Source organism: Roseicyclus amphidinii, assembly GCF_030163755.1.
Lineage (GTDB): Bacteria > Pseudomonadota > Alphaproteobacteria > Rhodobacterales > Rhodobacteraceae > Roseicyclus > Roseicyclus amphidinii.
This window is the reverse complement of record NZ_JASJOE010000032.1, coordinates 1-42,203: the sequence shown is the minus strand read 5'-3', so window position 1 is coordinate 42,203 and position 42,203 is coordinate 1. Positions and strand designations below refer to the sequence as shown.

The following is a 42,203-nucleotide window of genomic DNA, read 5'->3' as shown; positions in this document are numbered from 1 at the left end:
CGCCGCCCGGCACGGCCTCGACCGGCCATTGGGGGATATCCTGCTCGCCCGTGGCGCCGTGACCGAGGCCGAGCTGCTCTCGGCGCAGGCCGAGGTGCATGGGATCGGAATCGCCGACCTGTCGCGCCAGCCGCTCGACCCGCGGCTCGCGCCCTGCCTGTCGGCCGAGGATGCGCTGCGTCTCGATGCGGTGCCGGTCGGCCGCGCCGGGCGGATCGTCATCGTGGCAACGCCTCGCCCGGACCGCGCCGACGCGATCCTCGCGGCGCTGGACCTGCCCCCCGATCACCGCGCCGCCCTGACCATCGCACCGCGCGCCGCCGTCACCGACGCGCAGATCGCGCTTTACGGCGAGCGCATGGCGCGCCTCGCCGAGGGGCAGGCCCCCCAGGGTGTCAGTTGCCGCGGCTGGCGGCCCGAGACCGCGGCCCCGGCCCTGCTTGCGGTGCTGGCCGCGACGGGGCTTGCGGCGCTGGCCTGGCCCGCGGCGGTGACGGCGCTGCTCTTCGGGCTGGCCCTCCTGATCTTCGCGGGCAACACGGCGCTCAAGGCGCTTGCCTTTGCCGCGACGCTGCGGGCGGATCGCGCCGCGCAGGGCACTGAGCCCCCCCGCGATGCGCCGGGGGGGGCCGCGCTGCCGGTGATCTCGATCCTCGTGCCGCTCTACCGCGAACCCGACATCGCCACGACCCTGCTACGCCGCCTCGGGCGGCTGGACTATCCGCGCGAGCGCCTCGATGTCCTGCTGGTGGTCGAGGAGGAAGACCGGCTCACGCGCGCCGTTCTGGCCGACACGCCCCTCCCTCCCTGGACGCGGGTGATCACGGTGCCGCCGGGCCAGCCCCGGACCAAGCCGCGCGCGCTGAACTTCGCGCTTGGCTTTGCGAAAGGCGAGATCATCGGCATCTACGACGCCGAGGATCGACCCGACCCCGACCAGCTTGCCCGCGTCGCGGCGCGCTTCGCCGCCCGCGGCCCCGAGACGGCCTGCCTGCAGGGGCGGCTCGACTATTACAACGCGCGCCACAACCTCTTGTCTCGGCTCTTCGCCATCGAATACGCGGTCTGGTTCCGGGTGCTGCTGCCCGGCGTCGAACGGCTGGGCCTGTTCGTGCCGCTGGGGGGCACCACGCTGTTCCTGCGCCGCGAGGCGCTGGAGCGTGTGGGCGGCTGGGACGCGCACAACGTGACCGAGGATGCGGAACTGGGCCTGCGGCTGGCGCGTCACGGCTACCGGACCGAGCTTCTCGATACCACCACCTTCGAAGAGGCGAATGCCGCCGTCCTGCCCTGGATCCGGCAACGCGCTCGCTGGCAAAAGGGGTATCTTCTGACATGGGCCGTCGCCATGCGCGCGCCGCGGGCGCTGTGGCGCGATCTCGGGCCGGTGCGCTTCGTGGCGATGCAGGTCCAGATCCTCTTCGCCGTGGCCGGGTTTCTCGTGGCACCACTGCTGTGGTCGCTGATGGTCAAGCCCTTCGGCCTCGCCCATCCGCTCGATGCCACCGTGGGGCCGATGGGCTACGGCATCCTTGCGACCGGCTTCGTCGCAAGCCTCTGCCTGTCGGTGGCGATCGCGTTCCGGGCCACGCGGGCGCAGCACCTGCGCGGGCTACGGCCGTTCATCCTGCTGTCCGAGCTGTATTTCCTGCTGGCCACGCTCTCGGCGTGGCGCGCCTTTGCCGAGATGCTGCTGCGCCCCTTCTGGTGGGCCAAGACCGAGCATGGCGCCTTCGGCGGCATCGCCGCGCCGCCCGCTCAGCGAGGGGCCTGGGCCTCTTCCTTGAGGCGGACGACGAAAGCGATGGACAGGTGATCCCTCAGCGCCTTGGCGGCGCGGTCGCCATCGCGGGCGGCGATGGCCTCGACGATCTCGGCATGTTCGGCCAGCGCCTTCTCGCCCCGGCCCTGCGCGGCAAGCGAGGTGCGCGCCATAAGCGCCATGGAGCGATAGACGAGGTCGAGCTGCTGCACGAGGAACCGGTTGTGGCTGGCCAGATGGATCTGGTGATGGAAGCGGCGGTTCGCGCGCGCCAGCGCCTGCGGGTCGTCCAGAAGCGCGTGATCGGCCTGCACCATCTCGCGCAGCACCTGCACCTCTTCGGCCGCTGCGTGCTGGGCGGCCAGCTTGGCGGCCAGCCCCTCCAGCTCCTGCCTGACGGCGTAAAGCTCGGCCATCTGCGCATGGTCGAGCGAGGCCACGATCAGCGAGCGCCCGTCGCGCGTCAGCAGGCTTTGCGTCTCGAGCCGCTGCAACGCCTCGCGGATCGGCGTGCGGCTGACCCCGAAGCGCTCGGCCAGTTCCGACTCGACCAGCCGGTCGCCGGGCCGATAGGTCCCCTGGTCGATCGCATCGAGGATCAGGGCATAGGCATCCTTGTGCGGATCGGGCGGGGTCTTGGTGGCCATGGGCGGGCTTGGTCCTTGAATGTCGTCGCGCCACGCTAGGCGGCGGCGGCGGGCCTGTCCAGACTTGCGCCGCCCGCGCCGAGGGCCTACCCCTGCCCCATGCCGCGCGACAGATTTTCCCATGTCGAGACCTGGGTCTTCGACCTCGACAACACGCTCTACCCGCCCGAGATGGCGCTCTTCGACCAGATCAACGTGCGGATGACCGATTGGGTCATGCGCGCGCTCGGCGTCGATCAGCCCGAGGCGGATGCCCTGCGCCACCGCTACTGGCGCGACCATGGCACGACGCTGGCGGGGCTGATGCGGCATCACGGCGTCGATCCGGGCGCCTATCTCGAAGAGGTCCACGAGATCGACTTCACCGTGCTGGTCCCCGATGCGGGGCTGGCCGCGGCCATCGCCGCCCTGCCCGGCCGCAAGATCGTCTACACCAACGGAACCGAGCCCTACGCGCGCCGGGTCATCGACCATCGCGGGCTCGACGGGCTGTTCGATGCAGTCTACGGGGTGGAACATGCGCGGCTGATCCCCAAGCCCGAGCGCGACGCCTTCGAGACGGTCTTCGCGCTCGACGGGCTCGCCCCAGACCGCGCCGCGATGTTCGAGGATGATCCCCGCAACCTGCGCGTGCCGCATGCGCTGGGGATGCGCACGGTGCATGTGGCGCCCGAGGCGGAGACCGCGGAGTTCATCGAGCATCACACCGCCGACCTCGGCGCGTTTCTCGCGCGGCTGGTGTGAAGAACCCGAAAATTCGTACGAATTTTCGCACCACAGGTTTTTCGTACGAAAAACCTGCCCGCGCTTGAGACAGCCTGTCGCGTCGCCGCCATGGGCGGCGCGGCCTAGCTTCGGCGCATGAGCGCATTGGAACAGACCGACATCTTCATCTCGGGCGGCGGCGTCGCCGGCCTGACCGCCGCGGCGGCCTTCGGGGCCGCGGGCTTTTCCGTCATCTGCGCGGACCCCGCGCCCCCGATCACCGAGGCCGCGACCGAGGGGGCCGACCTGCGGACCACCGCCTTCCTGCAGCCCTCGCGCGATTTCCTCGACCGCGCGGGCCTGTGGGACCGGCTTGCGCCGCACGCGATGCCGCTGCAGGTCATGCGCATCGTGGATGCGGGCGGCGAGCGGGCAGAGGCGCGCGTCGCGCATGACTTCAACGCCGCCGACATCTCCGAGCTGCCCTTCGGCTGGAACCTGCCCAACTGGCTTTTGCGGCGCGAGATGGTGGGGCACCTGGCCACCCTGCCGAACGTCGATTTCTGCCCCGGCACCGGCACCGCTCAGGTGCTGACGCGCGAGGCCGAGGCGCGGGTGACCTTGACCGACGGCGCGCGCATCGCCGCGAAATTGGTCATCGCCGCTGACGGGCGCGCCAGCCCCGTGCGCGAGGCGCTCGGCATCGGCCTGCGCAGCATGCGCTACGGGCAGAAGGCGCTGGCCTTTGCCGTCACCCATCCGATCCCGCACGAGAATGTCTCGACCGAGATCCACCGCTCGGGCGGGCCCTTCACGCTGGTGCCGCTGCCCGATCACGAGGGGCGGCCGTCCTCGGCTATCGTCTGGATGGAGCGCGGGCCGGAGGTGAAGCGACTTGCCGCCCTGCCAGAACCCGAGTTCGAGGCCGAGATGACGGAGCGCTCCGCGCATCTTTTCGGGCCGCTCAAACTCGCCAGCCGCCGCACGGTCTGGCCGATCATCGCCCAGATCGCCGACCGGATGGAGGGCGAGCGCACGGCTTTGGTGGCCGAGGCCGCCCATGTGGTCCCGCCGATCGGGGCGCAGGGGCTGAACATGAGCCTCGCCGACATGCGCGTGCTCGTGGACCTGGCCGAGGCGCACCGCGACGATCCGGGCACGCGGGCGATGCTGCGAGAGTATCACCGCGCGCGGCATGCCGAGGTGCTGGCGCGGGTGACGGGGGTGGATGCGCTCAACCGCGCCTCGATGGCCGAGGCGCAGGGGTTGCGTGACCTGCGGCTGCGGGCGCTGAACGCGATCTATTCCGTGGCCCCCGTGCGCCGCGTGATGATGCGCGCGGGGCTGGGGGCCACGGGCTGAGGCCCGGGTTCAAGCTCAGGGAAAGACGCGGTCGACCACCGCCTGCAAACGCGCCAGCGCCGCGGGCACGTCATAGAGCTTGTCGAGACCGAAGAGGCCGATCCGGAAGGTCATGAAATCCTCGGGCTCGTCCACGCGCAGCGGCACGCCGGCCGCGACCTGCATCCCGTGCGCCATGAAGGCCGCGCCGGACTTGATCGCCGGATCGTCGGTATAGCAGACCACCACGCCGGGCGCGCCATAGCCTTCGGCCGCGACGGATTTCACGCCCTTCGCCGCCAGCATCGCGCGCACCCCGTCGCCCAGCGCCCATTGCGCCGCCTTCAGCCTGTCGAACCCGTAGTCGCGGGTTTCCAGCATCGTGTCGCGGAAGACGCGCAGCGCGTCGGTGGGCATGGTGGCGTGATAGGCGTGCCCGCCCGCCTCGTAGGTCGCCATGATGTTGGCCCAGGCCTTCAGATCGCCCGCGAAGCTGGTCGATTGCGTCTCGTCGAGCCGCGCCTTGGCGCGGTCGGACATCATCACGAGCCCCGCGCAGGGCTGCGCCGACCAGCCCTTTTGCGGGGCGGAGATCAGCACGTCGACCCCGGTCTCGGCCATGTCGACCCAGGCACAGCCCGAGGCGATGCAGTCGAGCACCATCAGGGCGCCGACCTCATGCGCGGCCTCGGCCAGAGCCGTGATATAGGCGTCGGGCAGGATCACGCCCGCCGATGTCTCGACATGGGGGGCGAAGACGATGCCGGGGCGGGTCTCCCGGATCTTGGCCGTGACCTCGTCGATGGGCGCCGGCGCATAGGGGGATTGCGCGCTGTTGCCGGTGGGCCGGGCCTTCATCACCGTGACCTCGCCCGCGAAACCGCCCGCATCCAGGATCTGCGACCAGCGGAACGAGAACCAGCCGTTGCGCACCACCAGCACATCCTGCCCGCCCGCGAACTGGCGGGCGACGGCCTCCATCCCGAAGGTGCCGCCGCCCGGCACGAGCGCGACATGGGCGGCGCCGTAGACCTCTTTCAACATGCCGGAGATGTCGCGCATCACCTGCCCGAAGGCCCCCGACATGTGGTTGAGCGAGCGGTCGGTGAAGACCACGGAATATTCCAGCAGCCCGTCGGGATCGACGGTATCGAGCAAGGCGGTCATCGGCGCATCCTCCTGTTCCTTGACCCTTGGGGTAGCGGGATGCGCACGGGCCGCCTAGCCCGTGTTTCGTCGCGGGGCCGGGTGGGCGGCAGCCAGCGCGGCGCGGATCGGCGCGGGCGTTTCCGATCCGCGTCAGCCCAGCGGGCCGGGGCGGCGTTCCTCGGACAAAAGCACGTTCGCCTCGACGTTGCCGACGCCCGGAAGGGTCATGATCCGGCGGCGCAGCACGCGCTCGAAATCGGGCAGGTCGCGGGCGACCACGCGCAGGCGGTAATCATACAGGCCCAGCACATGCTCGACCGTCTGCACCTCGGGAATGGCCGAGACCGCGCGCTCGAAATCCTCGAGGCTGACGCGGCCCTTCAGCCCCAGCTTCACGCCCAGGAACACCGTGACCCCGAAGCCCAGCTTCTCGAGGTCGAGATCGAGCCGCCGCGCGCCGATCACGCCGGCCTCGGCCAGCCGCTTCATCCGCCGCCATGTCGCAGGCTGCGACAGGCCGAGGCGGCGGCCCAGCGTCGAGGCCTTGAGCGTGGCATCGGCCTGCAGGGCGCGCAGGATGGCGCGGTCGGTGGCGTCGAGGTCGATCACAGCGGCAAGGTCTGCTGGTTCTTGATCGTGGCGACCTGCATCAGCGCCTCGATATCGGCGATATGCGGCAGGGTCAGGATGCGGTCGCGGTAGATCTCCTGGTAATGCGGCATGGTCCGGGCGATGACGGCGAGGCGCACATCGACGCGGCCGAGGAAGGTCTGGATCTCCACGACTTCCGGCACCTCGCGCGCGGCGGCGAGGAAGGTGTCGAAGGCGCGCGGGTCGGTCTTGTCGAGCGTGATGCGCAGGCTCACCTCGACGGCATAGCCCAGCGCGGGCCAGTGGATCGTCGCGCGCTGGCCCTTCAGCACGCCGTGGGCCTGCAACCGCTCCAGCCGCTTGTAGCAGGTGGCCAGCGGCAGGCCCGCGGCCTCGGCCAGCTGGGTCACGGGTTGGGCCGGGTCGGCCTGAAGGTGGCGAAGCAGGCGCCTGTCACTGTCGTCGAGCATGCGTATTTTTGTAAAGATGAAATTGACGAATGACTTTCTAACATACGGCGCGATATTTGCCAATTCCGATACATCACACCGCCCAAGATGACGGCAGATTGCGCGCCAGAGACAGCCATACCAGACGAGGAGAGAGACATGCGCGTTTATTACGACCGCGATTGCGATGTGAACCTGATCAAGGACATGAAGGTCGCCATCCTGGGCTACGGCTCCCAGGGACATGCCCATGCGCTGAACCTGCGCGACTCGGGCGCGAAGAACGTCGTCGTCGCGCTCCGCGAAGGCTCGGCCAGCGCCGCCAAGGCACAGGGCGAAGGGCTGCAGGTCATGGGCATCGCCGAAGCGGCGGCCTGGTGCGACCTCATCATGTTCACCATGCCCGACGAGCTGCAGGCCGAGACCTACAAGAAATACGTCCATGACAACCTGCGCGAGGGCGCGGCGATCGCCTTTGCCCACGGCCTGAACGTGCATTTCGGCCTTATCGAGCCGAAGCCGGGCGTGGACGTCATCATGATGGCCCCCAAGGGCCCCGGCCACACGGTGCGCGGCGAATACACCAAGGGCGGCGGCGTGCCCTGCCTTGTCGCGGTCCACAACGACGCGTCGGGCAAGGCGCTGGAGATCGGCCTGTCCTATTGCTCGGCCATCGGCGGCGGGCGTTCGGGCATCATCGAGACCAACTTCAAGGAAGAGTGCGAGACCGACCTCTTCGGCGAGCAGGCGGTTCTCTGCGGTGGCCTGGTCGAGCTGATCCGCATGGGCTTCGAGACGCTGGTCGAGGCGGGCTACGCCCCCGAGATGGCCTATTTCGAGTGCCTGCACGAGGTGAAGCTGATCGTGGACCTGATCTACGAAGGCGGCATCGCCAACATGAACTACTCGATCTCGAACACCGCCGAGTATGGCGAGTATGTCTCGGGCCCGCGCGTCCTGCCCTATGACGAGACCAAGGCGCGGATGAAGGCGATCCTGACCGACATCCAGACCGGCAAGTTCGTGCGTGACTTCATGCAGGAGAACCAGGTCGGCCAGCCCTTCTTCAAGGGCACGCGCCGGATCAACGACGCGCACCAGATCGAGCAGGTCGGCGAGACGCTGCGCGGCATGATGCCCTGGATCTCGGCCGGCAAGATGGTCGACAAGTCGAAGAACTGATCCCCTGCCGAGGCAAGGGATGGACGGCCCCGGGGGAGGTTCCGGGGCCGTTTTTCGTTTCCGCTCAGCAGGGGCGGGCCAGCACCAGAACCCATGTCCGCCCGGTTCCGGCAAAGCCGAACTGGGTGACGGCGGGATCGAGGATGTTGGCGCGGTGGTCCGGGCTGTCCATCCAGGCGGCGACGGTGCTTCGGATATCGGGGGTGCCCTGCGCGAAATTCTCGGCGGCGGCACAGGCCTCGAAGCCCGCACGCTGCAACCGGTCCGACAGGGTCGAGCCATCCGCACCGATATGACCCAGCCGTTCCGCGGTGGCGAGGTCGTCGGCCTGCGCCTGCGCCGCCGCCTGAAGGGCGGGCGAGTGGATCAGGGGGCGCAGGATGCCGCGCATCGCGCGACGGGTGGAGAGCTGCGTGCCAGCCGACGCGATGTCGACGGTCGCGCCCGCCGACAACCGCTCGGTTCCGGGGCCGGGCGCACAGGCGGCCAGCCCCGCCACAAGGCACAGGATGAGACTGCGTCGGATCATGGTATCTGCCTCGGGTTGGTGTTGTTTTGACCAAGGATGCGCCCGCGGTCAGAGTCGCACAAGAGGCGGGATGCCCCGCGCGCGCAGCGCGACCGTGTGGCTGTGGATAAATCCGGGGACAGGATGGAATAGTGCAATCTCGGGGCGTCGATACGGGACATGGACCGCGCCGAGGGTCGGCTTTCCATCACTCTCCGCGCGCCAAACCCTCGGCAAGACGCCGCTGATCGCGGAGGATCGCGGGTAGATCGACGGTGGCAAGCTTCCCCTCGGCCACCACGCGCCGCCCCTCGACGAAAAGGTCGCGCACATGGGTCGGCCCGGCCAGCAGCAGCGCCGCGGGGTCCCAGTTGCCCGCGGCCTCCACCCCGCTCACATCCCAGACCGCGATGTCGGCGCGGTAGCCCGGCGCCAACTGCCCGATCTCGGCCCCGCGGCCCAACACCTCGGCCCCGCCGCGGGTGGCGATGCGCAGCGCCTCGCGCGGGGACATGGCCCCCGGCCCCGAGGCGACGCGCTGCAAGAGCATCGCCATCCGCGCCTCGGCCACGAGGTTGCCCGCGTCGTTCGACGCCGATCCGTCGACGCCGAGGCCCACGGGCACGCCCGCGTCGCGCATGGCGCGCACCGGCGCGATGCCCGAGGCAAGCCGACAGTTGGAACAGGGGCAATGGGCGACCCCCGTGCGTGTGCGCGCGAACAGGTCGATCTCGGCCCCGTCCAGCTTGACGCAATGGGCGTGCCACACATCCGGCCCGGTCCAGCCCAGCTCCTCGGCGTATTGACCGGGGCGGCAGCCGAATTTCTCGAGCGAATAAGCGATATCCTCGTCATTCTCGGCCAGGTGGGTGTGCAGCATCACCCCCTTGTCGCGCGCCAGCACGGCGGCGTCGCGCATCAACTCGCGGCTGACCGAGAAGGGCGAACAGGGCGCCACGCCCACGCGGATCATCGCCCCCGGCGCGGGGTCGTGGAAGGCGTCGATCACGCGCAGGCAATCGGTCAGGATCGCGGCCTCGTCCTCGACCAGACTGTCGGGCGGCAGGCCGCCGTCGCTTTCGCCGATCGACATGGCCCCGCGCGTGGCGTGGAGGCGCAGGCCGATCGCCGCAGCCGCCTCGATCGTGTCGTCGAGCCGCGAGCCGTTGGGGTAGAGATAGAGGTGATCGGACGACATCGTGCAGCCCGAGAGCGCCAGCTCGGCCAACCCCGTCATGGCCGAGACGCGCATGTGCTCGGGCGTGAAGCGCGCCCAGATCGGGTAGAGCGTCTGCAGCCAGCCGAAGAGCGCCGCGTTCTGCGCGCCGGGGACCGCGCGGGTGAGCGACTGGTAGAGGTGGTGATGGGTGTTCACGAGGCCGGGCGTCACGACGCAACCGGCCATGTCATGCACCTCGCCCGCCGTCCGCAGCCCGTGGCCCACCGCGGCGATGACGCCGTCGCGGATCAGGATGTCGGCTTCGGCCAGCTCGGTCCCCGCGTCATCCATCGTGACGACGACAGAGGCGTTCCTGAGCAGCGTCTCAGGCATCGGGCACGTCCTTGAGCAGGGCCAGCGCCGCGGCATGCAGCGCCGGGTTCGCCGCGGCCAGCGCGCGGCCGCCCTCGTGCACCGGGCGGCCCTTCCAATCGGTGACGACGCCGCCCGCGGCCTCGATCACCGCGATTGGGGCGGAAATGTCATAAGCGGCAAGGCCCGCCTCGATCACGAGGTCCACCTGCCCCGCGGCAAGCAGGGCGTAGGCGTAGCAATCCATCCCGTAGCGCGTCAGCTTCACGCGGTCGCGCACCGCCTCGAACCCCGCGCGCTCGGGCGGGGTGCCGACCTCGGGGAAGGTGGTGAAAAGCGTCGCCTGCGCCAGATCGGCGGTGCCGCGGGTCGCAAGCGGCGCCTCGCCCTGCGGGCCGGTGACGCGGGCGCGGCCGAAGCCGCCCTCGAAGCGCTCACCGATATAGGGCTGGTCGATGATGCCGTAACTCGGGCCGTCCGCGTCCGACAGCGCGATCAGAACGCCCCATGTGGGCGTGCCCGAGATGAAGCCGCGGGTGCCGTCGATCGGGTCGATGACCCAGGTCAGGCCGGTGATGCCGGGGGTGGCGGCCTCTTCCTCGCCGAGGATGGCGTCATGCGGGCGGCGCTCGGCCAGAACGGCGCGCATCGCCGCCTCGGCGGCGCGGTCGGCCTCGGTCACCGGATCGAAGCGGCCGACGCCCTTGTCGTCGGTGGCAAGCCCAGCGTTGCGGAAATGCGGCAGGATCGCCGCGCGCGCGGCATCGGCCATGGCATGGGCCGTGGCGATCAGGTCGGTCGTCTCGGAGAGGGACGCTCCGGGCAGGGGATCGGTCATCTTGGGCTTCCGGCAACTGCGGGTCTGGACGCAGGGCGGAAGGGACACGATCCCCTGTCCGGGGTCAAGCCGGGGCTGCCGTCAGGCGGCAGCGTCCGACAGAACGCGGGCCAGTTCGAACAGGCGCCTGCGCTGGGTCTCGGGGATGGCGTAGTAGGAGCGGACAAGCTCCAACGCCTCCTTGTCGGCGAGGATGTCTCCGGGCAGCGCCGACTGGCCCGCATCGGCCGCCTGCGCGGCTTCGGCCCCGTCCATGCCTTCGAAGAAATAGGCGACCGGCACCGACAGCGCCTCGGAGATGTCCCAGAGCCGCGAGGCGCTGATCCGGTTCATCCCCGTCTCGTATTTCTGGATCTGCTGAAACTTGATGCCGACCTTCTCGGCCAGCTGCTGCTGTGTCATCCCGACCATCCAGCGGCGATGCCGGACTCGCTTTCCGACATGGACGTCTACAGGGTGCTTCACGACCCCCTCCTGTTCTTGCCAAACCAACCCCCGCGCCCATCCCCGAAACAATGGACCGCAAGGCCTCGCGGAACCCCGCGACAGGCCAGAGGTAGCGCGGCGATGGGCCGGATCAATCCTTTGGCGACTTGGAAAGGCCGCATTCTCGCATGAAGGGCATGTTGACCCATCGGGCAACCCGGCTTCGCACGCATAACGGGCAGTCTACTCGCCCTTTGCGTGTCCAGCAAGCCTTGCGCCAGCCGCTCTGGCGAAGCCGCGATGCGCCCGCTAGGCTGGCCTCCGCAAGCGACCCCAAGGCAGGAGCACTGGCCATGCGCGCATTCCAGGTGACCGAGAGCGGCCAGCCGCCACAGCTGACGGATCTGCCCCGGCCCGAGCCCGGTCCGGGCGAGATCCTCGTGCGGATCGCCGCCTGCGGCCTGAATTTCGCCGATCTCCTCATGGTGCGGGGCACCTACCAGGACACGCCGCCTGCGCCTTTCACGCTGGGGATGGAAGTGTCGGGCACGGTCGAGGCCCTGGGCGAGGGTGTGACCGCCCCCGCGGTCGGGGCGCGTGTCGCGGTCTTCGCGGGCCATGGCGGGCTGGCCGAGTGGGGCGTGTTTCCCGCCGCCCGCGCCGTGCCGATCCCGGATGCCATGTCCTTCACGCAGGCCGCGGCGTTTCTCGTGGCCTATGGCACCTCGCATCTTGCGTTGCACCACCGCGCGAAGCTCAAGGCGGGCGAGCGGCTGCTGGTGCTGGGGGCTGCGGGGGGCGTCGGGCTGACCGCGGTGGAACTGGGTGCGCTGGCGGGCGCCGAGGTGATCGCCGTGGCGAGAGGCCCGGAGAAGCTGGCCGTGGCCGCCAGGGCCGGCGCGCGCCACCTGATCGACAGCGACAGCGCCGACATCCGGGCCGAGGTCAAGGCGCTGGGCGGGGCGGACGTGGTCTTTGACGCGGTGGGCGGCGCGGCGTTCGACGCGGCGCTGCGCGCGACCCGGACCGAGGGGCGCATCCTGAGCATCGGCTTTGCCAGCGGCGCGGTGCCACAGGTGCCGGCGAACATCCTGCTGGTGAAGAACATCACGGTGATGGGGGTCTATTGGGGCGGCTACCTGGCCTTTGCGCCCGATACGCTGACCGGCAGCCTGTCCGAGCTGGTGGCGCTGTTCAAGGCGGGCCGCATCGCGCCCCATGTCAGCGCGACCTTCCCGTTGGGCGACGCGGAGAGCGCGCTTGAGCTGCTGCGCAGCCGGGCCAGCACCGGGAAGGTCGTGGTCACGATCTGACAGGCCCGCTCAGAGGCTGCGGAACCCCGCGCGCGTCAGCTCGACCAACGCATCGAGCGGCGCGCCCTGGTTCAGCTCGGAGCGATAGAGGTTGATGCGGATCTCCGGCAGCGCGGGCAGCGCGCCGCCATGGCTCACGCATTCCACGTAGGGGGGTTCGGTTCCCTCGATACAGGCATGCACCGCAAGGTCGGCGCTGACCGAGGCCTCGACGGTGCGGATCGAGTCGGACTCGACCGCCATTTCCCAGGGAATGCCCGCCCGGTCGAGCGCCGCCTGCACCGAGTTGCGGAAGATGCAGGCATGCTCGAAGGCCAGCCGCAGCGGGCGCTGCTTCCACATCTGCCCGCCTTCGGCGCCGACCCAGACCAGCGGCCGGGTGATCAGCGTCTCGCCGCGCGCGTCGCAATCGGCCTCGGTCGTCAGGATCGCGTCCAGCTCGCCGCGGGCGAACATGCGCTTGAGCCGTTCGGTGTAGGAGGACATCAGCTGCACCTTCACGCGCGGGAAATCCACCGCCAGCCGGTGCAGCACCTGCGGGATTGCCGGGTAGACGATGTCATGCGGGACACCCAGCGTCAGCTCGCCCTCGTAATCCGAGGCGGTGAGCCGCGTCAGCACCTCGTCGTTGAGTTCCAGCATCCGGCGGGCGTAGCCCAGCATCTGCTCGCCCGCGCCGGTCAGGATCAGCCGCCGCGTCGAGCGGTCGAAGAGGCCCACGCCCAGCATCTCCTCCAGCCGCTTGAGCTGCATCGAGACGGCTGATTGCGTCAGGTTGAGATAGCCAGAGGCCTTGGTCACGCCACCCGCGTCGGCGACGGCGACGAAGGCGCGCAGGGCGGTCAGGTCGAGATTGCGCGGCACATCACACCTTGTGATCTGAAAGCTCAAAAATATTCGTTTTCAAAATGCACAAGCCCGTCGATATATCAAGTCTCGAAATCTCCCCCGGATTTTGAATCACGCAACACGAAAGGAAGACCCCGATGGCCAATCTCATGGCGTCGCATGGGGCGGTCGCCATGGATCGCGCCGTCATGCCCGCCCTTTTCTCCCGGTTCCTTGCGCGGCTGGCCGCGCTGCGGACCGAGCGCCAGCTGCGCCGCCTCGACGCGCGGCAGCGGCGCGATGCCGGGCTTGCCGCCCCCGGCGCACCGCGTGCCGCTGTGCTGCCCGGCTGGGACCTGCACCTCCAGGGCCTGCGCTGAAAGGCGCGGCCAGCGCCGCCCGATCCGTTCGATTGGAAAAAACTATCGCGCCACGATCCCGCATCGTGGCGCGACTTGCTTGAAAAACAGGGCGCAGTTGCCAATATTCCACTCCAAGGATGGGTCGCGCGCGCACTGCGCGGCGGCCCGACCCAAAGCTATTCTCAGGAGGGATACATGGCTGACTACCAGACGATCCGGGCCGGCATCTCGGGTGCCCGCGCCGCCGAGATCGATCAGGGCCTCAAGGCCCACATGAACAAGGTCTACGGGACCATGTCGGGCGGCATGCTGATCACGGCAGCCGCGGCATGGGCCATCGCCAACCTCGCCGTCACGGCGGACCCGACCGGCGCCACCGTCGCGCTGCGCGAAGGGCAGTATCTGACCGGCCTGGGCGAGCTGCTCTACACCACGCCGCTGCGCTGGGTGGTGATGTTCGCCCCGCTCGCCTTCATCCTGTTCGGCTGGGGCGCACTGATGCGCCGTGGCTCGGCCGCCGCGGTCTCGCTGGGCTTCTTCGCCTTCGCCGCCGTCATGGGCGTGTCGATGAGCTCGATCTTCCTCGTCTTCACCTCCTACTCGATCGTGCAGACCTTCCTCGTGACCGCCATCGCCTTCGCGGCCCTCAGCCTCTGGGGCTACACCACGAAGAAGGACCTGTCGGGCATGGGCACCTTCCTCATCATGGGGGTGATCGGCCTTGTCGTGGCGATGATCATCAACATCTTCCTGCAGTCGCCCGCGATGATGTTCGCCATCTCGGCCATCGGCATCCTGATCTTCGCAGGCCTCACCGCCTTCTACACGCAGGAGATCAAGTCGACCTACGTGGCCCATGCCGCGCATGGCGACCAGGAATGGCTGGACAAGGCCGCCATCGACGGCTCGCTCAGCCTCTACATCTCGTTCCTGAACATGTTCCAGTTCCTGCTGATGTTCATGGGCCAGCAGGAATAACATCCGCTGCACGCGCGTGACGCGAAGGGCCGGGGGCATTCCCCGGCCCTTTCCTTTTCCGACGCCGCTGCCGGCGTCCTGTGCTTTCCGACACAAGCCTTGGCTGCACGATCGGCCAGAATGGACATCAACGGATGTGCAACAGCTTGAGAGGACAGGCCGATGAGTGTGAGCGGTATCGGAGGTGGGGTCAGCCACCTGCAGGGGATGGACGCAGTTCGGGCCGGTGGTGCGCTCGGCGACCACACCGTCGAGCAAATCACCAACACCCGCGTGGAGCCCCGGGAAACCTCCTTGGGTTCGGCGATCAAGTCGTTCTTCAAGGGGATCGGCGATATCTTCTCGAAGCTGAAGGCCGAGTTCAAGGAAAGCCGGGCCGCCGAGAAAGAGCGCGCCGCCGAAAAGAAGATGGCGAAGGCGGCCGGTGGCTTTGCGGATGCCTTGGCGAACGACCAGGCCTCGGCCAAGAAATTCTTCAAGATGACCACGGTGGTTGCGAAGCATGCCGCCCCCGAGGACGTCGCACGGATTGCCGCCGAAAAGACCATGGACGCCATTCGGAGCTTGCCCGACGACAAGGCCGGCAATGCCCTGACCCACCTGAGGCAGTTCGGCGCGCCGGGCGGCACGGGGGAGGCCCTGAAGAACGTCTATGACCAAGCCCTCGCAAATCGCGTCGATGTGCTGATCGCCTCGGACCTGGGGGGCGCGAGTGACAGGGTCCGCGCGGAAAACGATGACCTTCGCGGGCAATTCGCCGACAAGGTCGCCGCGTTCGATGCCGCCCTGTCGAGCATGCTCGAAAACACGGTGGACGGGTAGGCCGCTTGGCCGTGGTCCCTACGAGACGCCACGACCGGGCGAGACCCGCAGGGCCGGGCCGCTGGCGCGAGACAGGACACGCCGGAGCCACAGGCATGCCAAGGCCGACGCCGACGAACCGAAAGGCCGTGACGCAAGGCGGCGATGCCGCCCCCGGGCACGCGGCGTTGGACGGGCTGGCCGTCGGTGTGATGCGGGACCGTGCGGACCCCCAGCGCCCTCCACGGCCTGCAGACCGGTCCGGCCGGGCCCTTCACGTCCGGAACCGACACCGTGGCCGGCTTCCCCCCGGAAAGCGGCCGGGGACCCCGACAGAACACTGGACGAACCGGCGAGACAGACGCCGCAACAGGAGAAACCCGACATGAAAACCGCCGAAGCCATCAAGACACTCGGGACCGCGATGGGCCTGCCTGCGCTGGCGTTTGACGCCGAAAACACCTGCAACCTGATGATCGACGACCGGCAGGAGATCTACCTGTCGGGCGATCCCGACGGCAGCGTGCTGCGGATGCACGCCGTTCTCGGCGACGCCACGGAGCTGCGCGCCGACCCGACGCGGATGCTCGAGGTCAACTACAATGCCGACGAGTCCGGAGGCGGTGCCCTGTCGATCAACCGCATGACCGGCGAAGTCGTCTACGTGAAGTCTCTCGACCTGACCGGCCATGACGCGGCCGGTGTGACCTCGGCGCTCGAAACCTTCCTGCGCTACGCGGCGTTCTGGATGGAACATGTCGGCACGCTGTCGCAGCCGGTGGCGGATCCACGCCTGGGTGGGCAGGCCGGGGACGCCGAGACCATCATCCGGATCTGAGCCGGTCCGGGGGTCGGCAGGAGTGCCCTGCCCCATCCGAACGGCTGCGATGACACGGTGCAAGGCCGAGCGACGGCCGCAGCCCAGCCCCGGATGCGGCCGTCTTCATGTCCCTTCACGCGCCCTGTCATTGCCCTGACATGGAGGCCGCCTAGGTGTTCGCCAGCGCACCGAGGATGCCGATGTCACCGCCCCCTTCCCCCTGCCCGTCACCGGGCGACCTGCTGCGCGTGTTCGGGCGGATCGGACTTCTGAGCTTCGGCGGCCCTGCCGCCCAGATCGCGCTGATGCACAAGGAGCTGGTCGAGGACCGCCCCTGGCTGACCGAGCGGCAGTTCCTCAATGCGCTCAGCTTCTGCATGCTCCTGCCCGGCCCCGAGGCGATGCAGCTGGCCACCTATGCGGGCTGGCGCATCGGCGGCGTGCGGGCCGGGCTGATCGCGGGGCTGCTCTTCGTCATCCCCGGAGCCTTCGTCATTCTTGCGCTGGCCTCGGTCTACGCGGCCCATGGCGGCGTGCCGCTGGTGCAGGCGCTGTTTCTCGGCATCAAGGCCGCGGTGATCGTGATCGTCGTGCAGGCGCTGGTGAAGGTCTCGAAAAAGGCGCTGACCGGGGCCCTGGCCTACGCGCTGGCCGCAGTGGCCTTTCTCGGGCTCTACGCGTTGCAGGTGCCCTTCCCCCTGATCGTGCTGGGCGCGGGGCTGATCGGGGCGGCCTTCATGGCGAACGCCCCGCCCGAGGCCGCCCCGCCGCCCGTCTCGGCCCGCGGCACGGCGCGGACGGTCGCGCTCTGGTCGGCGATCTGGCTGCTGCCGCTGGCGATGCTATGGGCCGTCGCGCCCGGCGGGCTGCTGGCCGAGATCGGCCTGTTCTTCGCCAAGCTCGCCGTCGTCACCTTCGGCGGGGCCTATGCCGTGCTGGCCTACATGGTGCAGGAGGTGGTCGCCGGTTTCGGCTGGCTGACCACCGCGCAGATGATGGATGCGCTGGGGCTGGCGGAAACCACGCCCGGCCCGCTGATCCTGGTGACCGAGTTCGTGGGCTTCCTCGCGGGCGCACAGGCGGGCGGCTGGCCGTTGGGCCTTGCCGCAGCCCTTGTCACGCTCTGGGTCACCTTCGCGCCCTGCTTCCTGTGGATCTTCGCGGGCGCGCCCTACGTCGACTGGATCGCCAGCCGCCCGCGCCTGACCGGCGCGCTGCAGGCCATCACCGCCGCCGTCGTCGGCGTGATCCTGAACCTGTCGGTCTGGTTCGCCGCCCATGTGCTCTTTGCCGAGCTCGAGACGGTGACCGCCGGCCCGCTTGGGCTGCTGCTGCCGGTCTGGTCCAGCCTCGACGCCCCCGCCCTCGGGCTGACGGCGCTGGCGGCGGGGCTGCTGGCGGGCCTGAAGCTGGACCTGCTCAAGGCATTGCCGATCATGGCGCTGGCAGGTCTTGTCGTTTCCTGGGCCACAACCGGGATTTGAGGTGTTGACTCGGGGCCACGCCCAAGTAAAAGGCGACGTCTCAAGAGATACGTGCAGCGCGCGCGCCGCGCCGCCCCGATATTCCGCAGGAGCCCGACCATGGCGAAGCCGACGACCATCAAGATCCGCCTCAACTCGTCCGCCGGGACGGGCCACTTCTACGTGACCAAGAAGAACGCCCGCACCATGACCGAGAAGATGACCGTACGAAAGTACGATCCGGTGGCGCGCAAGCACGTCGAATACAAGGAAGGCAAGATCAAGTAATCCGCCTTTCATATCCGACCTGAGGGCCGCGCCGGGAGACCGACGCGGCCCTTTTGTTTTTCGTCTCGCAGGAAAGGCCGGGAAGATGGCCGAAGAGCTGACCCTCAGACCCACCACCGCCGCTGACCTCGCGGCCGTCGATGCGTTGATCGCCGCAAGCTACCGCACGCTGCTCAAGCGCGACTACGCGCCCTCGGTGCTGGTGACCGCGCTGCCGCTGATCAGCCGGGCGAACCCGGTGCTGCTGCGCTCGGGCAGCTACTACGTGACCGAGGATGACGAAGGCCGCGCGCTGGCCGTGGGCGGCTGGAGCCGCTCGCCGCCCCAGGGTGGGGTCGGACGGGCCGAGATCGGCCATGTGCGGGCGATGGCGACCCACCCCGATCACACGCGCAAGGGGCTGGCGCAGGCGATCGTCACCCGCGCGCTGGCCGATGCGCTGGCCTCGGGCGTGGAGCGGATGATCGCGCAGGCCACGCGCACGGCCGTGCCCTTCTACAGCGCCATGGGCTTCCGCGCCCGCGGCGAGATCCTGGTCGCGCTGCGCCCCGGCATCACCTTCCCCGCGGTCGAGATGGAGCGCATCCTGTGACACGAGCGCGGGCAAGATCCTTGCAAGGATCTTGCCCGGCAGGCCCTTGCAAGGGCCTGCACAGCCTCTTGCAAGAGGCTGGGTCGCTCACAGCGCGACGGTCTCGCCCGGTTCGGGGGCGAGCACCCTCACCCCCGGCAGGGCCGCCTTCATCGCATCCGCCGATTGCGCGAGCAGCGGGAAGGTCCGGTAATGATAGGGGATCACGGTCTTGAAGCGGAACAGCTTCGAGGCCGCATAGGCCGCCCGCGTCATGTCCATCGTGTAATGCCCCCCCGCGCAGAGGATCCCCACGTCGGGCGCGTGGATATCGGCCCAGACCCCCATGTCGGCCATCACGTCGGTGTCGCCCGAGACATAGACGGCGCGGCCCTCGCCCTCGATGATGTAGCCCGCGGGTTCGCCCATGTAGACCGGCGCGCCCTCGCGGCCCACCGACGAGGAATGCACCGCGTGAACCATGGTGACCGCCACCTCGCCCAGCCGCACGGTGCCTCCCTTGTTGAAGCCGTTGGTCTCGATCCCCTCCTCGGTCCCGGACCACCAGCTCATCAGCTCGACCATGCCGTAGACCGGCACCCCCAGCTCGCGGGCCAGCGCCGGCACGCCGTTGACGTGGTCGAAATGGCCATGGGTGACGAAGATCGCCGTCACCCCGGCCAGGACCGCGTCGCGGCGGTCGGCGGGAAACATCGGGTTCCCGCTCTCCCACGGGTCGATCAGAAGCACCTGACCGCCGATCTCGAGCCGCAGGCCGGCGTGGCCCAACCATGTGTAGTTCATCGCTCGCTCCCTTGTTGCACGTCGTCCCGACCCTCACGATAGACCCGGCGCGCCGTTCGGCGAAAGGGGGCCGCGCGAATCCCGCGCCTGCGCCTTGCGGGCGCTGCTGCACGCGGCTAAACCGCGGCAGACCCCGACGAGGAGGCCCCGATCCATGTCCATCGACAGTGCAACCGCCGCCAAGGTGGCCAAGCTCGCCCGCATCCGCGTGGAAGACGCGGAGCTGCCCGCGCTGGCCGCGGAATTCAACGCGATCCTCGGCTTCATCGAGCAGCTTCAGGAACTGGACGTGGATGACGTGGAGCCGATGGTCAGCGTCGAACCGATGCGCCTGAAGCGCCGCGACGACGTCGTGACCGACGGCGACCGGCAGGCGCAGGTCCTGTCCAATGCGCCCGACGCGCGCGAGGGCTTTTTCGCCGTTCCCAAGGTGGTGGAGTGACCATGTCCGAGCTGACGAAACTGACCATCGCCGAGGCCCGCGACGCGCTGCGCCGGGGCGACGTGACCAGCGTGGAGCTGACCGAGGCCTGCCTTTCGGCCATCGACGGGGCCGATCCGCTTGGCGCCTTCGTCCACAAGACGCCCGAGATCGCGCTGGAGCGCGCGCGCGCTGCGGATGCGCGGATCAAGGCGGGCGATGCGCCGGGGATGTGCGGCATCCCGGTGGGCATCAAGGATCTGTTCTGCACCGAGGGCGTGCCGTCGCAGGCCGCCTCGAAGATCCTCGAGGGGTTCCGCCCGGAATACGAATCCACCGTCTCGGGCCAGCTGCGTGACGCGGGCGCGGTGATGCTGGGCAAGCTGAACATGGACGAATTCGCCATGGGCTCGTCCAATGAAACCAGCGTCTACGGCAATGCCGTGAACCCCTGGCGCGCCGAGGGCTCGAACGCGGCGCTGACGCCGGGCGGCTCCTCGGGCGGCTCGGCCGCCGCCGTGGCCGCCGATCTCTGCCTGGCCGCGACCGGCACCGACACCGGCGGCTCGATCCGCCAGCCCGCCGCCTTCACCGGCACGGTGGGGCTCAAGCCCACCTACGGCCGTGCCTCGCGCTGGGGCATCGTCGCCTTCGCCTCCTCGCTCGATCAGGCTGGCCCGATGACCAAGACGGTGCGCGACGCCGCGATCATGGGCGCCGCGATGATGGGCCATGACCCGAAGGATTCGACCAGCGCCGACCTGCCCGTCCCGGATTTCGAGGCGATGCTGACCGGCGACATCCGCGGCCGCGTCATCGGCATCCCGCGCGAATACCGCATGGAGGGCATGCCCGCCGAGATCGAGGCGCTCTGGACCCGTGGCCGCGAGATGCTGGCCGATGCGGGGGCCGAGATCCGCGACATCTCGCTGCCGCACACCAAATACGCGCTGCCGACCTATTACGTGATCGCCCCGGCCGAGGCGTCGTCGAACCTCGCCCGCTACGACGGGGTGCGCTACGGCTACCGCGCCAAGCTGGCGCAGGGCGACGGCATCACCGAGATGTACGAAAAGACCCGCGCCGAGGGCTTCGGGGCCGAGGTGCGCCGTCGCGTGATGGTGGGCACCTACGTGCTGTCGGCGGGCTATTACGACGCCTATTACAACCGCGCCCGCAAGGTCCGCACCCTGATCAAGCGCGACTTCGAAGAGGTCTTCGCCGCAGGCGTCGACGCGATCCTGACGCCTGCCACCCCGTCCGCGGCCTTCGAACTGGGCAAGGAATTCGACGACCCGGTGCAGATGTATCTCAACGACGTCTTCACGGTGACGGTGAACCTCGCCGGGCTGCCGGGCCTTGCCGTTCCGGCAGGCCTCGACGCGCAGGGCCTGCCGCTGGGCCTGCAGCTGATCGGCCGGCCCTGGGAAGAAGGCGATCTGCTGAACATCGGGCATGCCCTGGAACGCGCCGCCGGTTTCGTGGCGAAGCCCGGAAAATGGTGGTGACACGACGCCGGCGGTCGGACAGCGACGCCGCCGGGCGGCCACAGCGCGCAGCGGCATGAGCCGCTCGCCCAATTTCGGGCCGCGGCGCGGTGGGCTTGTGCCCGGGCTTGTCGTTCTGCACTACACGGCCATGGCCGATTGCGACGCCGCGCTGCGGGTGCTCTGCGCGCCTGAGCGCGAGGTGTCGGCCCACTACCTCATTCGCCGCGATGGCGGCGTGATCCCCCTCGTCGACGAGGCGATGCGCGCCTGGCATGCCGGGGCCGGATCCTGGCGCGGGCTGGATGACGTGAATTCGCGCTCGATCGGGATCGAACTGGACAATGACGGCGGCTCGCCCTTCGCGGCACCGCTGATGGACGCGCTCGAGGCGCTTCTGCCTGGGGTCATGGCGCGCTGGTCCATCCCGCCGGAGGGGGTGATCGGCCATTCCTGCATGGCACCGGGCCGCAAGATCGACCCCGGTGCCCGCTTCGACTGGAGCAGGCTGGCGCGGCGGGGGCTGGCCGTGATGCCGCAGGACAAGGGGTCCCTGCCGCTGGATGCGGCACGCTTCCGCCGCGATGCGCTGGCCTACGGCTTTCCCGATGTCGAAGCCCCGCTCCTGCTGCAGGCGATGCGGCTGCGGTTCCGGGCCGGAGCGACCGGCCCGCTGGACGGGCGCGACTGCGCGCTCATGGCCGAGATGGCCGCGCGATACGGGGCTTGAACCCGCGGCGCGGGCCGCGTAGCTGACAGGGGCGCGGAGGGCCGGATGGCCGCGGGCGGGCAACCGTTCGAGGAAAGTCCGGACTCCAATGAAGCCACGGTGCCGGGTAACGCCCGGGCGGAGCGATCCGACGGAGAGCGCCACAGAAATGAAACCGCACCCCGTCCGCGGGGTGCAAGGGTGAAACGGTGGGGTAAGAGCCCACCGCGCGACGGGCAACCGGAGCGGCACGGCAAGCCCCACCGGGAGCAATGCCGAATAGGGATGCCGCGGGGGAAACCCCGGGGTGGGCTTCGCCCCAGGCATCCGGGTTGGCAGCTTGAGGTTCGGGGGCAACCCCGCGCCCAGAGGAATGGCCATCCAGAGGGGGCGACCCCTTGGACAGAATCCGGCTTACAGGCCCTCCGCGCAGATCAACAGGCATCACCGGGCCCCGGACGGGGGGCCATGACGCAGCGGGAGGTTCGAAGCCTCCGGCTCCGACCCGGCGGCGCGCGTCGTCAGGCCCCGTCGGGGCCGCTCCTCCGCGCGCTGGGTGCGGGTGGCACGGGGCCTGCTTCACCACGGACGGATGCGCGGCTGTCGGTGTCGGTGTCGGTGTCCGGAGCCTCCCCCTTCCACGGCAAGTCTGCCTGTCAAGCGATGAGTGGGGATATTTGTGAAACGGAGAAGCAGGGCATCGGTGCCGCGACAACCGGGGGCGAGCGCGCAACCTGGCCTGTTTCTCCGTTTCGCAAATATCCTGGGAGAGTCGCCACAGGCGATGGGGGCAGAGCCCCCACACTTCGGGAGCAACGCATCCGCCCCGCGCGACACCAGCCGAACCGGGCGCCACCGCACCGCGTCAGCGGTGCCACCGCGGTCGTGGCGCAGGCCGGAGGCCGAGCCACGCCGCAAGGCCCCCCTCAGCGCCGCGCGGCGAAGAACGCCTTGAGCAGATCCGCGCATTCGGTCTCGGCGATCCCGCCATAGACCTCGGGGGACCAATGCGCCTGCGGGTGGTCGAAGACCCGCGGCCCCTGCACCACACCGCCCGATTTCGGGTCGGACGCCCCGTAATAGAGCCGCGAGAGCCGGGCCGCGGCAATCGCCCCCGCGCAGGCCGGGCAAGGCTCCAACGTCACCCAGAGGTCGCAGCCCGTCAGCCGCCCGGACCCGAGTGCCGCGCAGGCCGCGCGGATCGCCAGCATCTCGGCATGGGCCGTCGGGTCCGTCAGCTCGCGCATGCGGTTGCGCGCACGCGCCACGATCGTCCCATCCTTCACCACCACGGCGCCCACGGGCACCTCGCCCGCCTGCGCGGCCGCCCGCGCCTCCTCCAGCGCGGCTTCCATGAAGGATGTGAACCCGATCATCCGCCCCTGATCCTGCCTTTCGCTCGCCCTGTCAAACCGCTATGGCGGTTCTCATGTCGGACGCAGAACGCATAGCCAAGCGCCTCAGCCGCGCCGGGGTCGCCTCCCGCCGCGAGGCGGAGCGCATGATCGAGGCGGGCCGCGTCGCCGTGAACGGCAAGACCATCGACAGCCCCGCGCTGAACGTGACCGAGGCCGACCGGATCACCCTCGACGGCCAGCCGATCCCCGAGGCCGGGCGCCCGCGGCTCTGGCTCTACCACAAGCCCACCGGCCTCGTGACCACGGCCAGCGACGAGAAGGGCCGCGAGACGGTGTTCGACAAGCTGCCCGAGGGGATGCCGCGGGTGATGAGCGTGGGCCGGCTTGACATGAATTCCGAGGGGCTGCTGCTGCTGACCAATGACGGGGGCGTCAAGCGCAAGCTGGAACTGCCCGCAACCGGCTGGCTGCGGAAATACCGCGTCCGGGTGAAGGGCACACCCAGGGACGAAGACCTCGAGCCGTTGCGCCGCGGTCTCGTGATCGAGGGCGAGCGCTTCCAGGGCATGGAGGTCCGGCTCGACCGGCAGCAAGGCGCGAATGCCTGGCTGACCGTGGGCCTGCGGGAGGGCAAGAACCGCGAGATCCGGCGCGCGATGGCCGAAGTGGGGCTCGACGTGAACCGGCTGATCCGCGTCTCCTACGGGCCGTTCCGGCTGGGTGAGCTGAAACCCGGCGAGGTGGAGGAGGTGAAGCCCCGCGTGCTGCGCGACCAGCTGGGGCTGGAGGAGGCCGTCGCGGGCCATGCCGAGGCGAAGGCCAAGCCAAAGCGACCGCTTCGGAAAAAGCCTAACCCGGCCGGTCCTCGTCGTCCGACCCGTCGCTGAGGCTTTCGCGCTCGATCAGCTTTGCCTGCGACATGAAGGCTGCGAAGAGGAAGGCGGGCAGCGCGAAGGTTTCGAAGGTCACCCAGAATTCGGTGGATTGCGTGCGCCAGACGGCCTCGTTCGCCACGGCCATCAGCGCGAAGGCCGCAGCGATCCGGCGCGACAGGATCAGCCAGCCGCGATCCGACATCGGCAACATCTCTCCCATCAGCACCTTGAGCCAGCCCTGCCCGCGCATCAGACCGATGCCCAGGGTCACGGCGAAAAAGCCGTAGACCAGCGTGGTCTTCATCTTGAAGAAGCGCTCGTCGTTGAGCCAGACGGTCAGCCCGCCGAAGACGACGACCATGACTGCGGTGAAGACCTGCAAGCGGCTGATCCGGCCCGTCAGCTTCCAAAGGATTGCCATCGAGGCCAGCAGCAGCGGCACGAAGCCCGCCGTCACCAGGATGAACCCGTCGTAGTCGCGCCCGCCGATGGTCCAGCTTGCGTCCTGGAAGCGCATGTAGGCGAGGAAGAACAGGATCGGCGGGCCCAGTTCCAGCGCCTGCCTGAGCCAGGGATTGACGGTCTGTTCCTGTCGCATCGGCGCTCCTCTCAGCCACCCGCCTCAACTATCACCGCCCCCGCCGCGATCAACCCCATCAGCGCAAGGCGGCGCGGCCCGACCCGTTCGCCCAGGAACAGCCAGCCGATCAGCGCCGCGAAGACGGTCGAGGTTTCGCGCAGCACCGCCGCCTCGCCCACCTGGCCGAGGCGCGTGGCCAGCATGATCGAGCCGAAGGAGGCGAAGGCGACAAGCCCGCCGAAGATGCCGCGCAACGCCAGCGGGCCGAGCGGCGGTTTTTCCGGCAGGCGCGCGTAGAAGCGCGCGGCGAGGATCGGAAAGAGCAGACCGTCGATGAAGAAGAACCACGCGAGAAAGGTGAACGGGTCCGCGGTCGCGCGGATGCCATAGGCGTCATAGGTGGTGTAGAGCGCGACGAAGAGCCCGGTCAGCACCGCGAAGCCCAGCGCGGGCACCAGCGTGTCGCGGGCGACGGTGACGTGGATCATGTTGTAGGCGGCCAACCCGTAGAGCCCCGCAAGCAGGACCGCGACGCCCAGCCATTGCACCGGGTTGAAGGTCTCGCCGAAGATCAGCCAGGCCCCGATGATCGCAAACAGCGGGCCGGTGCCGCGCATCACCGGGTAGACCACCGTGTAGGCCCCGCGGCGGTAGCTGGCGAGCGTCGCCCATTTGTAGAGCGCATGGATGACGAAGGCCCCGGCGAAGATCGGCCACATGTGCGGCTCGGGCCAGGGCACGACGAAAAAGGCAATGGGCGCGGCCATCAGCCCGTAGGAGGCGTCGATCACGCCGCGCGCGAGAAGCGGGTCATGCCGCCCCTTTTGCAGCGCCCCGAAGACGGCGTGCAGAAGCGCGGCAAGCAGGGCCAGCGCCATGGCGACGGAGGCCGCGGCCTCGGTCCCTTCGACGGAGGTGATCCAGGCGCTCATGCACAGAGGGTCCGGGCTGGGGGAAGCACGCCGCGGGGGCGCGCTCCGATCCACTCACAGGGGGTGTGGATCATTGCGGGAAATCTTCAACCCCAACCAGAGCGTTGGCGAAATCCTGCGGGTCGAAAGGTTGCAAATCGTCAATCTGCTCCCCCACCCCTATCGCGTGGATCGGCAGGCCGAACTGGTCCGCCAGCGCCACGAGGACGCCGCCCTTGGCGGTGCCGTCCAGCTTGGTCATCACAAGGCCCGAGACATCGGCCATGGCTTGAAAGGTCTTCACCTGGCTCACGGCGTTCTGCCCGGTGGTCGCATCGAGCACCAGAAGCGTGTTGTGCGGCGCGTCGGGGTCCTTCTTGCGGATCACGCGGACGATCTTGGCCAGCTCCTCCATCAGGTCGGCGCGGTTCTGCAACCGGCCCGCCGTGTCGATCATCAGCAGGTCGGCACCTTCGGCCTCGGCCCGTGTCATCGCGTCATAGGCCAGCGCAGCGGGGTCCGACCCTTCGGGCGCGGTCAGCACCGGCACGCCCGCGCGCTCGCCCCAGACCTGCAGCTGTTCGACCGCCGCGGCGCGGAACGTGTCGCCTGCGGCGATCACCACGGATTTGCCCGCCGCCTTGAACTGGCTGGCGAGCTTGCCGATGGTCGTGGTCTTGCCGGACCCGTTCACACCCACCACCAGCACCACCTGCGGGGTCTTGGGGTAAAGCGGCATCGGGCGGGCGACAGGCTCCATCACGCGGGCGATCTCGGTCGCCAGCAAGCCCTTGATATCACTGGCCGACATCAGGCGGCCATACCGCCCCTCGGCCATGTTGGCGGTCACGCGCAGGGCGGTGTCCACGCCCATGTCGGCCGAGATCAGCAGCTCTTCGAGCTGTTCCAGCATCGCGTCGTCAAGCGCGCGGCGCGGCTCGGCGCTGCGGCCCATGAGCCGGCCCAACAGGCCGGGCCGGGCCGTGGCGGCCGGGGTGTCGGCGGGCGTCGGGGCCAGCTCCTCGACCCGGATCGGCTCGAGCTCGGCGGGGGGCACGGGGGCGGGGTCCGGGTCTGCCTCCACCTGCCGCGCAGGGGCCGGTTCAGGCTCGGGCTCGGGCCGGCTTTGTGGCGCAGGGACAGCCTTGGCCGTGTCCCGCTGCTCGGGCTCCTTCGGTGGCTCCTCGACCGCGCCCTCCTCGATGATCGCGTCGAGCCCCTCGTCGATCTTCGACGAGGATCGGAGCATCCGGTCCTTGAGCTTCTTGAAGAAGGACATGGGCGCGCGGCCTTTCACCAATTCTTGACCTTTTCCACCTAATACGCCGGACGGATGAAAGGAAGGCCATGGATTCACCCGTATTTCATGCCATCTTGGCTGGTGAAGAGTATCGTCAACGGTTCGGGGCCCGCCGCATGCCCGTCATTGCCCGCTACGCGCTTGCCGCGCTGACACCGGCCCTGCTGATCGCGCTCGGCGCGATGGGCTGGGACATGGGGGCGGTGCTGGCGCTGGTCTGGCTGACGCTCGTCGCGGCCGCGATGGACCGGCTGCTGGCGCCGCCGCGCGCGCAGGACCACGACCATGCGCCTTGGTCCGACGGTCTCTCGCTTGCGCTGGGGTTGACCCATCTCGCGCTCCTGCCGCTGGTGCTCATCGGCCTGTCGCACCCGGCCCTGTCGCCGGGCGGAAAGATCGCGCTGCTGATCGCCACGGCCAGCTTTTTCGGGCAGGTCAGCCACCCCAACGCGCATGAGCTGATCCACCGCAGCGCGCCGCTTCTGCGTGCGCTCGGCGCGGCGGTCTATGCCTCGGTCGGTTTCGGGCATCATGTCTCGGCGCACAGGCTGGTGCATCACCGCCATGTCGGCACCGCCGACGATCCCAACACCCCCCTGCCCGGTGAGGGCTTCTGGACCTACCTGCCGCGCGCCTGGCAAGGGTCGTTCCGGGCCGGGCTCGCCTGCGAGATCGAGCGGCGCGCGCGCCGCGGCCTTCCGGCGCAGGGCTGGCGGACGCCTTACGCCCTCTGGGTCGGCGGCGCGGTGCTGACCCTTGCCGCGGCGGCCGTGCTGGCCGGACCGGTCGGCGTCGTGGGGCTGATCGTGCTGGGGGCGCTGACCGGCGCGCAGATCCTGTTGTCGGATTACATCCAGCATTACGGGCTGCGGCGGCTGACCCTGCCCAATGGCCGGGTTGAGCCCGTGCGCCCGCATCACAGCTGGAACGCCCCGCGCGGCTTCACCTCATACCTGATGATGAACGCCCCCGCCCATTCCGAGCATCACATGCACCCCGACCGGCCCTATGACCGGCTCGACCCGCACGCCGATGGGCCCACGCTGCCCTACGCGCTGCCGATCATGGCGATGCTGGCGACCGCTCCGCCGGTCTGGCGCAGGATGATGGACCGCCGCGCGCTGAGGGTCATGCAAGCCGCCGAGGACCGCATCCGCGCCACGCGCGCCGGCTGAGCGGTCAGAGCGCGACGCCCTCGCGGCCCGCGAGATCGCAGAAGAACTGCCACGCCACCCGGCCCGAGCGCGACCCGCGCGTCGCCTGCCACTCGATCGCCTCGGCCACAAGGCGGCTGTCCTCGACCGTCACCTCGTAAGCCGCGCAATAGCCCCGGATCATCGACAGGTAGTCGTCCTGCGAACAGGGGTGGAAGCCCAGCCAGAGACCGAACCGGTCGGAGAGCGAGACCTTTTCCTCGACCGCCTCGGAGGGGTTGATCGCGCTGGAGCGTTCGTTCTCGATCATGTCGCGCGGCATCAGGTGGCGGCGGTTCGAGGTGGCGTAGAAGATCACGTTCTCCGGCCGCCCCTCGACCCCGCCGTCGAGCACGGCCTTGAGCGACTTGTAATGCTGGTCGTCATGGGAAAACGACAGGTCGTCACAGAACAGGATCACCCGCACCGGGGCCGCGCGCAACAGGGTCAGAAGCCGCCCGATGGAGGGCAGATCCTCGCGCTGGACCTCGACCAGCTTGAGATCGGGCGCAGCCGCCGCGCAGGCGGCATGCACCGCCTTGACCAGCGAAGATTTGCCCATCCCCCGCGCGCCCCACAAAAGCGCGTTGTTCGCGGGCAGGCCGCGCGCGAATTGCGCGGTGTTGGCGATCAGCGTGTCGCGCGAGCGGTCGATGCCCTGCAACAGCTCCAGATCGACGCGGTTCACCTGCGCCACGGGCTCCAGCCGGTCGGGGTCGGCGTGCCAGACAAAGGCCCCTGCCCCGTGCCAGTCGGGGGCGGCGGCAGGCGGTGGGCGCAGGCGCTCGAGCGCCTCGGCGATGCGGGTCAGCACGGCGTCGTCCATCGGTGTCAGAGCTCTTCATCTTCGTCCAGGATCCCCTCGGCCCGCATGCGCTTGATGCGCTGACGCTCCACGAGGCGCACGAGCTGGATCGAGATCTCGTAAAGCCCGTAGACCACCGTGAACAGGATCACCTGCGTGATCACGTCGGGCGGGGTCACCAGCGCGGCCAGCGTCAGGATACCCACGACCGCCCATTTGCGCACGTTGCCCAGCCCCTCGGCGCTGACCAGACCGGCCTTGCCCAGCAGCGTCAGCAGAACCGGCAACTGGAAGCAGAGGCCGAAGGCGAAGATGAACTTGAGCGCAAGGTCGAGGCTTTCGCGGACAGACCCGAGGAACACGGTCTGGATGCCGTCCTCGGCCGCGGCCGGGTTCTCGAAGGTGCCGTCGCCCGCGATGAGGTTGGCCAGCGCCGGGATCGCATCCGAGAAGCCGATGAAGAAATTCATCGCAAGCGGCGTGACGACATAATGGGCAAAGGCGGCACCGATGGCGAACAGCACCGGCGAGGCGACGAGGAAGGGCAGGATCGCGCCCTTCTCGGACTTGTAGAGGCCGGGCGCCACGAAGCGCCACAGCTGGTGCGCGATCACCGGGAAGCTGACGGCGAACCCCATGATGATCGAGATGCGGACGAGGACAAAGAACTTTTCCTGCGGCGCGGTGAAGATCAGCCGCGCATCCTCGCCACGGGCGCGCAGCACCTCGGCCAGCGGCTGCGAGATGAACTCGAGGATCGGCTCGGCCACGGTGAACATGGCCACCATGCCCACGACGAAGGCCAGCACGGCGCGGATCAGCCGCGTGCGCAGCTCGGCCAGATGCTCGACCAGCGGGGCCGAGCTGTCCTCGATGGGGTCGTTTGCGCTCATGTCTGGGGGGTTCCGGTGCGGGCGGGGGCAAGCTCGGGCTCGATGTCCTGCGTGACCTCGGGCTCGGGCGCTTCGAGCGGGGCCTGGGCGGCAGCCGCGGCCGCGGCGGCGCTGTCCTCGCTGGTCGCGCCCTGCTCTTCCCGCGCCTTGCGGCGAGCGTCGATGTCATCGCGCAGCTTGCGCGCCCTGGCGGCCTTTTCCTCGGCGATGCGGCGCGTTTCCGAGCCTTCGGGGTAGGTCTCGGGGTCAAGACCCAGATCAAGGTCGTCGCCGAGGCTTTCCTTCAGCGCGCTCATGCCGGCCTTGCGGGGGTTTCGGGCGAAATCCGTGGCCTTGCGCAGGTCGCGGTTGATCTCGCTCACGCCCGCCTCGTCGGCGGCATCATCCATGGCGCGCTGGAAATCCCGCGCCATGGCCCGGATCCGGCCCGTGAACTGGCCGAGCTTCCGGAACATCACCGGAAGATCCTTCGGCCCCACCACGATCAGCGCCACGACGCCGATCACGAGAAGCTCCATCCAGCCGATATCAGGCATGACCGTCCTTGCGGTTCAGGCGGACCGCCCCCCGGTTGCACGCGGGACAGGCGGAACCCGCGATCAGGCGTTGTCGCGTTCGCCGCTGCGGGGCGTCACGTCGCGGGCCGAAGTGCCGTCGTCATCGGCCGTTTTCGACGCGTTCTCGATCTCTTCGGTCGAATCCTTGACGCCACGCTTGAAGGCGGTGATGCCCTTGCCGACCTCGCCCATCATGCCCGCGATCTTGCCGCGGCCGAACAGGACGAGGACCACAACGGCGATCAGGATCAAGCCTGCCGGTCCGATATTGTTGAGCATGTCAGTCTCCCTTGCGCCGCACAGCCCGATGGGTCCGCCAAGCGGCTCGCATTACAGTCTCCGGGCACCATAGGTATGCGCTCCGGGCCGGATATCAAAGCCCCAAAACGCATGCAGGCAACCGCGCGCCTACCGCTTCGTGGCGAAGACGAAACAGCGGTCGCGCCGCACCGTCAGCCACAGCGGCGTGCCCGGCTTGGGCAGGAAGACGGCGGGGACCGTGGCCTTGAGGATGCCGCCGTCGAAATCCATGCGGAACTCCACCAGGCTTTCATGGCCCATGAAGCGCGCGCGCTCCACCACGCCGCGGGCGGGCGTGCCGTCCTGCGGGGTGGGGTTCGGGCCGCGCCCGCCGCGGTCGAAGTCGATCTTCACATGCTGCGGGCGAAAGACGATCTCCACCTCGGTGCCGTCGGCATGGCCGGGGGCGAGGAACTGGCCGAAGGCGGTGTCGCAGAGCGCGCCCTGAACGCGGCCGGGGATGACGTTGATATCGCTGAAGAACGCGGCCGCGGCCTTGTCGGCTGGGGCGTTGTAGATGTTGTAGGGCGCGCCCTTCTGCACGATCCGGCCGTCACGCATCAGCGCGATCTGGTCGGCCATGCGCATCGCCTCTTCCGGCTCGTGGGTCACGAGAACGACGGCGGTGCCCTCCTCCTTCAGGACCTGCAGGGTCTCGTCGCGGATACCGTCGCGCAGGCGGTTGTCGAGCCCGGAAAAGGGCTCGTCCATCAGCATGATCCGCGGCCGGGGCGCCAGCGCGCGGGCGAGTGCGACGCGCTGCTGCTCGCCGCCCGACAGCATGTGCGGCGTGGCATCGGCGTAGCCCGCCAGATCGACGCGGGCGAGCAGTTCCTCCACCCGCGCCCTGACCTCGGGTTTCGGGCCTTTCAGGCCGAATGCGACGTTCTGCCCGACCGTCAGATGCGGAAACAGGGCGAAATCCTGGAAGATCAGCCCGACGCCGCGCGCCTCGGGCGGCAGATGCGTGGCCGCATCCGACAGGGTCGTGCCATCGGCCCGCACGGCCCCCGCGGTCTGCCGCTCGATGCCCGCGATCACGCGCAGCGTGGTGGACTTGCCGCAGCCCGACGGACCCAGCAGGCACAGCACCTCGCCCGCGCGCACGGCAAAGCCGACGTCGGACACGACCTCGCGTCCGTCGAAACGGCAGGTGACATGCTCGAGCTCGAGGCGGGGGGCGTCGGCCATGGGACAGGGATACCCGATCAATTCAATCGGAATGGCAGGTAACAGGCGCGCAAGATCCTTGCAAGGATCTGCCCACGCCCTTGCAAGGGTCTGGCCCGCGCGCCGGTCAGATCGTGGCGTTGGTCTGGCCGCCATCGAGCAGGATGTTCTGCCCCACGATGAAGCCCGCATGCTGCGAGCAGAGGAAGGCGCAGGTCGCGCCGAACTCCTCGATCGTGCCGTAGCGGCCCGAGGGGATGGAGCTGCAGCGGATCTTGCGCGCCTCTTCCATCGAGACATCCTGCGCCTTGGCTACGCCCCGTTCCAGCGCGACGGCGCGGTCGGTGTCATGCGAGCCGGGCAGCAGGTTGTTGATGGTCACGCCCTTGCCCGCCACCTGCCGCGCGGTGCCCGCGACATAGCCGGTCAACCCGGTGCGCGCCGCGTTCGACAGGCCCAGCTGCGGGATCGGCGCCTTGACCGATTGCGAGGTGATGTTCACCACCCGGCCCCAGCCGCGGTCGATCATGCCGGGCAGGATCGCCGTCATGAGCGCGATGGGCGTCAGCATGTTGGCGTCCAGCGCCTTGATGAAATCCTCGCGGCCCCAGTCCGACCACAGGCCCGGCGGCGGGCCACCGGCATTGGTCACGAGAATGTCGAGGTCGCCCGCGACCTCGAGCACGCGCGCGCGGCCCGCCTCGTCGGTGATGTCGGCGGCGACCGTGGTCACGGCGACGCCGTGGCGGGCGCGGATCGCCTCGGCGGTCGCCTCGAGCGCCTCGGCCCCGCGCGCGTTCAGCACGAGGTCCACACCGGCCTCGGCCAGCGCCTCGGCGCAGCCGCGGCCGAGCCCCTTGGAGGATGCGCAGACCAGCGCGCGCTTGCCCGAAATTCCCAGCTCCATGTCCCTGTCTCCCTCTCTCGATGATCGGCGTCTTCCCTAGCAACGCCGGGCGCGTGCCGCCAGCCTTGACCGTTGCGCCCCTGCGCCCTAACGAGGTGCATCCTCGTGCCGTTTTGTATTCCATGTCCGATTTCGCCCCGCTCTTCCGGTTCAAGACCTTTCCCGCCCGCGCCGTGCAGGCGCTCAGCGGTGCCAACGAGGGCGACGCGCTGGGGCTCGGCGTGGCCGCCATTCCCGGCGATGTCTACCGCCTCGCGCGGGACGCCAAGCCACGCCGCCTGACGATCTGCGAGGGCCCCTCGGGCGGGCAGGTCGTGGCCCGCGGCTCGGACGTGGGCGTGCCGGGCGAAGCACTGACCATCGCCGATTGCCACAGCCTGATGGGCGAGGCCGGCGAGATGGTCGAGGTGCTGGTGCTGCGCCATGACAGCGCGGCGGACGGCACGCTTTTGCACCTTCTGCCGCTGTCGCCACTGAAACCCGGCACGGAATACGAGCTGATCGGCTCGTCGCGGGCGACGGCCCCGGACCGCTTCGCCGACATCGCCTCGGTCAGCTTCTATGCGGGAACGCATCTGACGCTCGCCAGCGGCGCACAGCGCCCGGTCGAGGAACTGCAGGTCGGCGACATGCTCCTGACCCGCGACCACGGGCCCCGACCGATCCGCTGGATCGGCCACCAGACCCGCCGCGCCGTGGGCGTGGGTGCCCCGATCCGCATCGCCGAGGGCACGCTCAACGCCGCCCGAGACCTGCGCCTGTCGCCGCACCACCGCCTGTTCATCTGGCAGCGCCGCGACGAGATCGGCACCGGCCGCTCCGAGGTGCTGGTCAAGGCCGAGCTGCTGGTCAACGGCACCACCGTCACGCGCGAGGAAGGCGGGCATATCGACAGCTACCAGCTGGTCTTCGACGGCAACGAGATCATCTTCGCCGAGGGGATCGCGGTGGAAAGCCTGCTGGTCACCGCCGATCTGCGCGCGCGCCTGCCGGCGGAGCTGACACTTGCACCCGAAACCGAGGATCCCTTCGCCGCCCACAAGGTCGAGGTGGACGAGACCGACCTGTCGCCGCTGGGCGATGCCGCTGCTCGGCTGACCCGGGCACGGCGCGCCAGCCGCGAGACGGACTGACCCCGCCGCGAGTGATTGCCCCGGCCTGTCGCCTCGCCTATATCGCGCCCATGCTGGACATCGCCCCCACCAACCGCCCCGCCCTGCCGCCCGAGATCGCGCGGCGCCGGACCTTTGCGATCATCTCGCACCCCGATGCGGGCAAGACGACGCTCACCGAGAAATTCCTGCTCTACGGCGGCGCGATCCAGATGGCCGGACAGGTCCGCGCCAAGGGCGAGGCGCGGCGCACCCGGTCGGACTTCATGCAGATGGAGAAGGACCGCGGCATCTCGGTCTCGGCCTCGGCGATGAGCTTCGACTACGCGGGCGCGAGCCGCAGCTACCGCTTCAACCTCGTCGACACGCCCGGCCACAGCGATTTCTCGGAAGACACCTATCGCACGCTCACCGCCGTGGATGCCGCGATCATGGTGATCGACGGGGCCAAGGGCGTGGAAAGCCAGACGCAGAAACTGTTCGAGGTCTGCCGCTTGCGCGACCTGCCGATCCTGACCTTCTGCAACAAGATGGACCGCGAAAGCCGCGATACCTTCGAGATCATCGACGAGATCCAGGAAAACCTCGCCATCGACGTGACGCCCGCCTCCTGGCCGATCGGCGTGGGGCGCGAATTCCTCGGCTGCTACGACCTGATCCACGACCGGCTGGAGCTGATGGACCGCGCCGACCGCAACAAGGTGGCGGAATCGATCAAGATCGCGGGGCTCGACGACCCCAAGCTCGCCCAGCACGTCCCCGCCGCCCTGCTCGAGAAGCTGCGCGAAGACATCGAGATGGCGCGCGAGCTTTTGCCGCCCTTCGACCACGCGGCCTTCCTCGAGGGCTCGCTGACGCCGATCTGGTTCGGCTCGGCGATCAATTCCTTCGGGGTGAAGGAGCTGATGGACGGCATCGCCGAATACGGCCCCGAGCCGCAGGTGCAGCCCGCCGAACCCCGGCAGGTCGCCCCCGAAGAGACCAAGGTCGCGGGCTTCGTCTTCAAGGTGCAGGCCAACATGGACCCCAAGCACCGCGACCGGGTGGCCTTCGTGCGGCTGGTCTCGGGGCATTTCGAACGGGGGATGAAGCTGACCCATGTGCGCTCGAAAAAGCCCATGGCGATCTCCAACCCGGTGATGTTCCTCGCCTCGGACCGCGAACTGGCCGAGGAGGCCTGGGCCGGCGACATCATCGGCATTCCAAACCACGGGCAATTGCGCATCGGCGACGCCCTGACCGAGGGCGAGGCGCTGCGCTTCACCGGCATCCCCTCCTTCGCGCCGGAGCTGCTGCAAAGCTGCCGCGCGGGCGACCCGATGAAGGCCAAGCACATGGAAAAGGCCCTGATGCAATTCGCCGAGGAAGGCGCGGCCAAGGTCTTCAAGCCCAGCTTCGGCTCGGGCTTCATCGTGGGCGTCGTGGGCGCGCTGCAATTCGAGGTGCTGGCCAGCCGGATCGAGCTGGAATACGGCCTGCCCGTCCGCTTCGAGGGGTCGCAATTCACCTCGGCCCGCTGGGTGCATGGCGCAAAAGAGGCAGTCGAGAAATTCGGCGCCGCCAACAAGCAGCACATGGCGACCGACAATGACGGTGACCCGGTCTACCTCACGCGCCTGCAATGGGACATCGACCGCGTGGCGCGAGATTACCCGGACGTGACGCTGTCGGCAACGAAGGAGCTGATGGTCTGAGGCGGGCGCTGGCTGGAGGGCGTTGACAGGCGCGCGCGCTGCGGGCAGCGTGAACGGATAGTGAACACGCAAGGTGCCCCCATGTCCTCCACGTCGCCCATCCCCCTGCCCATCGACTATGTCGAGTTCACATCGCCCGAGCTCGAGGCGACGCAAGGCTTCTTCGCAGCCGCCTTCGGCTGGGAGTTCGTGGACTATGGCCCCGATTACCGTGACATCCAGCGCGCGGGCACCGGAGGCGGGCTGGAGCGTGGTGAGCCGCGCGCGCCCCTGATCGTGCTGCGCGCCGAGGATCTGGAGGCCGCGCTGGCGCAGGTGACCGCCGCGGGTGCCGAGATCACGCAAGCAATCTTCGCCTTTCCCGGCGGACGCCGGTTCGAGTTCCTCGCGCCGGGCGGCATCGCCATGGCGGTCTGGACCACCGACTGAAAGGGGCCGTGCCCCATGCCCCTGCAGAACCGCGTCCTTCCCACCGGCGAGATCATCGCCGACCCCGCCCGCGGCCTGTTCACCGGGAACCGCGGGATACTGCAGTTCGACACGGAGGGGCGGCTCGGGCCACGGCGCTGGACGCATCCGCACTGGATCATCTGCGTCCTGACCCACCCGCGCGGGCGCTACCACGGGCCCCAACCGGCGCGCGGCTGGACGCCGCTCTTCTTCCTTGACGAGGCGGTGGCGCTGGCCGCGGGTCACCGGCCCTGCGCCTATTGCCGCCCGGCGGCCTATGCGACGTGGAAAGCGGCCTGGGCCGCGGTGCATGGGGCGGCGGGGCATCGGGCGATGGACCGCGCGTTGCATGCCGCGCGGGTGACGCGGCAAAGGCGGCAGGTCCGGCACGAGGCCCCGGCCCGCGACCTGCCGGCGGGCGCTGTCGCGCTGCTGGACGGGCAGGCGCATCTCGCCACCGCAGACGGGTTCTGCCCGGTGTCCCCCGCGGGCTACGGCCCGCCCGTGCCGCGGCCCGCCGCACGCGTGAGCGTGCTGACCCCGGCCCCGACCGTGGCCGTGCTGCGCGCGGGCTACCGGCCCGCCCTGCACGCCAGCGCGCTGAACGCTCCGCATTAACCCGGCCTTAACCCGGCATGGGGCAAGTTGCGCCCATGCTGATCCGTTGGCACACGCTTTGCTTCGTCTTCACCCTGTTCCTGTGGCTGACCGCCATGCAGGCGCTGGCGCAGGGGGGCGGGATGCTGTCGAACGCCCACACGGGCATGTCGGGCAGCTACAGCGCGCAGATGCGCATCTCGGACCATCCCCATCACGTGCTCGTGGGGCATGTCATCCTCGTCACCCGGCGGGCCGAGACGGTGCGCGCCCTCGTCATCGGGCAGCGCCGCGATGGCGTCCATCGCCTGTGGTTCAGCGAAGCGTGGAGCGACGGCATCGAACTGCCCTACGCCCGCACCCGTGGCCTTGGCTGCACGCACGGCCATTGCCGCGACGCGCCGGTGGGCATGATCTTCCTGTCGCAGGCGCTCTTCGCCCAGGCCGCCGAGCGCGGGTTGTCCGCGCGCCTTGTCGGCCCCTCGGGCGCCATCGACATCGCGGTGCCTGCCGCCCTCTTCCGGGCGGCCGCGGCCATGTGAGCCACGCGCCGAATCCACCCTCGTTTGACGTGGCCCGCCTTTTCGCATATGTCCGCGCCAACATCGCGGTCCGCGCGATGCCGACGACCCGCGGAGCGCGACGGCCATGCGCTCCAGATCTCACCGCCGGGAGTGTCCCGGCCAGATTGGACGCATATGACGAGCTTTTCCGACCTCAACCTTAATCCCAAGGTTCTCAAGGCCGTAACCGAAGCCGGTTACGAAACCCCCACCCCGATCCAGGCCGGCGCCATTCCCCACGCGCTCGAAGGGCGCGACGTCCTGGGCATCGCCCAGACCGGCACCGGCAAGACGGCAAGCTTCACGCTGCCGATGATCACGGCGCTGGCCCGCGGCCGCGCCCGCGCGCGGATGCCGCGGAGCCTTGTGCTTTGCCCCACGCGCGAGCTGGCCGCGCAGGTGGCCGAGAATTTCGACACCTACGCGAAATACGTGAAGCTGACGAAGGCGCTTCTGATCGGCGGCGTCAGCTTCAAGGAGCAGGACGCCCTGATCGACAAGGGCGTCGACGTGCTGATCGCCACGCCCGGCCGGCTGCTCGACCATTTCGAGCGCGGCAAGCTGATCCTCACCGACGTCAAGGTGATGGTCGTCGATGAGGCCGACCGGATGCTCGACATGGGCTTCATCCCCGATATCGAGCGGATCTTCGGCCTTGTGCCCTTCACCCGGCAGACGATGTTCTACTCGGCCACCATGGCACCCGAGATCGAGCGGATCACCAACACCTTCCTGTCGAACCCGGCCCGGATCGAGGTCGCCCGCCAGGCCAGCGCCTCCGAGACGATCGAACAGCGCCTGTTGCAGTTCAAGCCGACGCGCCGCGACACCAGCGCCAAGGACAAGCGCCAGATGCTGCGCTCGGCCATCGAGGCCGAGGGCGAGGGCTGCACCAACGCGATCATCTTCTGCAACCGCAAGGTGGACGTGGATATCGTCGCCAAGTCGCTGAAAGCGCATGGGCTGAATGCCGAGCCGATCCACGGCGACCTTGACCAGTCGCACCGCACGCGCACGCTCGACGGGTTCCGCGACGGCTCGATCCGCTTTCTCGTAGCCTCGGACGTGGCCGCGCGCGGGCTCGACATTCCCAGCGTCAGCCACGTGTTCAACTACGACGTGCCCAGCCATGCCGAGGATTACGTCCACCGCATCGGCCGCACGGGGCGCGCGGGCCGCTCGGGCGTGGCGATCTCCATCGCCGTGCCCAGCGACGACAAGTATCTCGGTGCCATCGAAAGCCTGATCGAAACGACGATCCCGCGGGCCGAACTGCCCTGGACACCCGCCGGCGGCGGATCGCAGGACCGCGGCGATGCCGGGGCCGAGGACAAGACCGAGGACCGCGGCGGCTCTCGCAGCCGCTCACGCGGCACCCGTCGCCGCGGCGGGCGTGATCGGGATGCCGAGAGCAGCGCGGCCGACAGCCCCGCCAAGGCGCAGGAGGCGCCGGTCGATACGGTCCCCGACGAGCCCCCGCGCGAGCGCAGCGGCCGGGGTCGTCCCGTGCGCGAGCGTGGCGGGCGCGACAGGGATCGCGGCGACCGGGGTGACCGGGGCCGCGTGGTCGGTATGGGCGACCACCTGCCCGATTTCATCGCGCTGAGTTTCGATGAACGCCGCGGCCGTCCGGCCGCCCAGCCCACACCCGACGCGCAGGACGCCCCGAGCGCCGCGGCGGACACCGCCGATCAGGACGCCCCCGCCGCGGCGGTCGAGGCGGTCGAGGCGGTCGAGGCGCAGGCCAAGGCCGAGGCGCCCAAGCCAAAGCGCACCCGCCGCCGCAAGAAGGTGGAGGCGGAGGCCGTGCAGGACCCCGCGCCCGAGGCGCAGCCCGCAGTCGAGGACAGCGCCGCACCGGAAGCCACCGACACCGACGCCTGACAGACTGACCGGAACAGGAAAAGAAACGGCCCGCGCCCCAGGCGCGGGCCGTTTTGCGTCAGGCGGCCATCAGCCGCGAGATCAGCACCGCCACCTCGGGCTTCTTGCCGATCTCGGTCAGGCACAGGTTGCGCGTGATGCGGCGCACGGCCTCTTCCAGCCGGTCATCGTCCATCACCGTCTTGGCGTCGAAGCGCGGCATCGCCTCGGCCAGAGCATCCTCGATCATCTCGGCAAGGTCCGCGCCATTGCCCGCCGTCTCGGGCAGGCCGCGCAGCTGCACCCAGCTGTCCTCGAGCAGCAGGTCATCCTCGTCGACGATCAGCGCGACCGCGACCAGCCCGTTCAATGCCAGCTTCATCCGCTCGCGGATCACCCCGTCGAGCGCACCGACAAAGGCCGTGCCGTCGAGATAGGTCTTCGACACGTCGATATACTCCACGATCCGCGGCGCGTTGCCCGACAGCTCGACGAGCGAGCCATTGGCCGCCACGATTCCGGTCATCCCCTTGGCGAGACCAAGCTGCGCATGTTCGCGCAGGTGGCGGTATTCGCCGTGGTTGGGGATCAGGATCCGCGGGCGCAGGATGTCGTGCATCGCCTCGAGATCGGGGCGGTTGGCATGGCCCGAGACATGGTAGAACCCGTGGCTGTCGTCGATCACGTCGACGCCCTTTTCGGCCAGCGCGTTCTTGATGCGGGCGACGCCCACCTCGTTGCCGGGAATGGTCTTGGAGGAGAACAGGAACATGTCCCCCTCCTTGAGCTCATGGCCGAGATAGGTGCCCCGCGCCAGCGAGGCCGAGGCCGCGCGGCGTTCGCCCTGCGATCCGGTGACGATCAGCATCAGGTTCTCGCGCGGGACGTCCAGCGCCTCTTCCGGCGAGAGCGTGCGCGGGAAGCCCACCAGAACACCCGCCTCCTCGCCGGCCGATACCATGCGCTTCATCGCCCGCCCCATCAGGCAGACGGAGCGGCCATTGGCGACGGCGGCATCGGCCAGCGTCTTGAGACGCGCGATGTTGCTGGCAAAGGTCGTCGCCACGACCATCCCCTTCGCCCCCGCGATCAGCTCGCCGATGGGCTCGGGCAGCTGGCTTTCCGAGCGGCCCGCGTGACGGTTGAAGACATTGGTCGAGTCGCAGATGTAGGCCAGCACGCCATCCGCGCCGATCTGCTGCCACAACTCGGGGTCGAAGGGCTCGCCCACCACCGGGCCGCGGTCGATCTTGAAATCGCCCGAATGCACCACCCGCCCCTCGGGCGTGTCGATCACCAGCGCGGACGCCTCGGGGATCGAGTGGCTGACGGGGGCGAATTGCACCGTGAAGGGGCCCGCCTTGACCGCCTCGGGCCAGACGGGGGCCACGCGCACCTGCTCGGTGCTGTGGCCCGCTTCTTCCAGCTTGCGCATGGCGTGGATGGCGGTGAAGCGGCGGCAGTGGACCGGCGCGCGCAGCTGGCCCCAGAGGTGCCCGACAGCGCCCACGTGATCCTCGTGCGCGTGGGTGATGAAGATGCCGTCGATCCGGTCGCGCCGCTCGTGCAGCCAGGCGATATCGGGCAGGATCACGTCGACGCCCGGCTGGCCGTCCATGTCGGGGAAGGCGACGCCCAGGTCCACGACGATCAGCCGCTCCTTGCCCGCGGGGCCGTAGCCGTAGACATAGCAATTCATCCCGATCTCCCCCGCGCCTCCGAGGGGGAGGTAGATCAGCCGGTTCCGGTCGGTCATATGGCGCCTTGGTCCTTGTTGTAATGGTGGATGACCGTCAGGCCATGCATGGTCAGATCGTCTTCGATACGGTCAAATAGAACATCGCCCTGCGAGAACAACGAGGCAAGCCCGCCGGTCCCGATGATGCGCATGGGGCGCTCATGCTCTGCGCGGATGCGGTCGCAGACGCCGCGCACAAGGCCCACGTAGCCCCAGAACACACCCGACTGCATGCATGCAACCGTATTCGTGCCGATCACCCTTTGCGGTTTGGTCACGTCAACGTGCGGCAACGCCGCGGCGGCATGGTGCAGCGCCTCGAGGCTGAGGTTCACGCCCGGCGCGATCACGCCGCCCACATAGGCCCCGTCATGGGCCACGACGTCAAAGGTCGTGGCGGTGCCGAAATCCACCACGATCAGGTCGCCGCCGTGCCGGTCATAGGCCCCCGCGGTGTTCACCAGCCGGTCGGGGCCGACCTGCGTGCCCGCGTCCACGCGCGGCGAATGGGGCAAAAGGCACTCGGGCTTGCCCACGACAAGGGGGCGGCAGTCGAAATAGCGGTCACAGAGAACCCGCAGGTTGAAGACCACCCGCGGCACGGTCGAGGACAGGATGCACTCGGTGATCTCGACCGGCAGCTTGTGATGCGCCATCAGCGTCGAGAACCAGACGTAATACTGGTCGGCGGTCCGCTGGTGATCGGTCGCGGTGCGCAGCGTGCAAAGAAAACGCGCGCCGTCCCAGACGCTGAAAACGGTGTTGGTGTTGCCGCAATCTATGCAGAGAAGCATGGCCCCTCCCCCCTTCAGAAGAAGATGTCGGCCGCCGCGATGCGCCGGGGGCCCTTGGCCGTTTCCAGCACGAGATGGCCGTCGCTGTCCACGTCGGTGAAGCGCCCCACGGTCTCGTCCCGCGCGGTGCGGGCGGTGATCGTCTCGCCCAGCCTTGCCGCATGGGCAAGCCAGGCGGTGCGGATGGGCGCAAAGCCCCAGGTTGTGAACTGTCGCTCGCGCGCGTCATACGCGGCTGCGAGCAGGTCGAGGAAATCCTCGGGCGTCACGTCGATGCCCGTCTCGGCCTTCAGGCTGACGGGGGGCACCGCGCCCGGCTCCAGTTGCTCGGGCGTGGGCGCGGCGGCGAGGTTCACGCCGATCCCGATGATCAGGCTGTCGATCCGCCCGCCGCTGCCTGCGCTTTCCAGCAGGATGCCCGCAAGCTTTCCGCCGCTCAGAAGCACGTCATTGGGCCATTTCAGCGCCAGCGCCCCCTCGGGCACGCCCGCGGCGATCAGCGCATCGCGCAGCGCGAGCGCGGCCACGAAGCTGCGCAGCGCGGCTTGGCCCGGCGGCCCGTCGGGCCG

General features: G+C 69.2%; 46 protein-coding genes and 1 other RNA gene. 24 read left to right on the top strand and 23 right to left on the bottom strand.

Annotation, left to right across the window (positions count from 1 at the left end):
* The coding region (locus QQK83_RS11865; protein ID WP_284264456.1) for a glycosyltransferase family 2 protein at positions 1-1,816 on the top strand (1,816 nt) is incomplete at its 5' end.
* Here QQK83_RS11865 and QQK83_RS11860 read toward each other — a convergent pair.
* Positions 1,759-2,409, bottom strand: coding sequence for a GntR family transcriptional regulator (locus QQK83_RS11860; RefSeq protein WP_284264454.1), 651 nt, complete (start codon positions 2,407-2,409; stop codon positions 1,759-1,761). The two genes, QQK83_RS11865 and QQK83_RS11860, sit on opposite strands and share 58 nt — an antisense overlap.
* A 99-nt stretch (positions 2,410-2,508) precedes the next feature.
* On the opposite strand from QQK83_RS11860, the gene QQK83_RS11855 reads away from it, so the two are divergent.
* Both QQK83_RS11855 and QQK83_RS11850 read left to right on the top strand, forming a co-directional pair.
* Positions 2,509-3,153, top strand: a complete 645-nt coding sequence (locus QQK83_RS11855; protein WP_284264452.1) for a pyrimidine 5'-nucleotidase — start codon at positions 2,509-2,511, stop codon at positions 3,151-3,153.
* A gap of 117 nt (positions 3,154-3,270) precedes the next feature.
* Positions 3,271-4,476 (top strand): UbiH/UbiF family hydroxylase, encoded by a 1,206-nt coding sequence (locus QQK83_RS11850; RefSeq protein ID WP_284264450.1) that lies wholly within the window; start codon positions 3,271-3,273, stop codon positions 4,474-4,476.
* Positions 4,477-4,491: 15 nt separating this feature from the next.
* Here the strand turns inward: QQK83_RS11850 and QQK83_RS11845 are convergent, their stop codons facing one another.
* The 3 genes from QQK83_RS11845 to QQK83_RS11835 form a co-directional block, all read right to left on the bottom strand.
* The gene (locus tag QQK83_RS11845) at positions 4,492-5,622 is read right to left on the bottom strand and encodes an aminotransferase class V-fold PLP-dependent enzyme (protein WP_284264448.1); all 1,131 of its coding nucleotides are present in this window, start codon (positions 5,620-5,622) and stop codon (positions 4,492-4,494) included.
* Between the two features lie 132 nt (positions 5,623-5,754).
* Positions 5,755-6,213 (bottom strand): Lrp/AsnC family transcriptional regulator, encoded by a 459-nt coding sequence (locus QQK83_RS11840; RefSeq protein WP_284264444.1) that lies wholly within the window; start codon positions 6,211-6,213, stop codon positions 5,755-5,757.
* Positions 6,210-6,665 carry an Lrp/AsnC family transcriptional regulator gene (locus tag QQK83_RS11835; protein ID WP_284264442.1) on the bottom strand — a complete coding sequence of 152 codons (456 nt, stop codon included), beginning with the start codon at positions 6,663-6,665 and terminating at the stop codon, positions 6,210-6,212. Before QQK83_RS11835 ends, QQK83_RS11840 begins: the two co-directional genes overlap by 4 nt.
* 138 nt (positions 6,666-6,803) lie before the next feature.
* Between QQK83_RS11835 and ilvC the strand changes: the two genes are divergently transcribed.
* A complete protein-coding gene (gene ilvC / locus QQK83_RS11830) occupies positions 6,804-7,826 on the top strand; it encodes a ketol-acid reductoisomerase (RefSeq protein ID WP_284264441.1) in 1,023 nt (340 codons plus the stop codon).
* Positions 7,827-7,890: 64 nt separating this feature from the next.
* Here the strand turns inward: ilvC and QQK83_RS11825 are convergent, their stop codons facing one another.
* The 4 genes from QQK83_RS11825 to QQK83_RS11810 form a co-directional block, all read right to left on the bottom strand.
* Complete coding sequence (locus QQK83_RS11825; RefSeq protein WP_284264440.1) at positions 7,891-8,355, bottom strand: CAP domain-containing protein; 465 nt, start codon at positions 8,353-8,355, stop codon at positions 7,891-7,893.
* 187 nt (positions 8,356-8,542) lie between these two features.
* Positions 8,543-9,886, bottom strand: a complete 1,344-nt coding sequence (locus QQK83_RS11820; protein ID WP_284264439.1) for an 8-oxoguanine deaminase — start codon at positions 9,884-9,886, stop codon at positions 8,543-8,545.
* Positions 9,879-10,703, bottom strand: coding sequence for a histidinol-phosphatase (gene hisN, locus QQK83_RS11815; protein WP_284264438.1), 825 nt, complete (start codon positions 10,701-10,703; stop codon positions 9,879-9,881). The genes QQK83_RS11820 and hisN overlap by 8 nt, the downstream gene beginning before the upstream one ends.
* Positions 10,704-10,784: 81 nt before the next feature.
* Positions 10,785-11,168, bottom strand: coding sequence for a helix-turn-helix domain-containing protein (locus QQK83_RS11810; RefSeq protein ID WP_284264437.1), 384 nt, complete (start codon positions 11,166-11,168; stop codon positions 10,785-10,787).
* Between the two features lie 314 nt (positions 11,169-11,482).
* Here QQK83_RS11810 and QQK83_RS11805 point away from each other — a divergent pair, with 314 nt between their 5' ends.
* Positions 11,483-12,442, top strand: a complete 960-nt coding sequence (locus QQK83_RS11805; RefSeq protein ID WP_284264436.1) for an NADPH:quinone oxidoreductase family protein — start codon at positions 11,483-11,485, stop codon at positions 12,440-12,442.
* 9 nt (positions 12,443-12,451) lie between these two features.
* On the opposite strand, the gene QQK83_RS11800 is transcribed toward QQK83_RS11805, so the two are convergent.
* Positions 12,452-13,306: a LysR family transcriptional regulator gene (locus QQK83_RS11800; protein ID WP_284264460.1), complete on the bottom strand. Its 855-nt coding sequence runs from the start codon at positions 13,304-13,306 to the stop codon at positions 12,452-12,454.
* Positions 13,307-13,428: 122 nt separating this feature from the next.
* Here QQK83_RS11800 and QQK83_RS11795 point away from each other — a divergent pair, with 122 nt between their 5' ends.
* From QQK83_RS11795 to QQK83_RS11765, 7 genes are all read left to right on the top strand, one after another.
* Entirely contained in the window at positions 13,429-13,650 is a 222-nt protein-coding gene (locus tag QQK83_RS11795; protein WP_284264435.1) for a hypothetical protein, read from the top strand.
* Positions 13,651-13,827: 177 nt separating this feature from the next.
* Positions 13,828-14,610, top strand: a complete 783-nt coding sequence (locus QQK83_RS11790; RefSeq protein ID WP_284264434.1) for a Bax inhibitor-1/YccA family protein — start codon at positions 13,828-13,830, stop codon at positions 14,608-14,610.
* A 162-nt stretch (positions 14,611-14,772) separates the two neighbouring features.
* Positions 14,773-15,432 carry a hypothetical protein gene (locus QQK83_RS11785; RefSeq protein WP_284264433.1) on the top strand — a complete coding sequence of 220 codons (660 nt, stop codon included), beginning with the start codon at positions 14,773-14,775 and terminating at the stop codon, positions 15,430-15,432.
* A gap of 364 nt (positions 15,433-15,796) precedes the next feature.
* On the top strand, positions 15,797-16,249 hold the full coding sequence (locus tag QQK83_RS11780) for a type III secretion system chaperone (protein ID WP_284264432.1): 453 nt from the start codon (positions 15,797-15,799) through the stop codon (positions 16,247-16,249).
* A 182-nt stretch (positions 16,250-16,431) separates the two neighbouring features.
* Positions 16,432-17,715 carry a chromate efflux transporter gene (chrA, locus tag QQK83_RS11775; RefSeq protein WP_284264431.1) on the top strand — a complete coding sequence of 428 codons (1,284 nt, stop codon included), beginning with the start codon at positions 16,432-16,434 and terminating at the stop codon, positions 17,713-17,715.
* A 99-nt stretch (positions 17,716-17,814) separates the two neighbouring features.
* The gene (gene rpmG / locus QQK83_RS11770) at positions 17,815-17,982 is read left to right on the top strand and encodes a 50S ribosomal protein L33 (RefSeq protein ID WP_008885060.1); all 168 of its coding nucleotides are present in this window, start codon (positions 17,815-17,817) and stop codon (positions 17,980-17,982) included.
* An 85-nt stretch (positions 17,983-18,067) separates the two neighbouring features.
* Positions 18,068-18,574, top strand: a complete 507-nt coding sequence (locus QQK83_RS11765; RefSeq protein ID WP_284264430.1) for a GNAT family N-acetyltransferase — start codon at positions 18,068-18,070, stop codon at positions 18,572-18,574.
* Positions 18,575-18,661: 87 nt separating this feature from the next.
* Here QQK83_RS11765 and QQK83_RS11760 read toward each other — a convergent pair whose 3' ends face one another.
* Positions 18,662-19,357 carry a metal-dependent hydrolase gene (locus tag QQK83_RS11760; RefSeq protein WP_284264429.1) on the bottom strand — a complete coding sequence of 232 codons (696 nt, stop codon included), beginning with the start codon at positions 19,355-19,357 and terminating at the stop codon, positions 18,662-18,664.
* Positions 19,358-19,511: 154 nt separating this feature from the next.
* Here QQK83_RS11760 and gatC point away from each other — a divergent pair, with 154 nt between their 5' ends.
* From gatC to rnpB, 4 genes are all read left to right on the top strand, one after another.
* Complete coding sequence (gene gatC, locus QQK83_RS11755) at positions 19,512-19,799, top strand: Asp-tRNA(Asn)/Glu-tRNA(Gln) amidotransferase subunit GatC (RefSeq protein ID WP_284264428.1); 288 nt, start codon at positions 19,512-19,514, stop codon at positions 19,797-19,799.
* 2 nt (positions 19,800-19,801) lie between these two features.
* Positions 19,802-21,286, top strand: a complete 1,485-nt coding sequence (gatA, locus tag QQK83_RS11750; protein ID WP_284264427.1) for an Asp-tRNA(Asn)/Glu-tRNA(Gln) amidotransferase subunit GatA — start codon at positions 19,802-19,804, stop codon at positions 21,284-21,286.
* Between the two features lie 55 nt (positions 21,287-21,341).
* Positions 21,342-21,995 carry an N-acetylmuramoyl-L-alanine amidase gene (locus QQK83_RS11745; RefSeq protein WP_284264426.1) on the top strand — a complete coding sequence of 218 codons (654 nt, stop codon included), beginning with the start codon at positions 21,342-21,344 and terminating at the stop codon, positions 21,993-21,995.
* Positions 21,996-22,028: 33 nt separating this feature from the next.
* An RNA gene (gene rnpB / locus QQK83_RS11740) (RNase P RNA component class A) lies at positions 22,029-22,407 on the top strand.
* Positions 22,408-22,900: 493 nt separating this feature from the next.
* On the opposite strand, the gene QQK83_RS11735 is transcribed toward rnpB, so the two are convergent.
* Positions 22,901-23,347 (bottom strand): nucleoside deaminase, encoded by a 447-nt coding sequence (locus QQK83_RS11735; protein WP_284264458.1) that lies wholly within the window; start codon positions 23,345-23,347, stop codon positions 22,901-22,903.
* Positions 23,348-23,403: 56 nt separating this feature from the next.
* Between QQK83_RS11735 and QQK83_RS11730 the strand changes: the two genes are divergently transcribed.
* Positions 23,404-24,219, top strand: a complete 816-nt coding sequence (locus QQK83_RS11730; protein WP_284264425.1) for a pseudouridine synthase — start codon at positions 23,404-23,406, stop codon at positions 24,217-24,219.
* Here QQK83_RS11730 and QQK83_RS11725 read toward each other — a convergent pair.
* The 3 genes from QQK83_RS11725 to ftsY all read right to left on the bottom strand — a co-directional run bounded on the left by QQK83_RS11725 (position 24,182) and on the right by ftsY (position 26,977).
* Positions 24,182-24,805, bottom strand: coding sequence for an inner membrane-spanning protein YciB (locus QQK83_RS11725; protein WP_284264424.1), 624 nt, complete (start codon positions 24,803-24,805; stop codon positions 24,182-24,184). The genes QQK83_RS11730 and QQK83_RS11725 overlap by 38 nt on opposite strands.
* Positions 24,806-24,816: 11 nt before the next feature.
* Positions 24,817-25,719: an EamA family transporter gene (locus QQK83_RS11720; protein WP_284264423.1), complete on the bottom strand. Its 903-nt coding sequence runs from the start codon at positions 25,717-25,719 to the stop codon at positions 24,817-24,819.
* 70 nt (positions 25,720-25,789) lie between these two features.
* A complete protein-coding gene (ftsY, locus tag QQK83_RS11715) occupies positions 25,790-26,977 on the bottom strand; it encodes a signal recognition particle-docking protein FtsY (protein WP_284264422.1) in 1,188 nt (395 codons plus the stop codon).
* 137 nt (positions 26,978-27,114) lie between these two features.
* On the opposite strand from ftsY, the gene QQK83_RS11710 reads away from it, so the two are divergent.
* Positions 27,115-28,173 (top strand): alkane 1-monooxygenase, encoded by a 1,059-nt coding sequence (locus QQK83_RS11710; RefSeq protein ID WP_284264421.1) that lies wholly within the window; start codon positions 27,115-27,117, stop codon positions 28,171-28,173.
* 4 nt (positions 28,174-28,177) lie between these two features.
* Here QQK83_RS11710 and QQK83_RS11705 read toward each other — a convergent pair whose 3' ends face one another.
* From QQK83_RS11705 to QQK83_RS11680, 6 genes are all read right to left on the bottom strand, one after another.
* Entirely contained in the window at positions 28,178-29,017 is an 840-nt protein-coding gene (locus QQK83_RS11705; RefSeq protein ID WP_284264420.1) for an ATP-binding protein, read from the bottom strand.
* Positions 29,018-29,022: 5 nt separating this feature from the next.
* Positions 29,023-29,889, bottom strand: coding sequence for a twin-arginine translocase subunit TatC (gene tatC / locus QQK83_RS11700; RefSeq protein WP_284264419.1), 867 nt, complete (start codon positions 29,887-29,889; stop codon positions 29,023-29,025).
* Entirely contained in the window at positions 29,886-30,425 is a 540-nt protein-coding gene (gene tatB / locus QQK83_RS11695) for a Sec-independent protein translocase protein TatB (RefSeq protein ID WP_284264418.1), read from the bottom strand. Before tatB ends, tatC begins: the two co-directional genes overlap by 4 nt.
* 63 nt (positions 30,426-30,488) lie before the next feature.
* Complete coding sequence (locus QQK83_RS11690; protein WP_284264416.1) at positions 30,489-30,725, bottom strand: twin-arginine translocase TatA/TatE family subunit; 237 nt, start codon at positions 30,723-30,725, stop codon at positions 30,489-30,491.
* Positions 30,726-30,854: 129 nt separating this feature from the next.
* Positions 30,855-31,937: an ABC transporter ATP-binding protein gene (locus QQK83_RS11685; protein WP_284264414.1), complete on the bottom strand. Its 1,083-nt coding sequence runs from the start codon at positions 31,935-31,937 to the stop codon at positions 30,855-30,857.
* Between the two features lie 106 nt (positions 31,938-32,043).
* Complete coding sequence (locus QQK83_RS11680) at positions 32,044-32,823, bottom strand: SDR family oxidoreductase (protein ID WP_284264413.1); 780 nt, start codon at positions 32,821-32,823, stop codon at positions 32,044-32,046.
* 122 nt (positions 32,824-32,945) lie between these two features.
* Here QQK83_RS11680 and QQK83_RS11675 point away from each other — a divergent pair, with 122 nt between their 5' ends.
* From QQK83_RS11675 to QQK83_RS11650, 6 genes are all read left to right on the top strand, one after another.
* Positions 32,946-33,956, top strand: coding sequence for a Hint domain-containing protein (locus QQK83_RS11675; protein WP_284264411.1), 1,011 nt, complete (start codon positions 32,946-32,948; stop codon positions 33,954-33,956).
* A 50-nt stretch (positions 33,957-34,006) separates the two neighbouring features.
* Positions 34,007-35,629 (top strand): peptide chain release factor 3, encoded by a 1,623-nt coding sequence (locus tag QQK83_RS11670; protein WP_284264409.1) that lies wholly within the window; start codon positions 34,007-34,009, stop codon positions 35,627-35,629.
* A gap of 81 nt (positions 35,630-35,710) precedes the next feature.
* The gene (locus QQK83_RS11665) at positions 35,711-36,058 is read left to right on the top strand and encodes a VOC family protein (protein WP_284264407.1); all 348 of its coding nucleotides are present in this window, start codon (positions 35,711-35,713) and stop codon (positions 36,056-36,058) included.
* A gap of 15 nt (positions 36,059-36,073) precedes the next feature.
* Entirely contained in the window at positions 36,074-36,697 is a 624-nt protein-coding gene (locus tag QQK83_RS11660; RefSeq protein ID WP_284264405.1) for a hypothetical protein, read from the top strand.
* Positions 36,698-36,732: 35 nt separating this feature from the next.
* The gene (locus QQK83_RS11655; protein ID WP_284264403.1) at positions 36,733-37,218 is read left to right on the top strand and encodes a hypothetical protein; all 486 of its coding nucleotides are present in this window, start codon (positions 36,733-36,735) and stop codon (positions 37,216-37,218) included.
* 156 nt (positions 37,219-37,374) lie between these two features.
* Positions 37,375-39,123, top strand: a complete 1,749-nt coding sequence (locus QQK83_RS11650) for a DEAD/DEAH box helicase (protein ID WP_284264400.1) — start codon at positions 37,375-37,377, stop codon at positions 39,121-39,123.
* Positions 39,124-39,181: 58 nt separating this feature from the next.
* Here QQK83_RS11650 and QQK83_RS11645 read toward each other — a convergent pair whose 3' ends face one another.
* From QQK83_RS11645 to QQK83_RS11635, 3 genes are all read right to left on the bottom strand, one after another.
* The gene (locus tag QQK83_RS11645) at positions 39,182-40,858 is read right to left on the bottom strand and encodes a ribonuclease J (RefSeq protein ID WP_284264398.1); all 1,677 of its coding nucleotides are present in this window, start codon (positions 40,856-40,858) and stop codon (positions 39,182-39,184) included.
* The gene (locus QQK83_RS11640; RefSeq protein ID WP_284264396.1) at positions 40,855-41,634 is read right to left on the bottom strand and encodes a type III pantothenate kinase; all 780 of its coding nucleotides are present in this window, start codon (positions 41,632-41,634) and stop codon (positions 40,855-40,857) included. Before QQK83_RS11640 ends, QQK83_RS11645 begins: the two co-directional genes overlap by 4 nt.
* A 14-nt stretch (positions 41,635-41,648) precedes the next feature.
* Positions 41,649-42,203: biotin--[acetyl-CoA-carboxylase] ligase (locus QQK83_RS11635; protein ID WP_284264394.1), on the bottom strand; the 555-nt coding region annotated here is incomplete at its 5' end.

What these genes read in the sequence shown, in the direction of transcription:
- QQK83_RS11860 (WP_284264454.1), bottom strand. Translation starts at nt 2,409, where the DNA reads ATGGCCACCAAGACCCCGCCCGATCCGCACAAGGATGCCTATGCCCTG.
- QQK83_RS11855 (WP_284264452.1), top strand. Translation starts at nt 2,509, where the DNA reads ATGCCGCGCGACAGATTTTCCCATGTCGAGACCTGGGTCTTCGACCTC.
- QQK83_RS11850 (WP_284264450.1), top strand. Translation starts at nt 3,271, where the DNA reads ATGAGCGCATTGGAACAGACCGACATCTTCATCTCGGGCGGCGGCGTC.
- QQK83_RS11845 (WP_284264448.1), bottom strand. Translation starts at nt 5,622, where the DNA reads ATGACCGCCTTGCTCGATACCGTCGATCCCGACGGGCTGCTGGAATAT.
- QQK83_RS11835 (WP_284264442.1), bottom strand. Translation starts at nt 6,665, where the DNA reads ATGCTCGACGACAGTGACAGGCGCCTGCTTCGCCACCTTCAGGCCGAC.
- ilvC (WP_284264441.1), top strand. Translation starts at nt 6,804, where the DNA reads ATGCGCGTTTATTACGACCGCGATTGCGATGTGAACCTGATCAAGGAC.
- QQK83_RS11825 (WP_284264440.1), bottom strand. Translation starts at nt 8,355, where the DNA reads ATGATCCGACGCAGTCTCATCCTGTGCCTTGTGGCGGGGCTGGCCGCC.
- QQK83_RS11820 (WP_284264439.1), bottom strand. Translation starts at nt 9,886, where the DNA reads ATGCCTGAGACGCTGCTCAGGAACGCCTCTGTCGTCGTCACGATGGAT.
- hisN (WP_284264438.1), bottom strand. Translation starts at nt 10,703, where the DNA reads ATGACCGATCCCCTGCCCGGAGCGTCCCTCTCCGAGACGACCGACCTG.
- QQK83_RS11805 (WP_284264436.1), top strand. Translation starts at nt 11,483, where the DNA reads ATGCGCGCATTCCAGGTGACCGAGAGCGGCCAGCCGCCACAGCTGACG.
- QQK83_RS11795 (WP_284264435.1), top strand. Translation starts at nt 13,429, where the DNA reads ATGGCCAATCTCATGGCGTCGCATGGGGCGGTCGCCATGGATCGCGCC.
- QQK83_RS11790 (WP_284264434.1), top strand. Translation starts at nt 13,828, where the DNA reads ATGGCTGACTACCAGACGATCCGGGCCGGCATCTCGGGTGCCCGCGCC.
- QQK83_RS11785 (WP_284264433.1), top strand. Translation starts at nt 14,773, where the DNA reads ATGAGTGTGAGCGGTATCGGAGGTGGGGTCAGCCACCTGCAGGGGATG.
- QQK83_RS11780 (WP_284264432.1), top strand. Translation starts at nt 15,797, where the DNA reads ATGAAAACCGCCGAAGCCATCAAGACACTCGGGACCGCGATGGGCCTG.
- chrA (WP_284264431.1), top strand. Translation starts at nt 16,432, where the DNA reads ATGTCACCGCCCCCTTCCCCCTGCCCGTCACCGGGCGACCTGCTGCGC.
- rpmG (WP_008885060.1), top strand. Translation starts at nt 17,815, where the DNA reads ATGGCGAAGCCGACGACCATCAAGATCCGCCTCAACTCGTCCGCCGGG.
- QQK83_RS11765 (WP_284264430.1), top strand. Translation starts at nt 18,068, where the DNA reads ATGGCCGAAGAGCTGACCCTCAGACCCACCACCGCCGCTGACCTCGCG.
- QQK83_RS11760 (WP_284264429.1), bottom strand. Translation starts at nt 19,357, where the DNA reads ATGAACTACACATGGTTGGGCCACGCCGGCCTGCGGCTCGAGATCGGC.
- gatC (WP_284264428.1), top strand. Translation starts at nt 19,512, where the DNA reads ATGTCCATCGACAGTGCAACCGCCGCCAAGGTGGCCAAGCTCGCCCGC.
- gatA (WP_284264427.1), top strand. Translation starts at nt 19,802, where the DNA reads ATGTCCGAGCTGACGAAACTGACCATCGCCGAGGCCCGCGACGCGCTG.
- QQK83_RS11745 (WP_284264426.1), top strand. Translation starts at nt 21,342, where the DNA reads ATGAGCCGCTCGCCCAATTTCGGGCCGCGGCGCGGTGGGCTTGTGCCC.
- QQK83_RS11730 (WP_284264425.1), top strand. Translation starts at nt 23,404, where the DNA reads ATGTCGGACGCAGAACGCATAGCCAAGCGCCTCAGCCGCGCCGGGGTC.
- QQK83_RS11725 (WP_284264424.1), bottom strand. Translation starts at nt 24,805, where the DNA reads ATGCGACAGGAACAGACCGTCAATCCCTGGCTCAGGCAGGCGCTGGAA.
- QQK83_RS11720 (WP_284264423.1), bottom strand. Translation starts at nt 25,719, where the DNA reads ATGAGCGCCTGGATCACCTCCGTCGAAGGGACCGAGGCCGCGGCCTCC.
- ftsY (WP_284264422.1), bottom strand. Translation starts at nt 26,977, where the DNA reads ATGTCCTTCTTCAAGAAGCTCAAGGACCGGATGCTCCGATCCTCGTCG.
- QQK83_RS11710 (WP_284264421.1), top strand. Translation starts at nt 27,115, where the DNA reads ATGCCCGTCATTGCCCGCTACGCGCTTGCCGCGCTGACACCGGCCCTG.
- QQK83_RS11705 (WP_284264420.1), bottom strand. Translation starts at nt 29,017, where the DNA reads ATGGACGACGCCGTGCTGACCCGCATCGCCGAGGCGCTCGAGCGCCTG.
- tatC (WP_284264419.1), bottom strand. Translation starts at nt 29,889, where the DNA reads ATGAGCGCAAACGACCCCATCGAGGACAGCTCGGCCCCGCTGGTCGAG.
- tatB (WP_284264418.1), bottom strand. Translation starts at nt 30,425, where the DNA reads ATGCCTGATATCGGCTGGATGGAGCTTCTCGTGATCGGCGTCGTGGCG.
- QQK83_RS11690 (WP_284264416.1), bottom strand. Translation starts at nt 30,725, where the DNA reads ATGCTCAACAATATCGGACCGGCAGGCTTGATCCTGATCGCCGTTGTG.
- QQK83_RS11685 (WP_284264414.1), bottom strand. Translation starts at nt 31,937, where the DNA reads ATGGCCGACGCCCCCCGCCTCGAGCTCGAGCATGTCACCTGCCGTTTC.
- QQK83_RS11680 (WP_284264413.1), bottom strand. Translation starts at nt 32,823, where the DNA reads ATGGAGCTGGGAATTTCGGGCAAGCGCGCGCTGGTCTGCGCATCCTCC.
- QQK83_RS11675 (WP_284264411.1), top strand. Translation starts at nt 32,946, where the DNA reads ATGTCCGATTTCGCCCCGCTCTTCCGGTTCAAGACCTTTCCCGCCCGC.
- QQK83_RS11670 (WP_284264409.1), top strand. Translation starts at nt 34,007, where the DNA reads ATGCTGGACATCGCCCCCACCAACCGCCCCGCCCTGCCGCCCGAGATC.
- QQK83_RS11665 (WP_284264407.1), top strand. Translation starts at nt 35,711, where the DNA reads ATGTCCTCCACGTCGCCCATCCCCCTGCCCATCGACTATGTCGAGTTC.
- QQK83_RS11660 (WP_284264405.1), top strand. Translation starts at nt 36,074, where the DNA reads ATGCCCCTGCAGAACCGCGTCCTTCCCACCGGCGAGATCATCGCCGAC.
- QQK83_RS11655 (WP_284264403.1), top strand. Translation starts at nt 36,733, where the DNA reads ATGCTGATCCGTTGGCACACGCTTTGCTTCGTCTTCACCCTGTTCCTG.
- QQK83_RS11650 (WP_284264400.1), top strand. Translation starts at nt 37,375, where the DNA reads ATGACGAGCTTTTCCGACCTCAACCTTAATCCCAAGGTTCTCAAGGCC.
- QQK83_RS11645 (WP_284264398.1), bottom strand. Translation starts at nt 40,858, where the DNA reads ATGACCGACCGGAACCGGCTGATCTACCTCCCCCTCGGAGGCGCGGGG.
- QQK83_RS11640 (WP_284264396.1), bottom strand. Translation starts at nt 41,634, where the DNA reads ATGCTTCTCTGCATAGATTGCGGCAACACCAACACCGTTTTCAGCGTC.